The organism is Corynebacterium tuberculostearicum (genome assembly GCF_032821615.1).
GTDB lineage: Bacteria > Actinomycetota > Actinomycetes > Mycobacteriales > Mycobacteriaceae > Corynebacterium > Corynebacterium tuberculostearicum_H.
Genome location: NZ_JAVBIF010000006.1, coordinates 56,714 through 113,543, shown reverse-complemented (window position 1 = coordinate 113,543; position 56,830 = coordinate 56,714). Strand labels below are relative to the sequence as shown.

Below are 56,830 nucleotides of genomic sequence, written 5' to 3'. Positions count from 1 at the left end.
TGGAGATAGATACCAGAAGGTGGCCATTCATAAGGAAAATTATCGCACAGGAATTCAGGATTCGCGCGTTGGCCCCCTATCCGGGTTTTACTTCTCCAAGCCAGTGGCCTTGTTGATGGTCCACGCGTACTCGAAGGCATTCTGGCGCCACTTTTCATAGCGCCCGGACACGCCGCCATGGCCTGCGGCCATTTCGGTCTTGAGCAAGAACTCGCCGCCGGTGGCCGTCGTTCGCAGCTGGGCAATCCACTTGGCCGGCTCAACATAGAGCACGCGGGTGTCATTGAGCGAGGTGATAGCCAGAATGTCCGGGTAGTCCTTGGCTTCGATGTTTTCGTACGGCGAGTAGGATTTCATGTAGTCATAGACCTCTGGATCGTGGTACGGGTCTCCCCACTCTTCCCATTCAGGCACCGTGAGTGGAAGCTCCGGCATGAGGATAGAGGTCAGAGGGTCCACGAACGGCACGACGGCCTGGATGGCGGTGAAACGATCCGGGGCCATATTGGCAATCGCGCCCATGAGCATGCCACCGGCCGAGCCGCCCTCGGCCACCATCTGGTCAGCGGTGGTCACGCCGCGGGCGATGAGGTCATCGGCGACATCGATGAAATCGGTGAAAGTGTTCTTCTTCTTGAGCATCTTTCCGTCGTCGTACCAGGTGCGGCCCATCTCGCCGCCACCGCGGACATGGGCCACGGCGAAGATCATGCCGCGGTCCATGAGGGACAGGCGAGTAACGGAGAATGCCGGATCGACGCTGACCTCGTAAGAGCCGTAGCCGTAGAGCAGGGTCGGGTTCGGCTGGGTGCGGTCGAGATCCGCGCGGTGGACAATGGAAACGGGGATATCGGTGCCGTCGGCAGCCGTGGTCCACAGGCGGTAGGCCACGTAGTCATCCGGGTTATAACCGCCGGGAACCTCCTGCTCCTTGAGCAGGGTAAATTCGCCGGTATCCACGCGGTAATCAAAGAGCTGGGAGGGCTGGGTGAAAGACACGTAGCTCACGCGCAGCACCGGTGCGTCCCACTCGGGGTTGCCGGAGACGGACACGGTGAAGAGTTCTTCATTGAAGTTGAGCTCTTCGAATTCGCTAAAGCCGTCGCTCACGCGCATGATGGCGGCGCGGCCGATGCCGCCGCGGCGGTAGCCCACCACAATCTGATCGCGGTAGGTATCCACGCCCTCGATGCGGGTGGTCTCCTCGTGCGGCAAGAGCGCCGGCAGCTCGCGCAAGGTGGGCAGCTCATCCTCGGCCTTGGTATAGCCGACCTCGAAGTTGGGGCCGGTGGCGTTGTGGGTGACGATCCAGTAATCCTCGCCCTTAACGACGGCGTGGTCGACGTCGTAGTCCACGCCAGATTCGCGCTCCCACAGCAGGCGGAATTCACCCTCTGGGTTGTCTTCTTCGAGGACCCACACCTCAGAGGTCACCTTCGAGCTCACGCCAAGGAAGAGGTATTTATCGGAGCGAGCGCTGCCGATGCCGACGTTGAAGTGCTCGTCTTCTTCCTTGAACACCTGCACGTCTTCGGACTGCGCGGTACCTACCTTATGGCGCCAGATGGCGTCAGGGCGCCATGCCTCGTCGACGGTCGTGTAAAAGATATAGCCGTCGCCGGCCCAGGTGGCGCCGTAGAAGATGCCCTTGAGGTGGTCGTCGAGAAGCGCGCCGGTGTCCAAGTCCTTAATGTAAAGCTCGAAGCGCTCGTCGCCGGCGAAGTCCACGGAATAGGCCAGGTAGCGGCCGGAATCAGAGATGGAGGCGGCGCCGAGGGCGAAGAAGTCCTTGCCCTCCGCCAGCGCGTTGGCGTCGAGGATAATCTCCTCGCCTTCCGGGGTGCCTTCCTCTGGGATAACCGGGGCCGTCCATGGATCGGCGCCCTCCTCTACCGGGAGACGGCAAGAGTAGCCGTAGCTCTTGCCCTCCTCGGTGCGGCCGTAGTACCAGTAATCGCCGCGGCGAGAAGGCACGGACATATCGGTTTGCTTGATGCGGGACTTAATCTCCTGGAAGATATTTTCCGTCATCTCATCCAAGTGCGCGGTCTTCGCCTTGGTGTAATCATTTTCTGCGTTGAGGTAATCCAGGGTTTCCTGGGATTCCTTATCGCGCAGCCACTCGTAGTTATCCACGAACTCACGTCCGTGGAAGGAACGGGTCACGGGGTGGACGGCGGCCACGGGGGCGGAAAGATTCTCGTTGCTCATGCCGCCCCACTGTACGCGTGGCGCCCCGTAGAGCGAGAGCTAGGCCTCGGGCGAGAGGAAGTCCGCGAAGCGCTCGCCGGAAAGCCGCTCATAGGCCTCGATGTAGCGCTGGCGGGTGGCGGAAACGACGTCGTCGGGAAGCTGGGGCGGGGTGCCGTCAGCGGCTTGATCCCATCCGGAGGCGTCGGAAGTCAGCCAATTGCGCACGTATTGCTTGTCGAAGGACGGCTGGACCTCGCCCTCCACGTAGGAATCGGCCGGCCAGTAGCGGGAGGAATCTGGGGTAAGGACCTCATCGGCCAGCACGAGGGTGCCGTCTTGGTCTAGGCCGAACTCAAACTTGGTATCGGCGAGGATAATGCCCTTCTCCTCCGCGAGCGCGGCGGCCTCGGAGTAGATGCGGAGGGTGGCCGCGCGCAGCTCTTCGGCGCGCTCTGCGCCCAGCTTGTCCACCACGTAGTCGAAGGAGACGTTCTCATCGTGCTCGCCCTGTTCTGCTTTGGTGGCCGGGGTGAAGATGGGCTCGGGCAGGCGGGAAGCCTCAACCAGGCCCTCCGGCAGCTCGATACCGCAGACGGTGCCGTTGGCTTTGTACTCCTTCAGGCCGGAACCGGTGAGGAAGCCGCGGGCGACGCACTCGAAGGGCAGCATATCCAGCTTCTTGACCACCATCGCGCGGCCGAGGCACTCGGCGGGGATGCGCTCATCATCGAGCGGGCCGGCCAGGTGGTTGGGGAAATCGATGGAGTCGAAGAAGAACTTCGAGGTTGCGGTCAGCACGCGGCCCTTGTCTGGGATGGCCGGTTCGAGGGCGTGGTCGTAGGCCGAGATGCGGTCCGAAACCACCATCAACAGGGTGTTCTCGTCTACATCGTAGATATCGCGGACCTTGCCGGAGGCAAGATGGGTATAAGAAGAAAGCTCAGGTCGCATGACCTTCATTCTAGCGCCCAGGGGTAGCGAGCACGTTTCGATCAAATAAGCCCCGAAATCCGCGTGGAATTCGGGGCTTATTTGATCGAAATGCGAAAAGTGGGGCGAAATGCGACAGGGGCGCCCTGCGACAGGTAGGGCGCACCGCGATAGAAAGGCGCCCTGCGCGGCTCGTTTTAAAGGATCTCGCCCGGGGTATAGGCCGCGGCCTTGGGGTGCTCGCCTACCAGTGCGTTGATGCGGTTGAGGACCTGGCTGACCTGGGACTCGGCGGCGCCGATGAAGGCATGCTTATCGGCCAGGGCGGCCTCGAGGTCGGACTCGTCCATGGGCAGGCGGTCATCGGCGGCGAGGCGTTGGACTAGGTCCTGCTCGCCGCCATTTTCGCGCATATTGAGTGCGACGGCCACGGCGTTTTCCTTGATGACCTCGTGGGCGGTCTCGCGGCCCACACCGGCGCGCACGGCCGCCATGAGGATTCGGGTGGTAGCCAGGAAGGGCAGGTAGCGCTCCAATTCGCGGTCAATCATGGCGGGGAAGGCGCCGAACTCGTCGAGGACGGTGAGGAAGGTTTCGAATTGGCCGTCGAGGGCGAAGAAGGCGTCGGGAAGCGCGACGCGGCGGACGACGGAGCAAAAGACATCGCCTTCGTTCCACTGCTGGCCGGCCAGGTCTGCGGCCATGGTGAGGTAGCCGCGGAGGATGACCTGCAGGCCGCCAACGCGCTCGCAGGAGCGGGCGTTCATCTTGTGCGGCATAGCAGAAGAGCCCACCTGGCCTTCCTTGAAGCCTTCGGTGACAGTCTCGTTACCGGCCATCAGGCGGATGGTGGTGGCCAACGAGGACGGGGCGGCGCCGAGCTCTACTAGGGCGGAGATGGCGTCGAAGTCGAGGGAGCGTGGGTAGACCTGGCCCACGGAGTTGAAGATGCGGTGGAAGCCCAGGTAATCCGCGATGGCGGTCTCCAGGGAGGCAAGTTTGTCTTCGGAGCCGCCCATGAGATCCAGCATGTCTTGGGAGGTGCCCATCGGCCCCTTGATGCCGCGCAGCGGGTAGCGCGCGAGAAGGTCTTCGACACGTTCGATGGCCAGCAGCATCTCATCGCCGGCCGTAGCAAAGCGCTTGCCCAGGGTGGTGGCCTGCGCGGCCACGTTATGGGAGCGGCCGGCCATAACCAGAGACTGGTACTCGGCGGCATGACGGCCGATGCGGGAGACCACGGCAATGGCCTTATCGCGGATGATCTCCAACGAGGTGTGGATTTGCAGCTGTTCCACGTTCTCGGTGAGATCACGGCTGGTCATGCCCTTGTGGATGTGCTCGTAGCCGGCCAGCGCATTGAATTCTTCGATGCGGGCCTTCACATCGTGGCGAGTGACGCGCTCGCGCTCCGCGATGGACTCGAGGTTCACGTCCTCTACCACGGCCTCGTAGGCATCGATGGCCTTTGCGGGGATGTCTACGCCCAGATCCTTCTGGGCGCGCATGACCGCAATCCAGAGCTTGCGCTCCAAGATGATTTTATGCTCCGGGCTCCAGATATTGGACAGCTCCGCGGAGGCATAGCGGGAGGACAGGACGTTGGAAATCTTCTTCTTTTCAGCCACGTGGCTATTATTCCATGTCTGCCCCGCCGCGGGGTGAAGGGTTAGAGAGAAATCTCACCGTCTTCTGCTCGCTTGCCGATGTCCCGGCGCACAAAGCCACCCGCAAACTCGATGTCGTCGACGGTGGCGTAGGCGTCTGCGCGGGCGTCGGCAAGCGTGGCACCCTTGCCCAGCACGCTGAGCACGCGGCCGCCCGCGGTGCGGTAGGCGCCGTCGGTATGCACGGTGCCGGCATGGAGGACGCGCTGCGGATCGTCCAAGGCGGCGCCGGAAATGGCATCGCCCTTGCGCGGGGAAGCCGGGTAGCCCTCGGCCGCCATGACGATGATGACGGCGAAGCCATCCTCCCATTCCAGCGGCGGGAGCTCGGAGAGGGTGCCGGTGGCCGTGGCGTGGAGGGCCTCAGCCAGCGGGGACTTGAGCAGGGAGAGCACTGCCTGGGTCTCCGGATCGCCGAAACGGCAGTTGAACTCGACGACGGCCGGGCCTTCTTCGCCCCAGGCCAGGCCAGCGTAGAGCAGACCGGAATAAGGGGTGCCGCGGCGCGCCATCTCCTTGGCCACAGGGGTGCAGACCTCGTCCACGATGCGCTGCACGCCGTCCTCCGGCAGCCACGGCAGCGGGGTGTAGGCGCCCATGCCACCGGTATTGGGGCCCTCGTCGTTGTCATAGGCGCGCTTGTGGTCCTGGGCTGGGAGCAGCGGGACAACGGTCTCGCCATCGACTAAGCAGAAGAGAGAGACTTCGGGGCCGTCGAGGAAGGATTCCAGCAGCACCGGGTTGCCGGCCGCGAGGACGGCATCGACGTGGGCGCGGGCGGCGGTGCGGTCTGGGGTGACCACGACGCCCTTGCCGCCGGCCAAGCCGTCGTCTTTGACCACGAACTGCGGGCCAAAGCGGTCGAGGGCGGCTTCAATGTCGTCCTCGGTGGCGCCCGGGCGCAGCTGCTCCGCGCGGGCGGTTTTGACGCCGGCGGACTCCATGACGTCCTTGGCAAAAGCCTTAGATCCCTCGATCTGGGCTGCCTCCTTGCTGGGGCCAAAGACCGCGATGCCGGCCGCGCGCAGGGCATCGGCCACGCCGGCAACGAGGGGAACCTCAGGGCCGATGACAACGAGGTCCGCGGCGATGCTCTGGGCGAGCTCCACCATGCGATCAGCGTCATCTACCTGGGAGTAATCCGGGTGGACGGTAGCGAGAGCGGACATGGCCGCGCTGCCCGGCGCGGCGTGGATTTCGGTGCTCTTGGGGTCGGCGGACAGGCCCTTGACAAGGGCGTGTTCACGGCCGCCCGAACCAATTACGAGAATGCGCATGCCCACCATCATAACCAGCGGGTAGCCTGGCACACATGGCTTCTGTATTTACAAAGATCATTAATGGTGAACTACCCGCTCGCTTTGTCTACCGCGATGAGACCTGCGTGGCTTTCCTCTCCATCGAGCCGCTGCGCTACGGCCACACCTTGGTCGTGCCCATCGAGGAAGTAGATAAGTGGACCGACCTGGATCCACAGACCTGGGCCCACCTCAACGAGGTCGCCCTGGAAATCGGCGGCGCTATCAAGACCGCGTTTGATACCCCGCGCACCGGCTACATCATCGCCGGATTCGATGTCCCGCACACCCATATTCACCTCTTCCCCACCGAGAAGATGGAAGAGTATGACTTTGCCAAGGCCTTCGACGCCGATAACACAGACGATGCTGCGATGGATGAGGCGGCCGCCCGCATCCGTCAGCACCTGGGTACCAACGAGGAAGGCTTCAGGGAGGACTAGGGCTCAGAAGGGGCGTCGGCAAGCGCGGGCAGGCGAACCGTAAAGGTGGTGCCGCGGCCGAGCTCGGAGTCGACGCTAATGCTGCCATCGTGCTGCTCCACTAGGGAGTGGACGATGGCCAAGCCCAAGCCGGAGCCGCCGGTATCGCGGGTGCGCGAGGTATCCGCACGGTAGAAGCGTTCGAAGATATGCGCCGCGTCCTCTTTGGACATGCCTTTGCCATCATCGATGACATCGATCAGCACATCATTGGCCTCGCGGCGCAGGCGCAGCGTCACCGTGGCCTCATCGCCGCCGTGGCGGATGCCGTTGGTCACCAGGTTGAGCAGCACCTGGTGCAGGCGGCTGGCATCGCCATTGACCACCGGGATGGACTTGGCGTCATTGGCCACCTTAATCTCGCGGCCGGGGAAGGCCGCACGCGCGGACGAGCCCACAGACAGGGCCAGCTCTAACAGGTCTACGGGGTGCAGGTCTAGGCGCGTACCCTCGGCGCGGGTAAGGGCCAACAGGTCCTCCACCAGCAGGGACATGCGCTTGGACTCATCATCGATCTTGGAAAAGACCAGATCCACGTCCTTGGTGGCGCCGGAGCGATAGAGCTCGGTGTAGCCGCGCAGGCTGGTCAGCGGCGTGCGCAGCTCATGCGAGGCATCGCCAACGAAGCGACGCATCTGCTCCTCTTTCTCCTGCGCGCGCACGACGGAGCGCTGCAGCTGCCCCAGCATGATATTGAGCGCGGCGGCCAACTGGCCCACCTCGGTGTGCAGCGGCCATTTGGGAACGCGCTTGTCTAGGTCGCCTGCCGCGATTTCCGACGCCGTCTTTTCCACCACCCGCAGCGGCCGCAACGCCCTGCGGATAAACCAGAAACCTACGGCCGCAATGGCGGCCAAGGCGATGGCGGCAATGGTCACTTGGACCATGGCTAGGCCGTGCAGGATTTCCTTCTCGTGGGTCATATCCTTGGCAATGACCGTGATGACGCCGTTGGAATCCGCGAAGGCGAGCGCGCGCCACTTGGTGTTGTTCTCGATGGAACCCACGGTGGTGGGGTAGCCGCCGAGCGGGATATTTTCCGCATTCGGGGTAGTCGAGGATGGTCCCGAGTAGCGGATGGTGCCATCGGGCAGGTAGTTCAGCACCACGTATTCGGTAGGTGGGCGCTTGGTGTGATCGCCGATGAAAAAGTCATTGCTGATATCGCGCCCCCATGTGGTCGACGCGGAGCGCAGCTCATCATCGACGTTATTGAAGAGCACGTTGCGCATGATGGAATTCACCGCAAAGGACGAGCCCGTAATGCCGAGCCCGGAGACCACGACGAGGAGAATGACCAGCCACGTCCGCAGCGGCATGGCCTGTGGAATCTGGGAGAACATCCGCCGCTTGGAGGAATTTCCCTCCCCTTCGCCTTGCCCCAGGCCCTCATGCCACATGGACTGCGGGCGCGCCGCCGCCGGCGCAGGCGCCTGGTCCTGGGTCTCCTGTGAATCTTCCATCACTTAAGCACTTTAGGAGCGCGGGGTGCGCAGCACATAACCCACGCCGCGCACGGTGTGGATCAGCTGAGTCTCGCCGGTATCAATCTTGCGGCGCAGGTAGGAGATATAGGACTCGACCACGTTGCCATCGCCGCCGAAATCGTAGTGCCACACGTTGTCCAGAATCTTGGACTTGGACAGCACCACTTCCTTGTTTTGCATGAGGTAGCGCAGGAGGTTGAACTCGGTAGGAGAAAGCTCAATGAGCTCGCCGGCCTTGGTGACCTCATGGGTGTCATCATTGAGCGTTAGATCCGCGTAGCTCATGGTGGCGTCGTTGGTGGATTCTTCCGCCGCGCCGCCGCGGCGCATAATGACGCGCAGGCGGGTGATAACTTCTTCCAGGCTAAATGGCTTCGTCACGTAATCATCCGCACCGATGGTCAGGCCGTGGATGCGCTGGTCCACACCGTCCTTAGCGGTGAGGTAGAGCACCGGGCCGTCCAGGCCTTCTTGGCGCAGCTTGCCCAGGAGCTCGAAGCCATCCATGCCCGGCATCATGACGTCCAGGATGTAGGCATCTGGGTTTACCTCACGGGCAATGCGCAGCGCCTCGTTGCCGGAATTGGCGCTAAATACCTCGAAGTTCTGGAACTTCAGCGATACGGTAAGCAGCTCCACAATATTGGGTTCGTCATCGACGACAAGAACCTTGGCGAGTTTAGTGTCTTCCATGTTCTCCTCAGACTCCCTTAAAGGTTGTGATTTTCTAACACGTCATCATGGCACGCTTGCTTTCCAGCCTACTGAAGAGTTTCTGCCTGAATCCTGTGAACGTGGATGCTCGGCCTGCTCGGCGCAAAAGAAAACCACGCCCCTCCCCAGGTGAGGAAGGGCGTGGCAGCTAGCGCAGAGCGCTATTTAGAAGTCCTGCGGGCGCGGGATGTTGCGCAGGTTGGACTTTGCCATGGTGATCATCTGGCCAACGCCACCGTCCAGAACGGTGCGGGTTGCAGCCTTGGAGAAGCCCATGAGCTGCTCGATGGTCAGCGTCGGTGGCAGGGAGAGGGCGTTGGGGTCAGTAACGACGTCGATAAGAGCCGGGCCGTTATAAGCCAGCGCCTTCTTGATCTGCTCCGGTGCGTCCTTCGGATCCTCGATGCGGAAGTGCTTGATGCCGGAAGCCTCTGCAATCTTGGCAAAGTTGACGGAATCGTGGTCGGTCTCGTGCTCCGGCAGACCCTGCACCAGCATCTCCAGCTTGACCATGCCCAGGGAAGAGTTGTTGAACACAAACATCTTGATAGGCAGGTTGTGCAGCTTCACGGTGAGCAGCTCACCCATCAGCATGGACAGTCCGCCGTCACCAGAGAAGGTGATGACCTGGCGGCCCGGGTTAGCGGCCTGTGCACCCAGTGCCTGTGGCAGGGCGTTGGCCATGGTGCCGTGGCGGAAGGAGCCGATCTGCTCGCGCTTGCCGTTAGCGGTGATGTAGCGAGCGCCCCACACGTTGCACATACCGGTATCGACAGTGAAGATGGCGTCCTCATCGGCATTCTTGTCAATGAGGTCAGCAACGTACTCCGGGTGGATCGGGGTGTGCTTGTCCACGTTGGAGGTATAAGCCTCAACGACGTGCTCCAGCTTGCCGTAGTGCTTCTTGAGCATCTTGTCCAGGAAGGAGCGATCCTTCTTCTCATCCACGTGCGGCAAGATGTTCTCGATGGTGGCGGCTACGTCACCGGTGACCGGGTAGGAAATCTTGGTGCGGCGGCCGATGTGGGAGCCGTTGATGTCCACCTGTGCCACGTTGGCATCCGGCAGGAAGTCGTTGTACGGGAAGTCGGTACCCAGCAGGATGAGCAGGTCAGCCTCGTGGGTGGCCTCGTGTGCCGCACCGTAGCCCAGCAGGCCGTTCATGCCTACGTCGAACGGGTTCTCGTACTGGATGTACATCTTGCCACCCAGGGCGTGGCCGATGGGAGCCTTGATCTTCTCGGCCAGCTTGAGCACCTGCTCGCGGGCATCCTTGACGCCGGCGCCAACGAAGAGGGTGACGGACTTAGCCTCGTTGATGGCCTGGGTCAGGGCAGCAGCCTCGGCCGGATCCGGGAAGACGACCGGGCGGCCAGCAGAGATCTTGGACTCGACGAAGGAGTCATCCTCAGCGTCCTGCATGGAAACGTCACCCGGGATAACGAGGACGGATACGCCATTGCCGGCCATGCTGGACTGGATGGCGTGGTGCAGGACAACGCCGCCCTGCTCAGCGGAGTTGACCATCTCGCAGTAGCCAGAGCACTCCTGGAAGATTGCCTCTGGGTGGGTCTCCTGGAAGAACTTGGAGCCGATCTGGCGAGATGGGATGTGGGAAGCCAGTGCCAGCACCTTGGCGCCGTTGCGGTGGGCGTCGTACAGGCCCTGAATCAGGTGGGTATTGCCCGGGCCGCAGGATGCAGCACATACAGCCAGCTTGCCGGTGGTCAGGGAGTCTGCCTCGGCAGCGAAGGCTGCTGCTTCCTCGTTGCGGACGTGAATCCACTCGATGGAGGAGCGACGAACGGCATCCACGATCGGGTTCAGGGAGTCACCGACGAGGCCATAAATGCGCTCGACACCCTGCTTTTCCAGGGTGTCAACTAGCTGTTCTGCATAGTTACGTGCCATTAAAAATCATCCTTAACTCTTAATTGGTGTTAATACCACTGTGCTACTTAGACCGCAGGAAAGTCCACTCATCTCCTATACACTCACACACTGCACCTAGCTGTGAGGAAGGCAATACTAACCTATCTTCGGCTGCAAACTGTAACGACCGTTCGGTACTGTTTACTGCGCTATGAGTATCCACCCGCCCCGCGCACAAGACCACGCCGCTGCGGCCTCCACGGCCGCCCAGCGGTGGTCTTTCTGCGCCGTCATCTCTCTGGGGTTACTCATGGTTGGGCTGGATAATTCCATCCTCTACACCGCATTGCCGCAGCTATCGCAGCAATTGCACACCACCGATACCCAGCAACTCTGGATTATCAACGCCTACGCGTTGGTGCTCTCCGGCCTCCTTCTTGGCGCCGGCACGCTGGGCGATCGCACCGGCCACCGGCGGATGTTCCTCATCGGCTTGGCCGTCTTCGGCGGCGCTTCCCTGCTCGCCGCTTATTCCCCCAGCGCTTGGACGCTGATTGTAGGCCGCGCCTTCCTGGGCTGCGGCGCCGCCATCATGATGCCGTCGAGCCTGGCGCTCATCCGCCTGACCTTTCCCGATGAGGTGGAGCGCAATACGGCCATTGGCATCTGGGGTTCTGTCGCCGTCATCGGCGCGGCGGCTGGCCCCACCGTGGGCGGCTTCTTTTTGGAGCATTTCTGGTGGGGCTCGGTCTTTTTGCTCAATGTCCCGGTTGTGGTCGTGGCCATTGTGCTGACCTGGCTCCTTGCCCCGCCAAACGCTCCGAACCCCCTAAAACACTGGGACTTCCCCTCGTCCCTGTATTCCCTTATCACTCTCGCCAGCCTGGTGCTGGCCATTAAATCCCTGGCACACAATTGGCCGCTCAGCGCCGCCGCAGGCATCGTCTTCATCTGCGGCGCGCTCGCCTTTGGCCGCCGCCAGGCTCGCTTGTCAGATCCCCTGCTGACCTTCGACATCTTTGGCTCCCGCATCTTCAGCGGCGGGGCCCTAACGGCCGGCGGTGCCATGTTCGGCCTTGCCGGCCTGGAGCTGCTGAGTACCCAAAAGCTGCAGCTTGTCGACGCCCTCTCGCCCCTCCACGCCGGCCTCATCATCTCCGCCATGGCGCTCTCTGCCATCCCTACCTCCATCTTGGGTGGTGCCACCTTGCATCGCGTGGGGTTCCTCCCACTCATTAGCGGCGGATTCTTGCTCATGGCCGCCGGCATGGCCCTGGTGGTGGTGAGCCGGGGCGAGACGCTTCCCCTACTCGTCTCCGCCCTAGTGCTCACCGGCCTCGGCGCGGGCTTGGCCATGTCCGTGTCCTCCACCGCCATCATCAATGCCGCTCCCCTTCATCGCACCGGCATGGCTTCCGGAGTAGAGGCGGTTTCCTATGAATTCGGCACCCTGATCTCCATTGCACTGACCGGCACCCTCATGCCGCTGCTCATGGCCCGCGAACTTCCCCCTCACCTCGCGGAACTGGGTACCGACGCGCTGCATCACCCCGTTTCCCACGCGGCCGCCGCGAGCGCCTACAATTCCGGTTATCTTTCCACCATTGGCGGCTTAGCTTGCTTCGCCTTGCTCCTAGCCGCGATAACCGCCTGGTGTTTCCGCGATAACCCGAAATCAGGAGATCCCTATGCCGCGACTCAACAAAAAGACCGCAGCCCTTGAAGCTGCGCTCGACATCATCGCTGCCGAGGACGTCTCTGGCTTGACCTACGAATCCCTGGCGCAGGCGACCGGCATGTCCAAGTCCGGACTCATTTATCACTTCCCTACCCGCCATGATCTGCTCGTAGACTGCCATGGATTTTGCGCCGCACGCTGGGAAGCAGAACTCGAGAAGCTGGCCGGCGGCCACCCGGCAAGCGAGCTCAGCTGGGCCGAGCGTTCCCGCGCGCTCGTATTGTCGATGGGCAAAAATGATCCGCTCATCAAGCTGTTGATGTGTGTACATTCCCAGACCCACCCGGATTTTTCCGCCCAGTGGGCCGAGGTGGATGCGCGCTGGATGGTCGATCCTTCCGCCGCCGAGACGGACGAGGATAATCTGCTGATCATGCTTCTTAGTACCGGCCTGTGGGTGCACGATCACCTCAACCAGCGCAAGCTATCCCCTGCCAATCGCCAACGCATGGTCGACCGGCTTTTTCGACTTATCGACGCCCCCTCAAAAACCACCGAAGGCTAGGCCCACGCCGGGGCCCAGCCTCCTTTTGAGCTGGAGACGAGACTTGAACTCGCAACCTACGCTATACAAGTGGCAAGTTTGTGCTAATAATTCAGGGAATGTAGCAACCTGCATTTTGTGGCACTTCACCCCCTCTGCCTGCAGTTACAGTACTATATGGAACAGTTTGGAAACGGGAACAATTTTTCAAAATAGCCAATAGATAGCCACCTCTCCGGGCTTAAATCAGAGCGGGGGAACCTCCGCTTCAACTAGCCAATGACGGCCCCATTTATTGACCACTTCCACGCCCCGGCCATGCAGCCTTGTCAGCATCTCCGAAACGGTAAAGCCATGCATCTCCGAAAGGTATTCCACGTTCACTACCTCAGCCACGGGTACGCAAAGCTCCTCAGCGGCCTTAGCACGTGATTTCGCCTCACGCTTTTGGACTAGCGGAGACTCATAACCGAATGCCCCAAGATTGACGTGGAGGTTCGCCTGCCTACAGTAGGGAGATCTGTCCATCCTCCAGAGCGCCCCGGATTTAGTCGCCCTGCTTTTCGTCTTGCCCTTAGTGAACCCTAGACACTTTGCAGCGTCTTTCAGGGGAACTATGTAGTCAACGGGTACGCCCAATTCAACGGCAATTTCTTTGCGCTTGCGGTTGATGTAGTGGTGACGCTTCAGATGGGCTTCCCGCCCGTGGTGGTGGCGCTTACGGTCAACCACTTTCATTAGGCCGCGCCTAACCCGGCGCTCCTCTTCAGGCAAGGAATCCAGATACGCCTTTAATGCCGTCCTGCAGTGCACACAGAATTGGCGACTGTAGTGCATGACCATGCCGGGCGGAATCTCCTCCGGGGTACGTGTCCATCCATGTAAGGTGCGCCCACAATTCAGGCACGGCTTCCCGATAACATTGCCCTGCTTTCTAGCGCGGCCCTCATAGGCCGGGGCTGCTATCCCGGCTATTAACTCCAGCTCGTGAACGGTGCTTTTCCCGCGTGTGACTACCCCGGCCATGATTACCCCGTCCGCTGGAAGTTTCTCCCCCGTCAACATGCTGCCTGCTTCTAGCGCAACACGTGCGCATTCTTTGCGCATTGGGCAGTGCTCGCACATACGGATAGCGGCGTTAATCGACCGTTGGGGAACGTTGTCCGGGTCGATGAAAGCGCGGTTTCGGGTGTTAATGCAAGGCGCGTTAGTCAGTGTTGGGGCTGTCACCCCAATGTTGTATTAAAAATGCCGTGGCGGTTAGTTAGTGCAGGTCAAGACGTTTAAGTCACTGTTACTTTTGGCATGAAAAAGCCCGCCATTTCGGAAAAGAGTACAAACGAAACGGCGGGCCTTTTAGGGTTACGGGAGTTAGATCCGGTCTAGGTCACGACCATATCGACCGGGCGTGATGGAGCCCTTTTGCATCACGTTGCCATTGTGCATGTAGAACGGGGCGCGGTCTGTCACGATGTGGCCGTCCTCATCGCGTTCCGGTTCGTCTAGCTGCTCTACGAGGCCGCGTAGGTTGCGATATGCCTCCACCTCAACGGCGCGGGCCTCACGGTAGGCAGGCAGGCCCTTAATGGCCTCCTCGTGAGCCTCAGCGGCCTTAGCGGTGGCCTCCTCCAGTACGGTGTACGCTTCCTCCACCGCTTCCATAACAGCGTCCTGTTGGGCGGTGTGGCGCTTAGCGGCCTCAGCCTTAGACTTATCTACCGCTGCCTTTTCCTTACGGCGTGCTTCCAGCTCGGCGGTGTACTTATCTAGCTCACGGCGGGCTAGTGCCTCTTTCCAGTCGGGCACCTCAGCCCCACTATTCCTATCGTTCTGCAGCTCAGCCAACTGCTCACGGAGGGCCTTAAGAATGGCCTCTAACTGCTCGATGGTGCGCATAGTCTCTTGTCTCCTATTCCGTTGGGGCAGGGGTATTGAAAGCAGGTGCCGGGCGTAGCTTTTCAAAGGTGATATGGCTGTCCGTCTCCATATCGTCGCTGAAGTAGTTCACGAGATAGTTCTTAATCTGGTCTAGCTTCATGGTGTCGCCTGCAGTGCTCATGCGCGGGTTCTGCAGGGAGGTTTCCAGATCGTCCAGCTGCTCATTGACAAGGCGGGCGGTGGTTTCAGCGGCGTTAGCGGTGTGCTGTGCGTTCCTCAGCGCCGGGTTTTCCTCAGCTTCACACCCTCGCATTAATTCCGCATTGGTAATCCCACGGGCCTGCATCTCCTCGAACAGCATGGTTCGGGCTGGAGACGGCCCCATCTCCTTAAACACCGCTTGAAGGGCTGCAAGGTTGTTGTTGTCTCCGTCCGTCTTAGTAAGGTCTTCACGCTGCAAGTAACGCTGTGTTGCCATTTCTGCAGCTAATGCCTCGGTGGAATCTTTGGCCCGTGGGTAGACCTTGGCGTACTCCCCGGCCTGTTCCTTGGCTACGGCTTCTGGGAGGGCGGCTGCGGCCTTTCGTAGCTTGCTGATTGCGGCGGTGTAGCCGTGCTGGTCAGCTACTCGCTTCAGGTGGTTGCGCTTGCCCTCGTCTGAGTAGTCAGGGTTCTTGGCGAACCACGTGATTGCCTTGTCCATCTCAGCGCTTAGGAACGTGAGCTGAGGCGTTATGTTGTTGAAGTTGAATGTGGTCATTGGTTTGGGTCTCCTAGAAATAAGCCAAAGATTCAAGGGTGTTTAGCTGGTCGTTTAGCTGTGCTTCCTGCTCACGCTCAGCGGGGGAACGGTCATTGTGCTCTTTGTGCTCAGCAACATGCGCGACAATCTCTAGGTCGCGTTGAATGGCGATAGCAGCCGCTGTGACGTGGCGACGAACGTCCGCATCTTCCCCCTCAGCGCTCAGTGCCTTATCCAGCTCACGGCGGGCGAGTTGGCGGAACTTCGCGGCAACCTCATCCCGCTCATTAGCAGCCCGGCAGGAACGTACTCGCACAGCCGTAGTGGGTACGCTTCCCTCCCACGTGATTCCTAGCTCTTGGCAGACTCGGTCTACTTGGTAGGTGGTTACGCCCAGTTCTTTGGCGATTGCGTTTCGGCCTCGGCCTTGGTCGTACAATTCACGGACTGCTCGGTAGTCAATACTGCTCACGTTTATCTAGCTCCCTTTTTTGTGATCTGTCAGCAGATTTCTTAGTTGTATCGACTCTTTTGGCGCGGTCTGGAGGATGCTTAGCCCCTCACCTAAAACCGTTTGCAAGCTCTGTAATTACGTCCAGACGAATTTTGTCGCTCTGAAGTTGGTTGGAACATGTTCTTGGTGTTCTTGCTGGTCACGACGTTATGCGGTTTGTTCCAGAACATAGATTGTGTGTTCCTGTGTTCCGGCGTTGATTATTAGTTTGTTCCGGAACACGGTTGGAACACGCTAAAGATAGGGTGTGACCTGTTGGAACACTCGGAACATGTTCCTAGGCACTTTGCTGGTGAGATTCTTTAGCTAGGGCAAGGGGAATGCTTTTGACACCAAACACATACCGGCCCTTTTTGGTGTACGCATCCGGCTTAGTGTTCTTAACCTCAATATCGGGCGAGACTGAATCTAATTGTTGGGCAAGGTTTTGCTGGTTCATGTTCGAGCGCCCTACTTCTTCACACCAGCTCTTGTACGCCGCATGAACCGCCTTTAGCTCTACATAATCACTTGGGTTGCCTGTAACCCTGTAGGTGGGTTCTTCGTCCAGGAAGTTCGCCACGGGGCTGTTGAGGTCGCTCATCATGGATTGAATATCAGCCATCGTTTCCGGCTCCGTGAAGTGGTGTTGCTGTTCCAGTCGTTTCAGTCCAGCCAATACCCAGTTAAAGATGCCGGGTAGTTCCGCTTTGAGCTTCACTCCTAGCTTTTCGTCCCTCTCCTCTTCTGGTACGGACTTACTCAGCTTCACGGCGACGAATCGCCGAATCATCGCACCGGATGCGTCTGGGAATCGGGGGACTTCATTTGCTACCAACATGAAGCGGGTGGGTAGGGTGCCATTCCAGTAGGACTGATTCTTTCGATTAATGGACACCGCATCTTCTCCGATGATGGAGAGCAGGCGTTCAACGGTGGTTCCGCTGGTGTGGCTGTAGTCGCTACGTGCGTCTTCAATGACTGCTAGGGGTTTGCCGATTAAGTCCGATAGTCCAAACTCGCTGCCTAGTTTCGTTAAGGATGGGGAGACTACGTTTTCTATCCCTACCAGCTGTTGAATAGTGCGGCTTAAAGTTCCTTTACCACCGCCCGGTGGCCCTACTAGCACCAGCGCCTTTTGCAGGTCTGTACGTCCGCTAATGGCGTATCCTGCGAACTCTTGGATTGCTGCGCGCCCTGCAGGGTCGTGGGCAAAAGTATCGTCTAGAAACTTTTCAAAGGTTGGGCATGTGGCGGTGGCATCGTAGGAAAAAGGAAGCGACCAGGTATTAAAAAGCTCCATGTGGTTGCCCTGAATGAAGTTACCGGTGCGGAAGTCGAGCACACCATTTCGCAGAACGATAAGGTCATGCGGGTTCATGGTGTGGTTCTGCTCAATCCAGAATGGCGCATCCTTTTTGTCTTTGAGCATGAGAGCAATCTTTAGCGGCTCCATGAGATTCGAGACACTAGCTGTTGTGGGCGACCAGGGCTCCTCGCCTTTGGGCTTGGATAACATGACTTCACCTAGGCGTGTCCAGATGGGGCGTTTGATTTCTAGCTCGTTTTCTTCCTGTTCCCAGTGGGTGCCGTTGAATCGCCACCACTGTCCACGCCAGTACACGGTGTTACGATTCCCCTCCGTACTGAATACGTCACCCACCAGCTTTTTCGCCACAAGCATGGCGTTGGAAATCGGCGGGTAGAACTCAGGTTCTTCGGCCATAGTGTTTATCGGTCTCCTTGGGTTTAGGCGGCGTTTACGGCTGATACTGGACGAATACGCATCCGGGCGGCGCGTACTTGGTCTATGCCTTTTAGAATCGCGTCCAGCTCATCTAGTGCGCTGTTATCGGCGTTAGTGACTAGACGCTCGCCGTAGTCTTTTACTTCACGCCGGTAGGCTTCATCCACCACTCGGGAAACGAATCGCGGTAGCTGCTCCGGGTGCCCGCGTGTTTCGAGTAGCGCGTTTAGCTCCGCACGTAAGCCGTTATCCGCGTCTTTAAGCTCCCCAGCCTCAAGAAGTACGGCGTGCAGTTGTGTAATCACGCTGCCGGGTTCTTGGTGGTTGGCGAACTCTACGGTGTCCAGGGCGTGAAAGATGCGCTGATGTATCCAGTTCGGGAAGTCTGAAGCCTGTAGGCGGGCCATAGCGGCGTTAGCTTGCTCGGCGGGTGCTGCTATCACCGATGCCAGTACTTCACGGCTTAACGTGGTTTCTAGGGCGCTCATCGTAGGCCCCCTACTCTGGCTAGACGATGGTTAGATGCGTAACCGGGTAACGGTTCACAACGTGCAGCAGCCGCTTTGCGTCGTTCGTATTGACGGCGGCGCTGGTTTGCCTCCTCCATCGCCTGTGCACCAGGGCGGTATTTTTCTTGCGCTACTTTGAGATCCGCAATCATCTCCGGTGTAAGACTGCTCCGGAAGTTTTTGTCTGGTGACGTTGTGATCCCGTTGTTAGGCATGGTCGCTCCTCTTGTCCGCTGGAGTTCCAACGGGGTAAAGGTTGATTGGCGTTAGTTCTTGCGCAATCTTTTCTGCGTCACTCAGCTTTTCAATGAACTGATGAATTTCCTGATTAGAAAAGTCCACGGCTCCCCACCAGTCACCAAAGGTTGGTTGGAGGCGAATTACGGGTTCCCCGTCGTGGGGATCACGTGTCACTTCGATGTTGAATAGGCCGAGGGGCGCGTTCGCTTCCACTTGAACGTGGAGGTCGCTATCATTGAGGTGTGTTTGGGGCATTTTATTGTCTCCTTTAACCCCCTTGTAGCTGCAACTACTTGGGGGCTTTTTCGTGTCTTGAGCAGGTTTTATGCGGCTGCGATTTCTTTATCCAGCCATTCTTGAACTGCAGTGTTGAGGTAGTAGATGCGGCCAGCGATACGAATAAATTCCGGCCCTTTGCCCCGACTTCTCCACGTTGCAAGCGTGGCAACCGATAATCCGATTTGCTCAGATACCTGCTTTGCCGTCATGGCATCTTGCTTCAGATTTAGCATTAGACATTCCTTTCTTATAGCCTGTGTCAGACTTTGAGGGCGTGTGCATATCTTTGCTTGCACAATTTTGAGACTAATTATAGACTCTAACCCTGTCAAGCTTTGAGGGAATTTGTCTTGACCCTAAGAACTCAATAGTGGACACTCGATTCATGAGTAAATGGCAGGTGACCTCCGTAGGCGAGTGGCAATGGAGGCCCGACAGTAAAGGAAAATTCGGCGAAGGATTTTTCATCGAGGATGCTTCAAAGGGAGCACCAGCACATGCGTACTGCATCATCGACAACGGAACACAGCGACTCTCATTAGAACTTGTCTTTACCGACTTCGGAAGATATGAAGTTGAGGGCATCGTAGCTTTCGCGCCCGAAAACTCTTATATAAGCAGTTCCACGCTCCGCCAGTTGCCCCTATCTCGCCTCGCCAATGAAGCAACAACAAAGCTGCGGGAGTACTACGGCTCAACGTTTGGTCGGGGCATTAAGCCGATACCGACGGTGCCAGAACATGTAATCAATGAATGGCCTCGTGGAAATACTTCCCTTGTTCTTGAATGGGTAAGGGACGTTTACCAAGCAGCACTCAACGCTGGAGTTCCTCCAACTCGCACAGTATCCGAACAATTTGGTGTGAGCCGTGACCGGGCGGCATATATGGTTCGCCGTGCTCGTGAATTAGGTGTCCTACAAGTGAGCTCTGAAAATCACCCCGGAAAGCGAACTACTAAACATGCCAAGAAAGAAACTACCCGTAGGACAGATAGGGACGATTAGGTATGAGGAAGTAGGCTACCGGCGCTGGAGAGCACTAGCCTACGTCCGTACCTTTGCCGATAAGCGCATCCGCGTCACTGGCACCGGGCGCACAAAAAGCGACGCTGAAGCCACCCTGAAAGCCAACGCCAACGATCGCGTCTTTGAGAATGCAGGGGCCATTATCGACGGCAACACCACCCTGCAAGAACTCCTAGAACTAACCGTAAAAGCTATGCGCGCTGGCACTATCGGCAATAAGAAACTACGCATCCAATCGGTTAACACCTATGAACGCCAACTATCCCTATTCAAGGGGACACGGGGCGAACGGGCGATTGGCAATCTTCGCCTCTGCGAGTGCGACAAGTCCATAATCGCCAACTGGCTAGTGAAACTATCTGAGCGCACCCCCGCTAACGCTAAGCTCGCAAAGATTCTGCTATCCCGTGCCTATGACCTAACCGTTGTCCACGGCGTGAATGTGTGGCCTATCAACCCAACGCACGGGGTAAAGCTCCGGGCCAATGACAGTGAAGAATCTGAACCGGTCGCTTTGTCCCTCGCTGAGATTCAACAGATTTGGGAGAATGTTCAGTCTTGGCAGACACCCTACAAGCACACTGATTTAGTGGGAATTGTGGGCGCGCTTATCGCCACGGGGTTCCGCCCGTCTGAGGTGCTGGCACTCCAGTGGTCTGATTTCCAGCTAGACGCTAAGCCAAAGGCTAAGGCGACGCTCTCTGGGGCGATTGTTAGGCAGGACGGGAAGCTAGTCCGCCAAGGCTACACAAAGACCAATAGCGGCTTTCGTACGGTTACCCTCCCCGATTGGTTCAGAGACATGCTCATTGAGCGTTTAGTGAATGCCGATAACGTACTTGTCTTTCCGAATAACCGGGGCGGGTTCCTAGACATTGTGAATGTTCGTAGGCAATTTCGGGAAGCGCGGGGTGAGGTCTTTTCTCACGTGAAGTTTAAGTCTTTCCGCTCCTCGGTTGCTACGGCCATTGAGAATGTGGACGGTGTGGAGGAGGCCGCTAGGCAGTTGGGGCACGCTTCCCCGGCGATTACGGGTCGCTATTACGTGAAGCGGGCGGCTGATGCCGGTGACCATACGGCGGTGTTGGAAATGTTTGCGCCTGCGCAAAGTAGCCAATAAATAGCCACTTTTACTACTTGTAAACGTTTACCCCCTAACTGTTTATGCAGCTAGGGGGTTATCTTTTGAGCTGGAGACGAGACTTGAACTCGCAACCTACGCATTACAAGTGCGTTGCGCTACCAATTGCGCCACTCCAGCACCGCGGGAGAATTCCCGCTCGTTGCATAGTACCCGAGCACCGCCGCCGAGGGGAAAGCCGGTCCCCCATCTATGCATTGACAGGGTGCAGGGGCTAAAGTTCAGGCAGAATCTTTCCCACATTCCCAGCGCTTTTCGAGGGTTATTTCCGTGTCATTTTTGTCCGCTATGCGGGAGCGCCTGCGCGCTTCCTCGGGCCAGGTAGCCATCATCGACGCGGCTAAAGCCGCACCGCCGCCATCACCACTCGCCCCGGTCGATCTGACCGACGCTGCTCAGGTCACCGGCGTTATGGAGATCGCCGCTCGCATTGGTGAAATCCTCATCGGAGCCGGCACCGCCAACTCGGATGCGCGCGCCCAGGTCCACCTGGCAGCGTCGTCGTATGGTTTGCACTACTGCCACGTAGACATCTTGATGAATACCATCACTATCCACACCACCATTGGCACCGGCGAGCAGCGCAAAAACCTGCACGTCTTCCGCGTGGTACCGAGCATTGGCGTGGATTTTTCTAAGCTCGCGGCCGTCGATAAGCTCATTCGCTCCATCCACTCCGGCCAGATGCCGCCGGCCATGGCGGAGCAGCGCCTAGACGAGATCGACCGCATGCCAGCGCCTTATAAGCCGTCCACGGTCATGCTCGGCTGGGGCGCGATGGGTGGCCTGATTTCCATGATGCTTGGCGGCGACCTGCTCGTCGGCGTGGTGGCGTTTGTGGTCTCCGCGTTCATCATGGGCTTGAACGCCTGGTTGGCCAATTACCGCCTGCCGCCCTTTTATCAGAATGCGGTCGGCGGCTTTTTCGCCGTCTTCCCGGCCGCCATTTTGTACAACGTCGCAGCCTCCTTCGGCATTAATTTCTCGCCCACGCAGATCATTGCCTCCGGCATCATCGTGCTGGTGGCGGGGCTGACGTTGGTGCAATCGCTTGTCGACGGCATCACGCGCGCCCCCGTTACCTCCTCCGCCCGCTTCTTTGAGGCGCTGCTATCTACCGGCGCCATCATCGCCGGCGTCGGTGTGGGCATCCAGCTGGCCGATTCGCTGGGCTTTAACCTGCCGCCGCTGGCCACGCTGGCCCCACCGGTCTACCACGAAATTCCACTGCTAGTGCTGCTCGGCGGCACGGGTTCTGCTGCCTTTGCGCTGGCCTGCGGCGCAGCCTGGATTGAGATCACCATGTCTGGCCTTACGGCCGCAGCCGGCATGATTTTCTATTACTTCGTGGTGGTGCCCTTCGGCGTCGGCCCGGTGATTGCCTCTGGTCTTTCCGCGGTGGTCGTTGGCCTCGCCGGCGGTTTGATGTCGCGCCGCTGGGGAATTCCGCCGCTTATCACCATGATCGTGGGCTATACGCCGATGCTGCCCGGCCTCATGCTCTACCGCGGCATGTACGCCTCTCTCAATGAGCAGATGATTACCGGCTTTACCAATATGGCGATGGCGCTGGCCATCTCCGGCGCCCTGGCCGCCGGCGTAGTACTGGGCGAGCGTGTGGCTCGCCGCCTGCGCCGCCCGCAGTACTTCCGCCCGTACACCACCTTCAAGCGCATCGGCCGCTTCTCCTTCCATAAGGCCACGCACTTGGCCCGCAAGGCCCCGCGCATCCCGCGCGTGCCGATGTCCCCGTTTGCCCCGCGCGTCAATCGCCCGGAGTTACCACCCAAGCTCGGGCCGAAGCCGCCGCAGCAGCACCCACGCCACGAGGCCCAAAGCCATGCGCCGCACACCCACTCGGCCGCGGACCTGTGGCCGGAGGATTCCCAGTGGCCGGCGCAGCCGCAGCAGCGCGAGAAGACCACCTATACCGTGCCCGGCACCGAAACCTTTCGTGCCCAGAAACCGGAGCAGCCGGGCACTGAATCCGGACCCGAGCGGCCCTAAACGCCGCCGGTAGCGTACAATATTTGCTCTGATAGCTTTTCTTGCAAGCGCTTAAGTAGTTTCCACAACGTTCAGGAGGACACGTCGTGCCACCCAAGGTCCAAGACACCCACCCACAGGCTGACCAGAATCACGCCCTTGAGGAGGAGACCTCCCGCGCAGCCCGCCGCATCGTGGCCACCTATGCGCAGGACTTCCTCGACGGCGTGACCCTGATGTCCATGCTGGGCGTGGAGCCAAAGGGCCTGGTGCACAAGAAGGTGCTGGCGGAGCAAGCCGATGCCGCTCCCAAGAAGTCGACCAAGAAATCCAGCAAAAAGTCCACGAAGAAGTCGACTAAGAAGTCCACCAAGAAATCGACGAAGAAGTCGACCAAGAAGGCTACAAAGAAGGCCACCAAAAAGGCGACGAAGAAGGCCTCCAAGAAGGCAACGAAGAAGTCCACTAAGAAGTCTTAAGTTATTCTTGCACCATGAGTGAGCGTGGCAATGACTTCGTGGTGGTGGCCAACCGCCTGCCGGTAGATCTGGAAACCCGGCCCGATGGCAGCCATACCTGGACGCCCTCGCCGGGCGGTCTGGTCACCGCATTGTCTCCAGTCCTCGAATCACACCAGGGATGCTGGGTGGGCTGGCCCGGTGTGGCCGATGCCGCGCCAGAGCCCTTCCGCACCGATACCGGCGTGCTGCTGCACCCAGTCAAGCTCACCGAGTCCGATTTCGAGGGCTTTTATGAGGGTTTTTCTAATGCCACCCTGTGGCCGCTCTACCACGATCTCATCGTCACCCCTACCTATGACCGCGATTGGTGGCACGCCTATCGCGAGGTCAACCTGCGTTTTGCAGACGAGGTAGCCGAGGTCGCCGCCGAAGGCGCCACCGTGTGGGTACAGGACTACCAGCTGCAGCTTTTGCCTGGCATCCTGCGCCAGAAGCGCCCGGATCTCACCATCGGATTTTTCCTGCACATCCCCTTCCCTTCCGCCGATCTCTTCCGCCAGCTGCCCTGGCGCGAGGAGCTCGTGCGCGGGCTGCTTGGCGCGGATCTCATCGGCTTCCACCTGGAGGCCAATGCCCGCAACTTCTTGGAGCTTGCCCGCCGCCAGGGCCTCGACGTACAAGGCGAGGCCAGCACCCGCGAGGTCACCGCGCATATTCGCCTGCCGCAGGGGCGCACCATCGGCGTGGGCGCCTTCCCCATTTCCATCGCCGCGAAGGACTTTGCCGCATTCACTGGGGAGGAGAAGGGGGACGTCGCCAAGCTGCGCGAAGAGCTGGGCTCGCCCAGGCGCATTATCTTGGGCGTGGATCGCCTCGATTACACCAAAGGCATCCTGCAGCGGCTGACCGCCTTTGAGGAGCTGCTGGACACCGGCGCGCTCGACCCGGAGGAGGTGACGCTGGTGCAGCTCGCCACGCCGTCGCGCGAGCGCCTCGACCATTACAAGGCCACCCGCTCCAAGGTGGAAGAAGCCGTTGGCCGCATCAACGGGCGCTTCGCCCGCGTAGGTCACCCGGTGGTGCACTACCAGCACCGCGGCGTGGCCAAGAGTCTCCTGCGCTGCTACTACCGCATGGCCGATGTCATGCTGGTGACCCCCTTCAAGGACGGCATGAACCTGGTAGCCAAGGAATACGTGGCCTGCCACGACGATGGCTCGGGCGCGCTGGTGCTCTCCGAGTTCGCCGGCGCGGCCGATGAGCTCAACCAGGCCTACCTGTGCAATCCCTTCGATATCGAGTCCGTCAAGGCCGCCTTGCTCAATGCGCTCAAGGCGCTTGACGACGCCCCCTCCACCATGACCCAGCGCATGCTCACCATGCACCAGCAGGTCACCGAGCACGACGTGCAGCTATGGTCCCAGTCCTTCCTGGGCTGCCTGCGCCAAGCAGAAGAACAGGGGGCGGGCGCATGATGTCTCGCTTTCCCCGCCTGGCCGCAGTGCCCATTGCCGCGACCTGCGCCGCCGCATTACTGGCCGGCTGCGGCTCCGGCGACGAGGAACCCCAAGCCCCTGGCGATAAGCAAATCTTGGATAAGCAGTGGCAGATAGTTTCCATCAACACCACCCCGGATGCCGCCTCCACCATCCCGGAGTCCATTCCGCAGGCCCCTACGTTGAGTTTTGGCGAATCCACGATGGTGGGCACCACCGGCTGCGCCCAAATGGTGGGCAAGGTGACCTATTCCGCCGATGATGAGCGCCAAAACATCCGCGAGGGCAACCGCCTCCACTTTGACGAGGTGGAGTTTGACGAGACCGCCGAAGATTGCCACGGCGCGTCCGTGTGGGCCGATAACCTACTGCGCAACCTGATTTCCGCGGACCACGATTTCCACTACGCCGTCAATTCCAATAACCAACTGGTCTTAGAACTGGTCACCGATGATGTGGACTCGCCGTCTATCAAGTTGGTTTCCCTGGGCGGTTAATTGCGTAGGCTGGAAGCCATGACGCTTTCAACTGCCATCAAGGCCCTTGCCGCCGCCGAGCACCTCGCGGTGGTCTCGGACTTCGACGGCACGCTCTCCCCCTTCGCCACGGCCATCTATGAGGTCGAAATGAACCAGGAATCACTGCGCGCCCTGGATAAACTGGCCCACCTGCCGGACACCACCGCGGCCGTGCTCTCCGGCCGCCACCTCGAAGGCCTCAAGCGCGTGTGCCCTCTGCGCGAGCCCGTTCTCTTCGGCGGCTCCCACGGCGCCGAGTCCTCGTGGGAGGACACGGAACTGACCCCCGCGATGCGCGAGCACCTCGCCACCAAGGAAGCCGAGATTCGCGAGATCATGGAGCGCTTCCCCGGCGCGGATATCGAGGTCAAACCCTTCCAGCGCGTGTTGCACCTGCGCGCGCTCGAGGATTCCGATCCAGAGGCTGCCGCCCAAGCCTATGAAGCCGCCCTCGCGCTCGATCCGGGCGGCTTCCCCCGCACGGCCGGCAAGTCCGTGGTGGAGTTCTCCGCCACCCAGGCCACCAAGGGCACGTGGATTGAGAACCTGCGCGAGCGCACCGGAGCCACCGCCATGGTCTTCTTGGGCGATGACGTCACCGATGAGGACGGTTTCCGCGCCCTGCACCAGCCGCCAGACGTTGGCGTCAAGGTCGGCGAGGGCGATACGGCGGCCGTAGTGCAGCTTGCCGACGTCGACGCCGTCGCCCACTTCCTCACCGAACTCGCCGCCGCCCGCGCGGCTCATGTCGGCCGTCCCAACAACGGCGGCGCTGCCTAACACGCCGCAGCCTAACGAAGCGGCACCTAGCGCGGCGGCGCCACCGTCCGCCCGGCCGCGAAGCTGGTCTGCAGCACGCGCCGTAGCACCGCAGTTTCGCTCGGGTCCGGACCCTCGGCGCCGGCGATGAGCTTGGCGAGCATATGGCCGGCGGCCGCGCCCTTGGCCTTATTGGGCTGGACGATCGTCGTCAAGCCAAGGCGCTGCGCCGCATCAATGCCGTCGAAGCCGGTAACGGACAGCTCGCCGGGGACGTCGATGCCCCGCTCGCGCGCATAGGTCATCACGCCTAGCGCCATGGAGTCGGTGGTGCACAGGACGGCGGTGAGATCAGGGTGGGCGTCGAGAAGCAACTGCGCGGCCACCCGCGTGGTGTGCGCATCGTTGATGTGCTGGGTGACCACGGGCACGGTCTCGGGCGCGATGCCCGCCTGCGCAAAGACGTCCATGGCGCCCATGACCCGGGCGCGCTGCACGTGCATATCGGCGCCCTGAAGCTCACCCCACGAAATGGGGCCATCGTGGCGCTCGCGCTTGAGGCGAATCGCCAGCACGCCGATCTTGCGGTGGCCGGCCTCCACCAGCGCGCGGGCGGCCGGGGCAATCGCCGCGCGGTCATCGATGCCCACGAACGGCAGGCCCGAATCCGTCGGCTGATCGCAGACCACCACCGGCAGCCCGCGGCCGCGCGCCGCCTCGAGGTAGGCATCCCCGGCCGCCACGGAGTAGACCACAAAGCCATCCACCGCGGCCGAGCCCACCAGGCTGGCCGCCTCCGCCTCGCCCTCCGGGCCGGCCGGGATGAGGGTGAGCGTGGTCTGCGCGCCGGCCGAGGCTTCTGCCATGCCGGCCAGGAAATCCACCGAGGCCATGTCCTCGAAGGCATAGGACAGGTGCTCGGTCAGCAGCACGCCCACCGAGCCCGCGCGGCGGGTGCGCAGGCTGCGGGCCGTAGGGTCCGGCCCGGGATACCCCCGCGCCTTCGCCGCCGCCAGGATGCGCTCGCGCGTTGCGGCCGAAAGCTGATCCGGCCGGCTATAGGCATTGGATACCGTCGTGCGCGAAACACCCAGCTCGGCGGCCAGCGAGGCCAGCGTTTTGCGGGTGGGGCTGCGTTTCACCATGACCGCAAGCATACCCCGCGGCCGTATTTTCAATACATATTCAATTGACAATGGTTCCCATCAAACGCACACTGGAAACTATGCATACCTCACTTCGCGCATCCGCAGCCCTCCTCGCGGCCGGTGGCCTCCTGCTGACCGCCACCGCCTGCTCCTCCGACACCGAGGACTCGGCCGCCGAGCCGGGCGCTCAGAAGAAGATCTCCATCGTCGCGTCCACCTCCATCTGGGCCGACGTCGCCCAAGCCGTGGCCGATACCGCCTCCGGCGTGGACATCGAGGTCAAGCCCATCGTTGAGGGCAACGGCGTTGACCCGCACCACTTCGAACCTTCCGCGGCCGATATCGCCAAGGCCGAGGATGCTGACCTGCTCGTGGTCAACGGCGGCGGCTACGATTCCTGGATTTACCAGGCCGTCTCCGACCAGGACGATATCGTCTCCGCCCTGCCGCTGACCGATCACGGCAAGCTGGCCGATGACCCCAATGTCATGACCATCGACGCTGCTAAGGCCACCGCCAAGAAGGACCCGAAGAAGGTCACCAATATCGAGGGCAACGAGCACATTTGGTACGACCCGGCAGCGCTCGACGAGGTCGCAGGAAATATCGCTGACCAGATCAACGAGCTCAATACCGATGCCAACGCCAGCACCGAGCGCGTGGACTCCCACGTCGACCGCCTGCGCGACAAGCTCAAGGAACTGCCGGGCGACCTCTCCTACGCGCAGACCGAGCCGATTGCGGACTACATCATGAAGTACACCTCCGGCAAGGACGTCACCCCAGAGGGCTACCGCAAGGCCACCATTTCTGAGGGCGAGCCCACCGCGGCCGACCTCGCCGCCTTCACCAAGGCGATTAAAGAGGACAAGGTAGACCTGCTCATCTTTAACCCACAGACCGAAACCGATACCGCCGGCCGCATCAAGTCCGCCGCGGAGGATGCGGACGTCTCTATCGTCGAAATCGGCGAAACCCCGCCGGATGGCAAAGAATTCTGGACCTACTATGACGAGGTCACCGATTCCCTGGGGAAGCTCTAGTGCTCATCCACTTTCATGACGCAGCGGTTGCCCCGCTGTGGTCCAGCCTTAACCTCGCCGTTGACCGCGGCGAGTTTATCGCCGTTTTGGGCCCCAATGGCGTGGGCAAATCCACCCTGCTCGGCACCATCTTGGGAACCCGCAAGCTCACGGCCGGCAGCGTCGACGTTAACTGCCGCGTCGGCTTCATCCCGCAGCAACGCATGTTCCCGGCCGACCTGCCCCTGCGCGCCCGCGACTTAGTCTCGCTCTCCCTGGCACACGGCGCTTTCCGACGCCGCCGCCCGCCCCGCCACCGCGTCGACGAGCTCCTCGCCGAGGTCGGTGCCACCGGCCTACGCGACCGCCGCGTCGGCCAGCTTTCCGGCGGCCAGCAGCAGCTCATCCGCCAGGCCCAGGCGCTGGCCAACGACCCCGAGCTCATCCTCGCCGACGAGCCGCTGCTCTCGCTCGACCCGGCGCGCCAGCAGGCCACCGTGGACAAGCTGGATACGCTGCGCCGCGAGCGCGGCACCTCCATCATGTTTGTCACCCACGGCATCAACCCGGTGCTCGGGGTGACCGATAAGGTGCTCTACCTCGCCCCCGGCGGCCATACTTTCGGCACCGTGGATGAGGTCATGCGCTCCGATGTCCTTTCCGAGCTCTACGGTTCCAAGGTCAACGTCTTAAACGTCGATGGGAGGCTCATCGTTGTCTAGCTTTATGGAAGACACCCAGTACCTGCTCAGCGTGGACTTTGTGCAGTCCTCGCTCATCGCCTCCGCGCTGCTGGGCATCCTCTCCGGCGTGATGACCTCGCTCATCGTGCTGCGCCAGATGTCCTTTTCGGTCCACGCCACCTCCGAGCTCGCACTCATGGGCGCCTCGGCCGCGCTGCTCTTCGGCCTCAACCTCGGCTTTGGCGCGGTGGCCGGCGCCATCGTGGCCGCCATCATCCTCGCTGTCCTGGGCTTCAAAGGCCAACAAGACAGCGCCATCGGCGTGGTCATGAGCTTTGGCTTAGGCCTCTCGGTGCTGTTTTTGCACCTCTACCCCGGCAACGCGAATACCGCGATGACGCTGCTAACTGGCCAGATCGTCGGCGTCTCTTCGGCCTCGGTATGGCTCTTGGCCGCGACCACCGTGGTCATCCTCGCCGCCGTCGCCATCCTGTGGCGGCCCATGCTCTTCGCCTCGGCCGACCCGGTCATGGCCCAGGCCGCCGGCGTACCCACCCGCTTCATTTCCGTCGCCTTCGCCGTGCTCGTAGGCTTGGCGGCCGCGCAGTCGGTACAAATCGTCGGCTCGCTGCTCGTCATGGCGCTGCTCATTACCCCGGGTGCGGCGGCCGTGCAGATTACCTCCTCGCCCCTGCGCGCGGTCATGTGGGCCACCATTTTCGCCGAGGTCTCGGCCGTCGGTGGCTTTGTCTTATCGCTCGCGCCCGGCCTTCCGGTCTCGGTCTTTGTTACCACGATTTCTTTTGTCATTTACCTGGTGTGCCGCCTCATTGGCTGGCAGCGCAATAAAAAGGCGGTGCGCGACGAGGTCGCCGCAAAGCGCTTCCACGCCGACTGCCACAGCACCGCCGAAGAGCACCACGCCGACTAGACTGGGCGGCTATGCACGTACACCGCCGCACCGCGGATGTGGATGGCCGCACCCGCCGCTTTCTCGTCATCGCGCCGGATAACCCCGGCCCGCGCCCGAACCTCTTGCTCTTCTTCCACGGCTCGCTGCAGTCCGGAAACGTGATGCGCCGCTTTACTAACGGCACCTTCGACGAGCTTGCCGATGCCACCAATACCGTCCTCGTCTACCCCGACGGCGTCGACCGCCATTTCAACGATTGCCGCAGCATCCTGCCCGTCACCGCCCGCGCGGAGAACGTGGACGACGTTGCCTTCGCCGCCTACCTCGTCGAGGAGATGCAGCGCGAATTCGGCACCGCCCGTACCTTTGCCTGCGGCTATTCCAACGGCGGGCAGATGGTGCTCCGCTTGCTTTTCGACGCACCCTTTGCCCTCACCCGCGCTTGCATCTTCGCCTCCACCCTGGGCGAGGGCGATAACCACGCGCCCAGCAACCCGGCCGGCTACCGGCCCACGCCGCTGCTGTTTTTCCACGGCACCGCCGACCCGTACGCGCCATACGAGGGCGGGGTCGCCGGGCTGGACGCCGAGCGCACCCGCGGCCGCGTGCTGTCCGCGCCGGCCACCGCCGAGCACTTCGCACTGGCCAATGGCTGCCAGCCACCCCGCGACTACCACCCCACCGCGGATGTCACCGCCACCGCATACGACGGCGATTTCCCCGTCGAGCTGTGGACCATGGAGGGCCTCGGCCACGTGATTCCCTCTAGCATGAAAACCGACCCACGCATAGGCCCAAATACGGATTCCTTCCGCGCTGTGGATAAGGTCCGCGAGTTCTTCGTCCTCGACGACGCCCAGGCCTAGTTATCCACAGCTGCGTGCCACGCACCGCGCGCCGGCGTGCACCCGCACTTAACGTGTGGAGCCGTGAACGCGCTACAGAATTTCTTGACAGGCCTGGCCGCCGGCATGGACATTATCGCCGACTGCCACGGCCTTACTAAGCGCGCGCTTATCGACGCCGGCTGCCCCGACACCACCGCCGCCCGCCTGCTTGCCCTCGCCGATACCTACTTCGGCCCCACCGCGTTTAGCCGCCTCCAGCGCGAATCCATCGCCGCGGCCCGCACCAACGAGCACAGCCTCACCGCGCTGCTGGCCATCGAGCGCCACGCCACCAAGCTGAAGAGTAAGCGCCAGGCCTGGGCGCTGCGGCGGGAGCTGTGTGGGATGAAGGGGGATGCGTCGGACGTCGACAAGCAGGGGCGCCAGCGCGTGCGTGAGATTAAAGGTCCGCCGCAACGCAAGCCCGGTGTCAAGCTCTACCGCCGCGCCGATGGGCCGTGGACCATGACGATTACCGGCAAGTCTGCGGACATCGCGGATATGCACGCCGCGCTCGATAAGGACGCCCCGCTCGATTCGGTGCGCAAGATTTTTCAAGGCGACGCCGCCGCTTCCCGCACGGCCGTGACCACCAATGTGGTGCTGCGCCTGGACGAACTCGACCGCGTCGTCGACACCGCCGGCGATGACATCACCCTGCAGCTGACCAATGGTGCCCGAATGACCGGCGCGGACCTAGTGCGCCGCGCCTTTACCGCGCACGGATATGTGACTCTGATCCACCCCGTGAAGGGCCCGGTGAACCTGTACCGCACCGAGCGGCTCGCCTCGCCGAAGCAGCGCACCATGGCCGCCGCGGAAAATCCCACCTGCCCGTGGCCGCAGTGCAATTACCCCGCCGATGAATGCCAAGTCCACCACCTCACCGCGTGGCGCCACGGCGGCGAGACCAACCCCGAAAATCTCACCATCGCCTGTCCGTATCACAACGGCGTCAACGACGATGACCCCAACGCCCCGCCGCTGCGCGGCCGCCTGGCCAGGGTGGATGGAACCATTAAGTGGCTGCCACCCTGGGCGGAAAGCGACTAGAAACCTCGCCGGAGGTTACTGGGCCGCGCGGCGCTGGCGTGCGAATTCGGAGAGCACGGAACCGGCCGCGACGGAAGCATTGAGGGACTCGACCCAGTCCGTCATCGGGATGGACATGATGACGTCGCAGTTCTCGCGCACGAGGCGGGAGATACCCTTGCCCTCGGAGCCGATGACGATGACCACGGGATCCGTCGCGCCGTTATAGGTGTCCAGCGTGTGCTCGCCGCCGGCGTCTAGGCCGATGACCTGGTAGCCGCTCTTTTGGAATTGCTGCACGGTGCGGGTGATATTCGTCGCGCGGGCAACCGGCAGGCGCGCCGCCGTGCCGGCCGAGGTACGCCATGCCACGGCGGTTACGGACGCGGAGCGGCGCTCGGGGATGATGACGCCGTCGCCGCCGAAGGCCGCCACGGAACGGATGACCGCGCCGAGGTTGCGCGGATCGGTGATGTTATCCAAGATGACGAACATGCCGGGGCGTGCGTTCTCGGCCGCACGGGCGATGAGCTCGTCGACGTCGGCGTATTTATACGGCGGGATCTGCAACCCGATGCCCTGGTGCATGCCGTTGCCGGTCATGCGGTCCATCTCGTGGCGTTGCACCTCGATGATGGGGATATTGCGGGTATTGCACATGGCCACGGCCTCGGACAGGCGCTTGTCATTGCGGGTACCGGCCACGATGTAGAGCGTGGTGGCCGGCACCTTGGCGTGCAGACACTCGATGACCGGGTTGCGGCCCACGACCATCTCGGCGGTCTCTTTCTGGTGGCGGCCGGAGTTGCGGCGGTCGCGCTCCAGCTTGGCCTTGTGCTTGGCGTGGTAGATGCGGTCCTCTGCCTTGGGCGTCGGGCCCTTACCGGCCAAGCCCTTGCGGCGCTGGCCGCCGGAGCCCTTGGTTGCGCCTTTCTTATTGGTCTTGCGGATTCCCGCGCCACCGCGGCCGTGGGTACGTGCCATAATCTATGTCCTTTCGGAGTGCTTAACGCTGCGCCAGCGACCAGGTCGGGCCGTCTGGGGTATCGGTGATGGTGATGCCGGCGGCCGCGAGGCGGTCACGGACGGCGTCGGCAGTAGCGAAGTCCTTATCCGCGCGCGCCTGGGTGCGCCGCTCCAGCTCAGCTTGTACCAGCGCATCCAGCGCGGCATCCGCCCCGCTAGCTTGCGCTCCATCTTCCCACTCCAGCGGGTCAAAACCAAGTACGTGCGCCATCGCTCGCACCTGGCTGGCCAGCGTGCGTGCCTCGGCCTCGTCGCCGGCCGCGAGCGCCTTATTGCCGGCGCGGACGGTGGTGTGGATTTCCGCCAAAGCCTTGGGCACCGCGATGTCATCATTCATCGCGTCTGCAAAGCCCTGCGTCCACTCGCCAAGCTCCAGATCGTCGAAGTGGCCGAGGAAGTCCTCGATGCGGCGGTAGCCAGCGGCGGCCTCGGTCAGCGCGGCCTCGGAGTACTCCAGCACGGAGCGGTAGTGTGCCGAGCCCAGGTAGTAGCGCAGCTCCACCGGGCGCACCAGCTCCAGCATATTCGGGATGGACAACACGTTGCCCAGGGACTTCGACATCTTCTCACCCGACATCGTCACCCAGTGGTTGTGCATCCAGTAGTTGGCGAACTTATCGCCGGCCGCATGCGACTGCGCGATTTCGTTCTCGTGGTGCGGGAACTGCAGGTCCAGGCCGCCGCAGTGGATATCGAAATTAGAGCCCAGGTAGTAGGTGGACATGGCCGAGCACTCCAGGTGCCAACCAGGGCGGCCGTCGCCCCACGGGGTAGGCCAGCTGGGCTCGCCCGGCTTCGCGGCCTTCCACAGGGCAAAGTCCTGCGCGCCGCGCTTGGCGGAATCCTCGCCCTCGCCCTGTTCCATTTCCTCTACCTTGTTGCCGGACAGCGAACCATAATCGGAGCCTTCGGCCTTGGTCCACGCGGCAACGTCAAAGTAGACGGAGCCATCGGCGGGGTAGGCAAAGCCGGCGTCGATAAGCCGTTGCATATAGTCGACCATCTGGGTGACAAAGCCGGTTGCGCGCGGCTCTACCGAAGGAGGAAGAACGCCCAGGGTGTTATAGGCCTTAGTGAACTCGCGCTCATACGTGGACACCCACTCCCACCAGGGGCGATTATTCTCGGCCGCCTTGGTGAGGATCTTGTCATCGATATCGGTGACGTTGCGTACCAGGGCTACGTCATAGCCCTGGGCGAGCAGCCAGCGGCGCAGGATGTCGAAGGCGACGCCGGAGCGCAGGTGCCCGATGTGCGGCTGGGCCTGCGGGGTGGCGCCGCACAGATAAATCGAGGCGTGGCCGGGGCGAATCGGCTCGAAATCGCGTTGGCTGCGGGTGGCTGTGTCATAAATGCGCAAAGTACTCACGCCACCCAGTCTAATTGACGCGTGCGCGGGGTTAGTGTGGTGGGCTAGGCGCGCCAGACGACGGCCGTGGCAACCGCCGCGCGGCCCTCCTTACGGCCGGTGAACCCCATATGGTCCGTCGTGGTGGCAGAGACGGACACGGGGGCACCAAGGATTTCGCTCAGTACCGCTTCGGCCTCTTCGCGGCGCGGTCCCATCTTGGGCGTCTGGCCGATGAGCTGCGCTGCGGCGTTGCCGATGATAAAACCCTCGGATTCGAGCAGTTCCCTGCATTCGCGCAGCAGCTTCGCACCCGAAACGCCATCGTATTCGGGCCTGCCGACACCCACGAAGGAGCCGAGGTCGCCGAGGTGGGAGGCGGATAAGAGGGCGTCGACAAGCGCGTGCGCTACCACGTCGCCATCGGAGTGGCCCTCGCAGCCAGCATCGCCCTCGAAGAGCAGGCCGGCGATCCAGCAGTCCTTGCCGGCCTCGATCTGGTGGGCGTCGGTGGCGATGCCAACACGCGGGATAATCGGGTTAGTCATGGGTCTCCTCAGTCAGGGCGTGGGCCAGGGTGAGATCGATGGGCGTGGTGATTTTGAACGCCAGGGTATCGCCTGGCACGGTCGCCACGTGCTCGCCGTGCCATTCCATGAGGCTGGCGTCATCCGTAGCGGTGAATTCGGGCTGCTCGGCCCAATAATCGAGGTTGGCTTGGCGCAGCGCAGGCAGGCGGAAGGCCTGCGGGGTTTGCACGGCGCGCAGGCGGGAGCGGTCGGGAGTGCTCACCACGGCGTCGGCCGCGACTTCCTTGATGGTATCGGCCACGGGAACCACGGGCACGGCCGCGGGGGCGCCTTCGAGCACGCGCTTGGCGACGCCCCGCACCATCGCCGGCGGAGTCAGCGCCCGGGCCGCATCGTGGATGAGCACCACGGCGTCGTCGTCGGGGATTGCCTGGAGGCCGGCCCACACGGAATCGGCGCGCTCGCTGCCGCCGTGCACAAGGCGGATGGGCGCGGCGTTTGTAGCGCTTTTAGCGCCTGCGGTGTCGATGCGGCCGATGATGCGGGCGGCCTCGGGCTCCATATCTGGGCTGACCAGCACAATGACCTCATCGACCACGCCGGAGGCCAGCAGCGCGCGCACGGAGCGCTCCAGGAGGGTGCGCCCGCGCAGCTCGACATAAGCCTTGGGCACCTCGGCACCGAGGCGGGTGCCCTGGCCGGCGGCCGCGATGAGCGCGATGACGCGCGGTTTAGTCTTCGTCGTCGAAGGAGAGGTCATCGAGATCGATGTCGTTGTCGATATCGGTGGTGATGGACTTATCGTCTACCAATCCGGCCGCGCGGTGGCGCTCGATGGTGGCATCGATTTCTTCCATCATGGTGTCGGCCTTCTTCTCATCGACCGGCTTGGCCAGCGCGAGCTCGCCCACCAGGATGGTGCGGGCCTTGCCCAGCATGCGCTTCTCGCCGGCCGAAAGGCCACGATCCTGGTCGCGGCGCCACAGGTCGCGAACGACCTCGGCAACCTTATTGATATCGCCGGAAGCGAGGCGCTCCTGGTTAGCCTTATAACGGCGGGACCAGTTGCCGGCCTCTTCGACGTCCTCGTCACGCAGCACGGAAAAGACCTTTTCCAGGCCCTCCTTGCCCACGACGTCGCGCACGCCGACGTTATCGGCGTTCTTGATGGGCACGCGGACGACTAGGTCGGACTGGTTGATGTGCAGCACCAAGTATTCCAGCGTCTCGCCACCCATCTCGCGGGTCTCGATATCCTCGATGACGGCCGCACCGTGGTGCGGGTAGACGACGACCTCGCCGACCTTATACTCCATTGCCACTCCTTGTGTTCCCGATTTATCCCGGTTGACTAAGGCCGCCATTTTATCACGCACGGCCGCCCCGCCTGCGGATACCCCCGTATACCCCCACGGTCTACCCGCCCGGTTTGGGACTAACTGTGTACTTTATTGCCAAAGGGACTAGGCTAAAGCGTTGACAAGCCCTGTGATCGCAATTGATGGAGGATGCTCAACGTGCAGTCCCTGAAGTCCGCCGCCCGCCGCGGTGCCATTATTTCCGTAACCGCCGTCTCCGCTCTGGCGCTGGCTTCTTGCTCGGCGGGCCAGGTCGCCCAGACCGCCGAAAAGGTGGCTGCGGTCGATGGCGCTTCTGCAAGCACGGAAGACAACAAGGTTGCGGTTCGCGATGTCACCATCCTGGTAGAACCGGACGGCTCCGCTGCCCTGAAGTTCACCGCCGTAAACCAGGGCTACGACACCGATGTCATCTCCCTGGAGTCCGTCAAGGTCGACGGCCAGCGCGTCGAGATGGACAAGGCTCAGCCACTGCACCGCGACCAGTCCATCATCGCGGATTCCCAGAAGAACCTGGACGCGACCACCCAGCAGGATTCCGAGAACGTCCAGTACATCGCCACCACCCTGAAGAACGATGACTTTGGCTACGCCGGCGACCGCCCAGTTACCTTCGAGTTCTCCAATGGTTCCTTCGACGTGGACGCCACCATTGCCGCCACCCAGATGCAGTCCGGCGAATTCGACCGCGACGTCGAGTCCTCCGAGGGCTACTCCTCCGAGGCTCCAAAGAACTAAGCCGCGCCGCCCTAAATCCCCGCCTCCAGCCCGTTTCGGGCCGGAGGCGTTTGCGTGTTTTAGGCTAGAGGCCATGGCCAAGAAATCTCGCCCCATCCACACCTGTTCCGAATGCGGCTACGTCTCGCCGAAATGGCTCGGCCGCTGCCCCGACTGCGGGTCTTGGGGCACGTTGGAGGAACGGGCGCCGGTGGTGGCGGGGCCTGGGACAGCGGGGGCGTCGGCAAGCAAGGGCGTAGCGCCGTCGAGCCCGGCGCAGCCGATTACCAAGATTGGGGCGCAGGCGACCAAGACGGTGCGCACCGGCATCGGCGAGCTCGACCGCGTGCTAGGAACCGGCATTGTGCCCGGCTCAGTGGTGCTCATGGCCGGCGAACCGGGCGTGGGCAAATCCACGCTGCTGCTGGAAGTAGCCTCGCGGTGGGCCCAGCTCGGCCGCACCGTGCTCTATGCGACGGCCGAGGAATCCGCCGGCCAGGTCCGCTCCCGCGCCGAACGCACCGGCGCCCTGCAGGAATCGCTGTACTTGGCGGCCGAGTCCAACTTGGATGCGGTCTTTGGGCACGTGGATAAGCTCAAGCCGAGCCTCATTATCGTCGATTCGGTGCAGACCATGCACGCCGTGGGCGTGGAGGGCGTATCGGGCGGCGTGGCGCAATCGCGCGCGGTGACGGCCGCGCTGACTTCGCTGGCGAAGTCCACCGGCATTCCGGTACTGCTGGTCGGCCACGTGACCAAGGACGGCAACGTGGCCGGCCCGCGCGTGCTGGAGCATCTTGTCGACGTCGTCTTGAACTTCGAGGGCGACCGCCAATCCAGCCTGCGTATGCTGCGCGGCATCAAGAATCGCTTTGGCGCCACCGACGAGGTGGGGTGTTTTGAGCAAACGGCCGGCGGCATTCGGGAAGTCGCGGACCCTTCCGGGCTGTTTCTCTCTCACCGCGGGACGACGCCGGATGGCTCGGCCGTAACGGTCGCGATGGACGGCGTGCGGCCGATACTCGCGGAGGTGCAGGCGCTGACGGTGGACCCGGTAGCGAAGAACCCGCGGCGCGTGGTGACCGGGCTAGATTCCAACCGCGTGCCGATGGTGCTTGCGGTGCTGCAGGCGCGCGCCGGCCAGCGCACCAACGATAAGGATGCTTATGTCGCCACGGTGGGCGGCATGCGGATTACGGAAACCGCCACGGATTTGGCGGTGGCGCTGGCAACGTGGTCCTCGCTGCACGAGCAGCCGCTGCCGGCCAAGACGGTGGTCATTGGCGAGGTGGGCCTGGCCGGCGAGTTGCGGCCGGTGCCCAATGTGGAGCGGCGCTTGATGGAAGCCGCGCGGCTGGGCTACAAGCACGCGATTGTCCCACGCGGGGATATCGAGCCGGTAGAGGGCATGCGCGTGCACCAGGCCGGGACGCTGGGGCAGGCCATCGCCGCGGTGTCGAAGTAGCGCCTAGCGCAGCGTGAAGTCCTGCGGCGGGGAGGAGTTATCGCCGATGACGGTGTGGGCGAAGTAGGCCCCAGGTTCGGCCGCGGGGCGGTCGGTGCACTCGCCCGGCTTGGAGGCTTGGCGGGACCATTCGGCCTCGAATTTCACGTCCTTGCCGGCCGGGAAGGTTTGCGAGCCGGTCTGCACGGAGGCGTAGCAGTCCGTATCGGACCACACGCGCTGGTTATCGGCCATCTTGTAGACCTCGAAGCGCAGCAGGTTCTTGTCCAGGTCGATCGTGCAGTCCGCGGCCGTGGGGTTGGTGACCGTCATGAAGAACTTCGGCAGCTCGCCTTCCGGCACGGAGTAGTTCAGCATGGAGGTGCGCACCTGGAGGTCCGCGAGGTCGCAGGTCTTCTTGGCCGCCTCGGAGCTTGCAGGCGCAGCGCTCGACGGCTCGCTTTCGGCCGCCTTGCTTTCCGATGTCCCCTCGGCCGAGGTCTCCGCAGCCGTCTCCGAGGCGGCTTCGGAGGTCTCCGGGGCGGCAGAAGACGAGGTCTGCTCCGGCGTGGGCGCAGGGGCGGCGGTATCGGCCGGCTCATCGCTGCTGCCCCCGAAAGCAGCCACAGCCGCCCAGATCAGCACCACGACCAGCACGAGTACGATGATGAGCGCCGCTACTCGTCGGCGCTTGTAAATCTCTTCTGGTAGGGGCTTTTTCTGCGTCACGCTGTCAATTTTAAGCGGTGGGCACGGGCCGGTGCGCTAAGCCCGCGCCGCGTGTCAGGCGGGCTAGTCCACCCCGAAGGTCTGCAAGGTTTCCACGCTGGAATCTTCCAGCAGGTAGCGCGCGCCGATAACGCCCAGGGCACCCTCGTCGAGCAGACGGCGGACGTTGGGCACGCTGGCCACCAGCTGGGCGACGGTCTGGCGGGTGTGTTCCCGCTCGACGTCGTCAGTCGTGGCATTCGGGCCCGCCACTAGGGCGGAGGCGGCAACCTTCTCGATAATTGGTCGCTGCAGGCCGGTGGGCAGCTCGCCGCCAGCCACGAAACCGGTAGCCGCGCCCACCGCGCCACAAGATTGATGGCCAAGGACCACCAGCAGGTTGGGTTTGAGGGCGGCGAGGGCGTAGTCGAGGGAGGCTAGGACGGCGTCGTCAAGAATGTGGCCCGCGGTGCGGATGACAAAGGCATCGCCGAAGCCGATATTGAAGACGTGCTCGATAGGGGCGCGGGAATCGGAACAGGAAATGACCACCACGCGGGGGTCCTGGCCGTGAGTTAGGCCCTCGCGGTTATAAATCTCGCGCACGTCGACGGTCTCGCCGTCTAATACACGCTGATTTCCCGCTTTGAGGGCCTTCCATACGGCCTGCGGTTCGTGGGCAACATTACGTAAAGGCATAGGCCACATTCTAATGCCCTAGACTATCTCCCACGATGGATTCGCAAGCTCTTCTTTCCTGGTTCGATGCCAATGAACGCGACCTGCCGTGGCGCCGGCCTGGCACGAGCGCGTGGGGTGTGCTGCTCAGCGAGGTCATGAGCCAGCAAACCCCGGTCGCGCGCGTGGCTCCGGTGTGGGAGGAATGGATGCGGCGCTGGCCCACCCCGGCGGACTTTGCCCAGGCCACCCGGGCGGAGGTACTGCGCGCCTGGGGCAAGCTGGGCTATCCGCGGCGTGCGCTGCGCCTGTGGGAGTGCGCGGCGGCCATTGGCGAGGGTGAAGTGCCGGCGGACGTCGATAAGCTGCTGCGCCTGCCGGGCATCGGTGACTACACCGCGCGGGCCGTGGCGTGCTTCCACTTTGGGATAAACGTGCCGGTGGTCGATACCAATGTGCGGCGGGTGTATGCGCGCGCGGAGGACGGTAGGTTCTTGGCGCCGCAACCGTCGAAGCGGGAATTGGCGGCCGTGGCGGAGCTGTTGCCGGCCGAGAATGGGCCGCGTTTTTCGGCCGCGCTCATGGAGTTGGGCGCGCTAGTATGCACGGCGAAGAATCCTTCCTGCGAGCAGTGCCCGCTGCGCGCGAGCTGTGCGTGGCAGCTCGCTGGCCGGCCGCAGCCCAGTGCAGAGGAGCAGGCGCGGGCGAAAAAGCGCGTGCAAAAATTCGTCGGCACGGACCGACAGGTGCGCGGCAAGATTCTGGACGTGCTGCGCGCGGCGGAGCGGCCGGTGCCGCAGTCCGAGATTGACGTGGTCTGGCCCGATGCGGCACAGCGCTCCCGGGCGTTGGCTTCGCTGCTTGCCGACGGCCTCGCCGAGCAAAACGACGCCGGCCTGTTCCACCTCCCTATTTAGGGCGTTAATAATGGCCGGCTATAATCGCAGGTCGCGATCCCGAAGGTGTGATCTGGTTAACGCCAGCGGCCGCGGAAATTGAATCCGCCTGGCAGGTTCACCCACATGCCGCCGCGGGAATTAAAAGTGACCGGTCCTACCTTGGTAGACATCGACGCGCCGGATCCGGAGACGTTGATCCAGCTATTCTTGCCGGTCTTTTTTCTTGAACGATACTGAAGTCCCATAAGCATATATTTTAGCAATTCCACTTCCACCGTTCCTACTGCGCAGTAGGTTTTGGGCATGGAAAAGATTCGTTTGACACTCCTCACAGTTTGTTCACTAATCCTCGGCTCCCTCCTTCTGCCGCCGGCCGCAAATGCGGCGGTAACCTCGACTCGGCCTTCGCCGCACGTACTCGATGGCATCGGCCGCGGCCAGGCGTTCACCTACGACACCACCACGGATGGCGGCAAGCCAGTTCAGGCCTCAGCCACCTTGTACGAGCCAAATGCGCCGTGGCGCGGCAAGGGCGAGCGGCCCACCATCATCTTTGCGCCCGGCACTCGCGGCGCAGGAGACCAGTGTGCACCATCGCGCGCCGGCATGGGACTGGGCTCAGTGGGACTAAGCAAGGTCGGCTCCCCTACCATCAATGCGAACTACGAATACGGCTTCTATATGGGCGCACTCCAGCATGGCGCTCGCGTCATCGTCGCGGACCTTATCGGACTCGGTATGCCAGGGCACCACACCTACGTCAATCACATTGAAGAAGCACACGCCATGCTTGATGCCGCCCGCTCCGGCCTGGAACTGGCGCACGCTCCGCAGGACTCCCCTATTGGGTTTGCGGGCTACTCGCAGGGCGGCGGCGCTTCGCTGGCCGCTGCGGAATTCGCCGACTCTTATGCACCCGAATTGAATGTGGCCGGAACCTACTCCGGTGCCCCGCCGGCTGACCTGCCCAAGGTCATGAAGGCCATCGACGGCTCTTCCATCGTCCACGTGCTGGGCTACGCCATCAATGGCTTTGCTGAGCGCGACCCCAAATTCCGCGATGCGGTCCTTGAAGAATTAAATCCCCGCGGCATCGACTTTCTGCGCTCCGCGGCTACCACCTGTACCGGCGATTCCATCCTCATGTGGGGCTTTACTAACACCCGCCAACTCACCCGCACCGGGGAATCACTATCCGAGCTCGTCGAGCGCAAGCCCGTCATCAAGGAAACCTTGCTGCGGCAGAATCAGGGCAAGCACCCGCTCAAGGGCCCGGCGATGATCGCCAGCTCGCCGCACGATGACCTCATCCCGCACGAGCAGGTCCGCGCCGTCGCAGGAGCCTACTGCCAGATGGGCGGAACCGTAGACTTCATGGCCGCGCCCGGCACCGCGACCATCCCGGGCGCTGGCGCCGACCACGCGCTGCCGCTCTACGTCAATATCCCGGTGGGCTTGAAGTACCTCTTCGATCGCTTCAACGGAAAACCGGCGCCATCTAATTGTGCTGGCTAAATGGCATCCGACCCCTCGGAACCGCACACAAAAAGCCACCCAGCCTCGCAGCAAGCGAAGTACTGGGTGGCTTTAACCGTTGGACCGAATTACATCGGCTGGCCGGCGCCTGCTGGCGGCGGGTTATGGCCGTCGTCATCGGAGTCGGAACCGGAGCCGGACTCTAGGTCGGTTCCGGCGGCGGTGGAGCCGCCATCGCCCGGAACGTCCGGGGTGATGGTGTCGGGCTCGCCGGCATCGGTGGAGTCGGCGTCGTTTTCGCGCACCTCGGCGTCGTCAAGCTGCGGCTCCTCGGTGTCCTCCGGCAGAGGCTTCGGGCGCGGGCTGAAGGTAAACTTCGCACCCGTGTTGTCCTTGGACTCGCCGTCCCAGCCCTCAACGTCGACGGTGATGATCTCGCCGGCGCCGATTTCGCCGAAGAGGATCTTCTCAGAGAGCTGATCCTCGATCTCGCGCTGGATGGTGCGGCGCAGCGGACGAGCACCCAATACCGGATCGAAGCCGCGCTTAGCCAGCAGGTCCTTTGCCTTCTGCGTGAGCTCGATGCCCATATCGCGCTCATCTAGCTGCTTGGCCACGCGGCCAATGAGCAGCTCGACCATCTCCACAATCTGCTCCTGGGTGAGCTGGTGGAAGACAACGATGTCATCGATACGGTTCAAGAACTCTGGGCGGAAGTGCTTCTTCAGCTCGTCGTTGACCTTCTGCTTCATCCGGTCATACTGGGCATCCGAATCGTTTTCGGAGGAACCAGTAAAGCCCAAGCCCACCGGCTTCGAGATGTCCTGGGTGCCCAGGTTCGAGGTGAAGATGAGAACGGTGTTCTTGAAGTCGACGACGCGACCCTGACCGTCAGTAAGGCGGCCATCTTCCAGCACCTGCAGGAGGGTGTTGTAGATCTCCTTGTGGGCCTTCTCGATCTCATCGAAAAGCACGACGGAGAACGGCTTGCGGCGAACCTTCTCGGTCAGCTGGCCGCCCTCTTCGTAGCCAACGTATCCCGGAGGAGCACCGAAGAGGCGGGAGGCGGTGAAGCGATCGTGGAACTCACCCATGTCGATCTGGATGAGGTCATCATCCGAACCGAAGAGGAAGTTAGCCAGGGACTTCGACAGCTCGGTCTTACCCACACCGGACGGGCCGGCGAAGATGAAGGAACCGGACGGGCGGCGCGGATCCTTGAGGCCTGCACGGGTGCGGCGGATGGCGCGGGAGACGGACTTGACCGCCTCGTCCTGGCCAATAATGCGCTTGTGCAGCTCCTCTTCCATGTTGAGCAGACGGTTGGATTCCTTCTCCGTCAGCTTCAGTACAGGGATGCCGGTCCAGTGCGCCAGAACCTCGGCGATCTGGTCCTCGCCCACCTCGGCGATTTCCTCCAGGTCACCGGAGCGCCACTGCTTTTCCTTCTCCGCGCGCTCCTCGCCCAGCTTGCGCTCTTTATCGCGCAGGCCGGCTGCCTTCTCAAAGTCCTGGGCATCAATGGCCGCTTCCTTTTCCTTGCGGACCTCAGCGATGCGGTCATCGACCTCGCGCAGGCCCTTCGGCGCGGTCATGCGCTTGATGCGCATGCGGGCACCAGCCTCATCGAGGAGGTCAACGGCCTTATCCGGCAAGAAACGGTCATTGATGTAGCGATCCGAGAGGGAAGCTGCAGCATGCAGCGCCTCATCGGTGTAGGACACGCGGTGGTGCGCTTCGTACTTATCGCGCAGGCCCTTCAGGATCAAGAAGGTGTCATCCAGGGAAGGCTCCTCCACCTTGACTGGCTGGAAGCGGCGCTCCAGGGCGGCATCCTTCTCGATGTGCTTGCGGTATTCCTCAAGGGTCGTAGCACCGATGGTCTGCAGCTCGCCACGAGCCAGCTTCGGCTTGAGCAGCGAGGCAGCATCGATAGCGCCTTCAGCAGCACCAGCACCAACCAGGGTGTGGATCTCATCGATGAACAAGATGATGTCGCCGCGCTGGTTAATCTCCTTGAGCACCTTCTTCAGGCGTTCCTCAAAGTCACCGCGGTAACGGGAGCCGGCAACCAGGGAGCCCAGGTCCAGCGAGTAAAGCTGCTTGTCCTTGAGGGTCTCTGGAACCTTGCCGTTGACGATGTCGAGCGCCAAGCCCTCAACGACGGCGGTCTTACCAACGCCCGGCTCACCGATGAGCACCGGGTTATTCTTCGTACGGCGAGACAGCACCTGCATGATGCGCTCTACCTCGGACTCACGGCCAACGACCGGATCGAGCTTGCCGTCCTTCGCGGCCTGGGTGAGGTTGCGGCCGAACTGGTCGAGCACCAGGGAATTGGAACGCTCGCCGGAACCGCCGGAGCCACCACGGCCGCCCGCGCCGGCACCTGCACCAGCACCCGCGCCGACCGGACCGGAGCCCTGGCCGTTGGAGGAACCACCCTCCTGCTGGCCGCCCTCATAACCGGACAGCAGCTGGATAACCTGCTGGCGCACGCGCGGCAGGTCGGCGCCGAGCTTGGTCAGCACCTGGGCGGCGACGCCGTCGCCCTCGCGGATGAGGCCCAATAGCAAGAACTCAGTACCGATGTACTTGTGCCCCATCTGCAGGCCTTCGCGCAGGGAAAGCTCCAAGACCTTCTTGGCGCGTGGGGTAAAGGGGATGTGGCCGGTATGTGGCTGGCTGCCCTGGCCGATGATTTCCTCGACCTCGCGGCGAACATCCTCCAGGGAGATACCCATGGATTCCAGCGCCTTGGCGGCCACGCCTTCGCCCTCATGGATAAGGCCGAGCAGGATGTGCTCGGTGCCGATGTAATTGTGGTTAAGCATGCGTGCTTCTTCCTGCGCCAAAACGATGACGCGGCGAGCACGATCGGTAAACCTCTCGAACATGATTCCCCTATACTTTCGCTTCTAATGTGATACCCACTCTAACGCGGCAGTCCGCCGATAATTTCCGGTTTTGTTCCCAGATGCCCGCAATACCGTCAGAATCCACCATATTCGCAGCTCACACGGGTGTACGCCGGTAGCGAACAGGGGCATGGGCATGTAATCTAGAATCGTTTTTGTTCCCTCCCCTCCCCACTATTTAAGGACGTCGCGACCGTGCCCCAGCTTCCTGAGTTCTTTGCCACCCAGCACAACCTGCACGAAGTGGCCGTGTTGGATGAGGCGCCATCGTCTACCCTCTTTGCGGTCGAAGATGGAAACACGCACCAGCAGCTGAGCGTGGAAATCTTCGCGCCGGAAATTACCGGAGTGGTGGACAAGTCCACGGCACTGCATGGGTTGCGCCACCCAGCCATCGCGCCGCTGGTGGGCACGGGCACCACCGCGAACGGGCAGGAATTCATCGTGCGCGAAGGGACTTCCGGAACCCAGCTTTCTGAGCTGCCCAATAATCTCAGCCGCGAAGGGGCCGCCGACGTCTTTGGTCCACTGGCAGGTGCGGTGGACTTCCTAATTTCCCGCGGCCGGGCAGATTTTGCGGTGCATGGGCTAAGGGAGGCCCGGGTGGGCGTCGATAAGCAACGCCAGGTTTCGGTGCTGGCTGCGGCCGGTCCGTCCGGCGAAGAGCACGGCGATGCGGTGGCGGCGTTTGAAGAGCTCGTCGCCCAGAAGTGCCCGGAGTATAAGCCTACTGGCACGGCAGAGAGCGCCAAGGATGTGGTGGAGCACCTGCGCCCGCAGCGCGAGTTTGATACCGCGCAGATTCCACGCGTGCAGGAGCCGGAGCCGCGCCCGCAGCAACAGTTCGCCCCGCCTCAACAGCCGCAACCGATGGCCCAGCCTATGGCCCAGCCGCAGCAACCGCTGGCACCCGCGCCGAAGAAGAAGGGCAAGGGCGGGCTCATTGCGCTCATCACGGTGCTGGCGGTGGCCGCGATTGCTGCTGCAGCCGCGCTGTGGTTCTTCCTGTCCTACCCCAGCTGGAATGACAAGGAGCAAAACCTCGCGGATGCGTATCCGGACTTGGTGGGCTCCCGCAGCGGCCAGGACGGCTTCGATGGGGCAAAGTGTTCCTCGCGCGAGCCGGAGCCTGGCCAGGAGGCCAAGATTTCCTGCGTGGGCGATGAGTTCAACTACATCGTGACCTACTACCCCAGCGTGGAGGAGCGCGATGCCATGCTTCCCGACGCCGAACCGGTCGAGCTTTCCAATGACCAGTGCACCATCCAAAGCTTTGAGACCACCGCGGATGTTCCGACCTACGTGATGGCCGTGGAAGGCACCCAGTCCGCATTCCTGGTGTGGGGCGATAAGGCTGAAGAGGAGCGGCTAAACCTGCCGCTGTGCGCCTCTTAGCTCGCGCCCTAAAGTTTAAGGCCCGCTGGTGCGGGCCTTTATTTTGTCCTCGTGCCTATTCCCCGGAGGGTACGCGCTTGAGGAACGGAGCGAGTACGACGACCACCAGCGAAAGCGCGCCGGCAAAGAGGAAGGCCCAGTGTGCGCCATGAGCCGTCGCGGCGGCCTCGTTCATGCCTTGGGCCGCGCCGGACTTGGTGCCACGGGTCAGGAAGGTCATCAGGAAGGCAGTGCCGGCCGCGCCCGCCAGCTGCTGCAGGGTATTGAGGATGGCGGAGCCGTGCGAGTAGAGCTCGTCTGGCAGGGAGGCCAGGGACGTCGTCATCAGCGGCGTCATCATGAGCGCAATGCCCAGGGCAAAAAGGATGTGCATGCCAATGACCATCCGTACCGCGCTGTCCTCGTTGAGCAGGGTCATCAGCCACGTGCCCGCGGCTAGGAGTAGAGCGCCGGGGATCATGAGCGGGCGGGGCCCGTGGATGTCATAGAGGCGGCCGACCATCGGCGAGATGCCGCCTTGGAGCAAGCCGCCAGGCATGACGACGAGTCCGGTAACCAGCGAGCTTACTGCCAGGGAGGTCTGCAGGTAGATGGGCAGGATATTGACCACGCCGAGCAATAGCCCGAACATGAGCAGCATGCCCAGTACCGCCACGGTGAAGTTGGGAACCGTAAACGGGCGCATGTCCAAAAGGGCGCGATTGTCCTTGGCCAAGCGCAGCTGGCGGCGGGTGAAAAGCGCCAAGGCCACGAGGCCGACGATGAGAACGACGATGTCTACGAGGCCATCTCCCTCCAACATGTTTTCCAGGGACGATACGGCGTAGACCAATCCGCCGAAGGCGAAGACGGACAGCACGACGGACGGGAAATCCAGCGGGGTATCGCGCTTATCCCCCACGTTGACCAGGCGGAAATAGCCGGCGGCGCAGATGAGGCCAAGCAGCGGCGCCATAGTCCAGAAGATGACGTGCCAGCTAGACATGCTCAACACGAAGCCACCTACAGTGGGGCCGAGCGCTGGGGCGACGGAAATGACCACGGAGATAATGCCCATTACGCTGCCGCGGCGCTGCGGCGGGACGAGGGTCATCGCCACCGTCATCAGGGTGGGGATCATCAAGGCGGTGCCGGTCGCCTGGAATACGCGGCCCACCAGCAGCACGCCGAAGGCCGGGGCGAGCGCCGCCAGCACCGTACCGGCAAGAAAAACGCCCGACGATGCCAAGAAGATTTGCCGGGTGGTGAACTTATCCATGAGAAAGCCGGTGGTCGGGATGACCACGCCCATGGTGAGGAGGAAACCGGTAAGCAGCCACTGGGCGGAGGTAGCGGGGATGCCGAAGTCCGCCATGATGGTGGGAAGCGCCACCGACAGGGCGGTCTCGTTCAGGATCATCACCATCGCGCCAAGGACGAGGATGGTGAGGTTGATTTTTACCTCTGCGGAAATGTGGGGATCTGGTTTCTGAGACACCCAGACAGGATACTGAGGCCGCGGGTGCGGGGAAAGTCGAGGAGTATAGTTTTAGTGTCTTCATCCGCGCGGTGAGACCGCGCCACCCGAGCCTAAAGCGAGGTACACCCCAGTGCGTTTTCTCAACGATTCCCATCCGCCGTACGAATTGACCTACTCCGACGTATTTATGGTCCCGAGCCACTCCGAGGTGGGCTCGCGCCAGTCGGTAGACCTCACCACTGAGGACGGCACCGGAAATACCATCCCGCTCATCGTGGCCAATATGACTGCCGTGGCCGGGCGCCGCATGGCCGAGACCATCGCCCGGCGCGGCGGGCTGACCATCCTGCCACAGGACCTCTCCTTGGAAGCGGCCGCAGAAACCATCGCCTCTGTTAAGGCGGCGGACTTGGTCTATGACACCCCAATTACCGTGAAGCCGCACCACACCGTGGGCTATACCAGCAACCTTTTGCACAAGCGCGCCCATGGTGCCGCCATCGTGGTCGAGGGGAACATGCCCATCGGCATCATCACCCCAAAGGACCTGCGTGGGCAGGATAACTTCACCGCCGTCGGCCAGCTGATGACCACCGACTTGGTCACGCTGCCGGTGGGCATTGACCCACAGGAGGCCTTTACCAAGCTGCGCAAGACCTCCCGCAAGCTAGCCCCGGTGGTCAACCCGGATGGCACCTTGGCTGGAATCCTCACGCGGAAGGGTGCGGTAAGGGCGAAGATGTACAGGCCGGGCGTCGACAAGCAAGGCCGCTTGCACATCGGTGCTGCGGTGGGCATTAACGGTGACGTGGAAGGTCGCGCCCGTGCCCTAGCGGAGGCCGGTGCTGATGTCCTCGTCATCGATACTGCACACGGACATCAGGAAAGCATGCTCACCGCGCTGCGCAAGGTGAAGGCGCTGGATCTGGGGCTTCCCATTGCCGCCGGCAATATTGTCACGGCCGAGGGTGTGCGCGAGCTAGCCGCGGCCGGCGCGGACATTATCAAGGTCGGTGTGGGCCCGGGCGCGATGTGCACCACCCGCATGCAGACTGGCGTGGGCCGCCCGCAGTTCTCGGCCGTCCTAGAGTGTGCTGCGGCCGCCCGCGAGTTAGGCGCCCACGTTTGGGCCGACGGCGGCGTGCGCGACCCGCGCGATGTCGCCCTTGCCCTGGCCGCCGGTGCCTCCAATGTCATGATCGGCTCCTGGTTCGCCGGTACCTTTGAATCCCCAGGTGACCTGCACAAGGATGCCGACGGCGCGTTTTATAAAGAATCCTTCGGTATGGCCTCGCGCCGGGCGGTGCGCGGCCGCAATTCCGATACCGAGGCCTTTGAGCGCGCCCGCCGAGAAATGTTCGAAGAGGGCATTTCTACCTCCCGCATCTACCTCGACCCCGAGCACGGCGGCGTGGAGCACCTGGTGGACCGGATTGTCTCTGGCGTGCGTTCCTCGTGCACCTACGCCGGCGCCGATTCGCTGGCCACCTTCCGCAAGCGCGCCACCGTGGGCGTGCAGTCCGCCGCTGGCTTTGCCGAGGGGCAGCCACGGGCCACGAACCGCTGACAGGCTGCATGCTACGTTGACAGATATGTTGACTCGCTATGACCAAGCGGCCTCCCGCGCGGCCGCGCAGGTTATGGGGCAGTACTCCACCAGCTTCTCCCTGGCCACGCGGCTTTTGCGCGGGCGGGTGCGCGCCGATATCCGCCACCTATACGCGGTGGTGCGCATTGCAGACGAGCTTGTCGACGGCGCCGCAGCCCAAGCCCACACCGACCCCGCGGCCGCACTGGATGCCTACGAAAAGACCATTCTGGCCGCGCCGCAGCAGCGACTGCACACCGACCCGGTTGTGCACGCTTATGCCATCACCGCTCGCCGCTGCGGCTTCCACCGCGAGCACCTTGTTGCCTTCTTTAGCTCCATGCGCGCGGACCTGACCCATCGCGAATACTCCCCGTCGGAGCTGCAGGACTATATCTACGGCTCAGCGGAAGCCATCGGGCTATTGTGCCTGCAAATTTTCTTGGCCGAGGAGAACGTCTCCCCTGCCGACCGCGCCGCCATGGAGCGCGGCGCCCGCGCGCTAGGGTCAGCCTTTCAGAAGATTAATTTCCTGCGTGACCTGCGCGAGGATAGCTCCACTTTAGGCCGCACCTATTTTCAGCAGGCCCCATCTGGTCGGATTGATGAAGCCACCAAGTCCGCGCTCATCGCAGAGATCCGCCGAGAGCTCGCCACCGCCGCGCTCACCATCGACTTGCTTCCGGCTTCCGCGCGGGTGGGTGTGAGCGCGGCGGCGGATATCTTCGCCGAGCTCACCAATCGCCTCGCCGCCACCCCGGCTACAGCGCTTGCCACCACGCGGGTATCCGTGCCGAACCACACCAAGGCTTGGCTCGCGGCCCGCGCGGTGCGCCGTCGCGGCCGCAGCAGCCAGATCTCACCCACGGGCGAAAACTAAGGAGCATCATGCACGCCGTCGTCATTGGAGCCGGCATCGCCGGTCTCGCCACCGCCGCTTTGCTCGGCCGCGAGGGCTACGAGGTCACCGTCGTGGACTCGCTGGATGAGGTAGGCGGGCGCGCCGGCAGCTTTGCGGAAGCCGGCTTCCGCTGGGATACCGGCCCGTCCTGGTACCTCATGCCCGAGGCTTTCGATCACTTCTTTGCGCTGTGTGGCACCTCCACCGAGGCGGAGCTAGATTTGGTGGACCTCTCCCCCGCCTACCGCGTCTTTCACGGCGATACGCCGGTGGATGTGAACTCTGGGATGGAGGAAGTCGCCGCGCTCTTCGAATCGCTGGAGCCCGGCGCGGGGGAGAAAGTTCGCGAGTACTTAGCGCAGGCCAGCGATACCTATGAGATGGCGCTCAAGCACTTCCTCTACACCACCTTCTCCGCGCCGCTGAACCTGGTGCACCGCGATATCCGCACCCGGATTTCACGCCTCATGGCTCTGCTGACGGTGAACCTAAAGCAGCATGTGGGCCGGGCTTTTTCCGATGCCCGCCTGCGCCAAATCTTAAGTTACCCGGCGGTCTTTTTGTCCTCCGAGCCGGCGGCCGCACCGGCCCTGTATTCCTTGATGAGCCACACCGATCTGGTGGAGGGCGTGCGCTACCCACAGGGTGGATTCGCGGCCGTCGTCCAGGCCATCTACCGGCAGGCTCAGAAGTTTGGCGCCACCTTCCGCTTGGGCGAAGAGGTGACCTCCATCAAGGTCGCCAACCGTAAGGTCACCGGCGTGCGCACGAATAAGGGCGCCATCCACGCCGATATCGTGGTCTCGGCGGCGGACATGCACCACACCGAGACCCAACTTTTGCCGCCGCAGTTGCGCACCTACCCGGAGCGCTACTGGGGCCGGCGCAATCCCGGTCTGGGCACCGTGCTCATTTTGGCCGGGGTGAAGGGCGAGCTGCCAGAACTAGCGCACCATACGCTGCTTTTTAGCCAGGATTGGGATCCGGATTTCCGCGCCGTCTATTCCGGTCCGGAGCCTTCCCGGCCGTTGGGTGCCTCGGAATCCATCTACGTGTCCAAGACCTCGGCCACCGACCCGAGCGTAGCGCCCGCGGGCCACGAAAACCTCTTCATTTTGGTGCCGGTGCCGGCCGCGGAGGCGCCCGGGTTCGGCGATGCCTACCACGCAGAGGCATCCGAGCGCGTTGCCGCGATTGCCGACGCCGCCCTCAACCACATCGCGGCCACGGCCGGGGTGCCGGATTTGGTAGATAGGGTCGTCGCCAAGCGCACGCTCGGCCCGGCCGATTTTGCCGAGCGCTACCATGCCTGGTCGGCCGGTTCTATTGGGCCCGCGCACACGCTGCGGCAATCGGCGTTCTTGCGCGGGCGCAACGCCTCGCGCAAGGTCGATGGACTCTTCTATGCAGGCGCCACCAGCGTGCCGGGCGTGGGCGTGCCGATGTGCCTGATTTCGGCCGAGAACATTATTAAGCGCCTGCGCGGCGATAAATCCGCCGGGCCACTCGTGCGCTAAAAACTTAGATATCCAGGAGAACTACTCGCCCGCTGCCGCTCGAATCCACGCATTTGGGCAAGCGGTTTTCCGGCTTTGAGTCATCTAAGAATTTCGGCGCGGATACGTCGCACTCCCAACCATCGACTACGAGGGAGCCGCGGGTATTTACTTCCTCCGGCTTAAAGTCGTGGTTCACGTAGCTATCTACGATCTGCATAGCTTTGGTGCAGTTCGTGCCATCGACTTGCACGTAGACGTTCTTTCGTCCCCATTGGGTATCTATCTGGCCACAGATAGTGCCTATTTTGCCGTTGCCATTGGAATCGGGCTTAGGCAGGAAGGTATCGGAGAAGTACTGACCGTTGTCCTTTACGGTGAAGTAATGCCCTTTCGCTGTGACCGTGAACTCGTCCGAGTTAGGTGCCTCGAAGGTAGCTCCTTCAATTTCTACCTTCTCCCCTGCCTTGAGCTGTTTCGGTGGAGTCAGGTCACCTGGGTCCACCACGCCAGACGGGAAGAAGCCCTCCCCCTTTTTGAAGCTGACCATATTAGCCTCCCACTGCGGCTGGTTTGGGTCTGGCATTAGGGGTGGATCTGCAAACTGCACGGTGCACCACGGCCCTTCGGAGAGTTCATTAAAGGAGCACCAGACCTTTTCATCGGGACTTTTAACTCCCCATGCCTTCGACTGCGCGTATTCGGGACCCTTCGCCAAAAAGTCCTCGGCCGAGCGCATCGTGAGACCGGAGTCATCCACTTTCTTATCTGATTCGGTGGTTTCTTCCGCTGTGGTCTCTGGAGAGGAAGCCTCCGCCGAGCTAGCTGCGGTGCTTTCGGTCATCTGTGGGCGGAATTGGGGCGCTTCCTCGTTACCGTCAGCAGAGGAACACGACGCAAGCCCGACGGCCAATACAGGTAGGGCAAGGATAGGGAGAATTCTTTTCATGTCCTGCATTTTTCCATGCGGTGGGAACCTGTGCTGACCTTTCGCAGCATGAATGTGGGAAGAAACACCAGCTGAAAATAACAAGGCCGTCAGCCCGCGCGGGCTGACGGCAAAGCGAGAGGACGCTAGGTGCTACTTCTGCTCCGGTTTAACCAGTGGGAAAAGCACGGTTTCGCGGATTCCCAGGCCGGTCAGGGCCATCAGCAAGCGGTCCATGCCCATGCCGGTGCCGGCCGTAGGCGGCATGCCCTGCTCCATTGCGGCAAGGAAGTCTTCATCCAGCACCATGGCTTCGTCATCGCCACCGGCGGCCAGGCGGGCCTGATCCTCAAAGCGCTCGCGCTGGATAACCGGGTCCACCAGCTCGGAGTAGCCGGTTGCCAGCTCGAAGCCGCGGACGTAGAGATCCCACTTCTCGGTCACGCCCGGCTTGGAACGGTGCTGACGAGTCAGCGGGGAGGTCTCGACCGGGAAGTTCTTGACAAAGATGGGGCCTTCCAGCTGGTCCTCGCACAGGACCTCCCAGATTTCCTCCACCAGCTTGCCGTGGCCCCAGCCGCCGTCCTTGGGGACGTCAAGGCCGATGACGTCGGCAATGCCCTTGAGCGTTTCAACGTCGGTATCGATGGTGACCTCCGGCTGGCCCGGGAACTTGCGCTGCAGGGCCTCATTGAGGGAGGGGTACATCTCGATTTCGGGCCACTCTTCGCCGCCGAAATCGAACTCGGTGCCATCCGCCAGGGTGACGGTGGTCGAGCCAAAGACGTCGCGCGCTACGGCCTGGATGGACTCGCGCGTCATGCGGGCGCAATCGTCGTAGTCGCCCCATGCAGCGTAGGTCTCGAGCATGGCGAACTCCGGCGAGTGGGAACGGTCCACGCCCTCGTTGCGGAAGTTACGGTTGATTTCGAAGACGCGGTCAATGCCGCCGACGACGGCACGCTTCAAATACAGCTCCGGCGCGATGCGCAGATAGAGGTCAATATCCAGCGCATTGGAGTGGGTGATAAACGGGCGAGCGGCCGCGCCACCGTGGAGGGTCTGCAGCATCGGGGTCTCGATTTCAACGAAGTCCTGGCTTTCCAGGTAGTTACGCAGCGCACGCATGACCTTCACGCGGATCATGGCGTTCTTGCGGGCCTCTTCGCGGATAATGAGGTCGTTATAGCGCTGGCGCACACGGGTATCTTCTGCCATATCGGCAAAGGACACCGGCAGCGGGCGCAGGGACTTAGCGGCCATGGTCCACTCGGAAACCATGATGGACAGCTCGCCGCGGCGGGAGGAAATCACACGGCCGCGCACGGAGATGAAATCGCCCAAGTCAACATCGGACTTCCACGCGTCGAGGCGCTCCTTGCCTACCTCGGCCAAAGAAAGCATGGCCTGCACCTGGGTGCCGTCACCATCTTGCAGGGTGGCAAAGCACAGCTTGCCGGTATTGCGCATAAAGATAAGGCGGCCGGCAATGGCGTGGGTTACCTCGGTTTCCTCGCCTGGGGCCAGGTAGGTCACGCCTTCTTCCGTGCCTGGCTCTTCACCCTCGGCCACTACGCGGAAATCGTGGCGCAAATCCTTCAAAGAGATGGTGCGCTCAACGGTGACCGGGTAGGCCTCTACGCCGGATTCCAGCAGGCGATCGCGCTTCTCGCGGCGGATGCGCAGCTGCTCAGGGACATCGTTTACTTCATTATTCTTCTGCTCGCTCACGTTAGCCTAGGGTAGTCGATCCCCACCGCAGCACGCGATTTAGCCCACGCCACCCTCACCCCGGAAAAGATTTACGCATAATTCACTTCACCGTCACCTCAGCGCCAACGCACAGTTACTGATATCCCCTTATATAAATGGCTGTCCCCGTGTGTTAACAATATTTTCGACCCTTTTGGAGCAGTAATAATGGCGCTTAAAGGCCGCAACCTTCTTTCTAGTCTCTTTGCCTCCTCTCGTTCCAGCCTGACCTGCACCTACAAGTGCGGTAATGCTTGCTTTGGCGAGTGCGAGAACAAGTCCAATAACCCGTACTTTGCTGACCAATTCTCCCGCCGTACCGCGCTGCGTGCGGGCAGCCTGTCCGTCGTCACCGTTGGCGGCGGCGCCGCTTTGGCGGCCTGCTCCAACCCGGATGATGCGTCTAATGAGGCTTCTTCCTCCGAGGGCAAGGGCGGCAAAACCTCTGAGGCGAACGTTGAGCTCACCTCCGCAGAGGGCATGAAGTTCGACCCAGTACAGCCAAACGAGAAGGACGAAGTGGTCATCCCGGATGGCTACGAGCAGTCCGTCCTCATTGCCTGGGGCGACCCGCTGTTTGAGGACGCGCCGGAATTCGATGACAAGAACCAAACCGCCGAGGCAGCTGAGAAGCAGTTCGGCTTCAACAATGACTTTGCGGGCCTTATCGAGCACCCAGACGATGACAACCGCCTTATCTACGTCTGCTCCCACGAGTACACCACCGAGCCGCAGATGTTCCCCAACTACGATGCGGATAACCCGACCGAGGAGCAGGCCAAGATCGGCTGGGCTGGCCACGGCCACTCCATCGTGGAAGTATCTAAGGTTGGCAAGACCGGCGAGCTCAAGCGCGAGTTCGGCCCGCTAAACCGCCGCATCACCGCCACCACCGAATTCACTCTGGTGGGCCCTGCTGCCGGCTCCGATTACGTCAAGACCTCCGCCGATAAGACCGGCAAGAAGGTCAAGGGCACCCTGAATAACTGCTCCGGCGGCATCACCCCATGGAATACCATGCTCTCTGGCGAAGAGAACTTTGACCAGTACTTCGCCCACGCCAAGCTGGATGACAAGAAGGCGCAGGAGTCCCTGGAGCGCTTCGGCATGGAAGACGGCGAGTCCCAGCGCAAGTGGGAGCGCTTTGATAAGCGCTTCGACGTCTCCAAGGAGCCGAACGAGCCGAACCGCTTTGGCTGGCTCGTAGAAATCAACCCGCTGGACCCGAAGTCCACCCCGGTCAAGCACACCGCGCTGGGTCGCTTCAAGCACGAGGCCGGCAATATCCACATCGCATCCGATGGCACCGTCGTGTGCTACTCCGGCGATGACTCCCGCTTCGAGTACATCTACAAGTTCATCTCCACCAAGAAGTACAAAGAGGGCGACATCGAGCACAACCTCACCATCTTGGACCACGGCACCCTGTACGTGGCCAAGGTAGAGGGCAACTCCCCAGAGGATGAGATTGACGGCTCCGGCGTGCTGCCAGAGGATGGCGCCTTTGATGGCAAGGGCGAATGGATCAAGCTGCTGACCTCCGATACGGAGAACAACAAGTTCGAGTCCCACGTTGATGGCATGTCTGCCGAAGAGGTTGCCGTCTACACCCGTGAGGCCGCCGATAAGGTGGGCGCCACCAAGATGGACCGCCCTGAGGATATGCAGGTTCACCCAGACTCCGAGAAGGTCTACGTGGCCCTGACCAATAATAAGTACCGCGGCGCTACCGGCGAGAATGCCAAGAAGAACAAGGAAGAGCCGATGGAGTGGGCTCCTGTCAAGGAGAACAAGAACGGCCTGGTCATGGAGATTGAAGATGACCATGCTGGCGAGAAGTTCACCTGGAACCTCTTCCTGGTCTGTGGTGACCCGAAGGAAGCAAATACCTACTTTGGTGGCTTTGACAAGGAAAAGGTCTCCCCGATTTCCTGCCCGGATAACCTGGCCTTCGATAGCCACGGCAACCTGTGGATCTCTACCGACGGCAACGCCCTTGAGTCCAACGATGGCCTCTACGCCGTGACCACTGAGGGCGATACCCGCGGTGAGCTCAAGTGCTTCCTGACGGTTCCGGCAGGAGCCGAGACCTGTGGCCCCATCGTCACCGATGAGCGCGTGATGGTCAACGTCCAGCACCCAGGCGAGACCGATGACGCCACCTTTGAAAAGCAGACCTCCCACTGGCCAGAGGGCGGCAAGTCCACCCCTCGCCCTGCAGTGGTTGTGGTGTGGAAGAAGGACGGCAATATCGGCGTCGATAAGAAGTAGCCACCACCTGGTCTAAGCACCCACCGCGCGGCCCTCGTTCCTCCACAGGAGCAGGGGCCGCGCAGTCGTTTTCCCTACCGGAAGCATGAGGCACTGCGCCGGCTGCGTCTTC

Annotated in this window: 53 protein-coding genes, 1 tRNA gene and 1 pseudogene (1 of these 55 only partly in view); 24 read left to right on the top strand and 31 right to left on the bottom strand. The window is 62.0% G+C overall.

All coding sequences use genetic code 11. From position 1 onward, the window contains the following. From RAE09_RS06625 to purD, 5 genes are all read right to left on the bottom strand, one after another. Window positions 1–31: the 5' portion of a DUF2334 domain-containing protein gene (locus RAE09_RS06625; RefSeq protein WP_316981276.1), read on the bottom strand. 653 nt of this gene lie to the left of the window's left edge; only the first 31 of its 684 coding nucleotides appear in the window; its start codon is at window positions 29–31; its stop codon lies off the left edge, out of view. Window positions 32–87: 56 nt separating this feature from the next. Beyond that, window positions 88–2,211, bottom strand: a complete 2,124-nt coding sequence (locus tag RAE09_RS06620) for a S9 family peptidase (protein WP_316981275.1) — start codon at window positions 2,209–2,211, stop codon at window positions 88–90. Window positions 2,212–2,250: 39 nt separating this feature from the next. Further along, window positions 2,251–3,144, bottom strand: coding sequence for a phosphoribosylaminoimidazolesuccinocarboxamide synthase (locus RAE09_RS06615; RefSeq protein WP_316981274.1), 894 nt, complete (start codon window positions 3,142–3,144; stop codon window positions 2,251–2,253). Between the two features lie 176 nt (window positions 3,145–3,320). Further along, entirely contained in the window at window positions 3,321–4,751 is a 1,431-nt protein-coding gene (purB, locus tag RAE09_RS06610; protein WP_005325782.1) for an adenylosuccinate lyase, read from the bottom strand. Between the two features lie 41 nt (window positions 4,752–4,792). After that, window positions 4,793–6,067, bottom strand: coding sequence for a phosphoribosylamine--glycine ligase (gene purD, locus RAE09_RS06605; RefSeq protein WP_316981273.1), 1,275 nt, complete (start codon window positions 6,065–6,067; stop codon window positions 4,793–4,795). Between the two features lie 35 nt (window positions 6,068–6,102). Between purD and RAE09_RS06600 the strand changes: the two genes are divergently transcribed. After that, window positions 6,103–6,531: an HIT family protein gene (locus RAE09_RS06600; RefSeq protein ID WP_200435762.1), complete on the top strand. Its 429-nt coding sequence runs from the start codon at window positions 6,103–6,105 to the stop codon at window positions 6,529–6,531. Here the strand turns inward: RAE09_RS06600 and RAE09_RS06595 are convergent. The 3 genes from RAE09_RS06595 to RAE09_RS06585 form a co-directional block, all read right to left on the bottom strand. Continuing rightward, a complete protein-coding gene (locus RAE09_RS06595; RefSeq protein WP_316981283.1) occupies window positions 6,528–8,033 on the bottom strand; it encodes a sensor histidine kinase in 1,506 nt (501 codons plus the stop codon). The genes RAE09_RS06600 and RAE09_RS06595 overlap by 4 nt on opposite strands. Before the next feature lie 12 nt (window positions 8,034–8,045). Continuing rightward, window positions 8,046–8,750, bottom strand: coding sequence for a response regulator transcription factor (locus RAE09_RS06590; protein ID WP_150850895.1), 705 nt, complete (start codon window positions 8,748–8,750; stop codon window positions 8,046–8,048). Window positions 8,751–8,936: 186 nt separating this feature from the next. Next, window positions 8,937–10,682, bottom strand: a complete 1,746-nt coding sequence (locus tag RAE09_RS06585; RefSeq protein ID WP_239235996.1) for a pyruvate dehydrogenase — start codon at window positions 10,680–10,682, stop codon at window positions 8,937–8,939. Between the two features lie 172 nt (window positions 10,683–10,854). Between RAE09_RS06585 and RAE09_RS06580 the strand changes: the two genes are divergently transcribed. Both RAE09_RS06580 and RAE09_RS06575 read left to right on the top strand, forming a co-directional pair. Then, window positions 10,855–12,366 carry an MFS transporter gene (locus RAE09_RS06580; RefSeq protein ID WP_316981272.1) on the top strand — a complete coding sequence of 504 codons (1,512 nt, stop codon included), beginning with the start codon at window positions 10,855–10,857 and terminating at the stop codon, window positions 12,364–12,366. Then, the gene (locus RAE09_RS06575; RefSeq protein WP_005325753.1) at window positions 12,332–12,886 is read left to right on the top strand and encodes a TetR/AcrR family transcriptional regulator; all 555 of its coding nucleotides are present in this window, start codon (window positions 12,332–12,334) and stop codon (window positions 12,884–12,886) included. Before RAE09_RS06580 ends, RAE09_RS06575 begins: the two co-directional genes overlap by 35 nt. 225 nt (window positions 12,887–13,111) lie before the next feature. Here RAE09_RS06575 and RAE09_RS06570 read toward each other — a convergent pair whose 3' ends face one another. The 9 genes and pseudogenes from RAE09_RS06570 to RAE09_RS06535 form a co-directional block, all read right to left on the bottom strand. Further along, window positions 13,112–13,603: a hypothetical protein gene (locus RAE09_RS06570; protein WP_316981271.1), complete on the bottom strand. Its 492-nt coding sequence runs from the start codon at window positions 13,601–13,603 to the stop codon at window positions 13,112–13,114. Between the two features lie 342 nt (window positions 13,604–13,945). Beyond that, window positions 13,946–14,095 (bottom strand): annotated as a pseudogene (locus RAE09_RS11935) (WhiB family transcriptional regulator); the annotation flags it as partial. Window positions 14,096–14,236: 141 nt separating this feature from the next. Continuing rightward, a complete protein-coding gene (locus RAE09_RS06565) occupies window positions 14,237–14,761 on the bottom strand; it encodes a hypothetical protein (protein ID WP_005329994.1) in 525 nt (174 codons plus the stop codon). 13 nt (window positions 14,762–14,774) lie between these two features. Then, window positions 14,775–15,503 (bottom strand): hypothetical protein, encoded by a 729-nt coding sequence (locus tag RAE09_RS06560; RefSeq protein WP_316981270.1) that lies wholly within the window; start codon window positions 15,501–15,503, stop codon window positions 14,775–14,777. A gap of 13 nt (window positions 15,504–15,516) precedes the next feature. After that, window positions 15,517–15,957 carry a hypothetical protein gene (locus RAE09_RS06555; RefSeq protein WP_316981269.1) on the bottom strand — a complete coding sequence of 147 codons (441 nt, stop codon included), beginning with the start codon at window positions 15,955–15,957 and terminating at the stop codon, window positions 15,517–15,519. A gap of 319 nt (window positions 15,958–16,276) precedes the next feature. Beyond that, on the bottom strand, window positions 16,277–17,704 hold the full coding sequence (locus tag RAE09_RS06550) for a DNA primase family protein (protein ID WP_316981268.1): 1,428 nt from the start codon (window positions 17,702–17,704) through the stop codon (window positions 16,277–16,279). A 23-nt stretch (window positions 17,705–17,727) separates the two neighbouring features. After that, window positions 17,728–18,213, bottom strand: coding sequence for a hypothetical protein (locus RAE09_RS06545; RefSeq protein WP_316981267.1), 486 nt, complete (start codon window positions 18,211–18,213; stop codon window positions 17,728–17,730). A gap of 228 nt (window positions 18,214–18,441) precedes the next feature. After that, window positions 18,442–18,729, bottom strand: a complete 288-nt coding sequence (locus RAE09_RS06540) for a hypothetical protein (protein ID WP_248100147.1) — start codon at window positions 18,727–18,729, stop codon at window positions 18,442–18,444. A 68-nt stretch (window positions 18,730–18,797) separates the two neighbouring features. Further along, the gene (locus RAE09_RS06535; RefSeq protein ID WP_248100145.1) at window positions 18,798–18,986 is read right to left on the bottom strand and encodes a helix-turn-helix transcriptional regulator; all 189 of its coding nucleotides are present in this window, start codon (window positions 18,984–18,986) and stop codon (window positions 18,798–18,800) included. A 152-nt stretch (window positions 18,987–19,138) separates the two neighbouring features. On the opposite strand from RAE09_RS06535, the gene RAE09_RS06530 reads away from it, so the two are divergent. Both RAE09_RS06530 and RAE09_RS06525 read left to right on the top strand, forming a co-directional pair. Further along, window positions 19,139–19,759, top strand: coding sequence for a hypothetical protein (locus tag RAE09_RS06530; protein ID WP_316981266.1), 621 nt, complete (start codon window positions 19,139–19,141; stop codon window positions 19,757–19,759). Beyond that, window positions 19,716–20,900 carry a tyrosine-type recombinase/integrase gene (locus tag RAE09_RS06525; RefSeq protein ID WP_316981265.1) on the top strand — a complete coding sequence of 395 codons (1,185 nt, stop codon included), beginning with the start codon at window positions 19,716–19,718 and terminating at the stop codon, window positions 20,898–20,900. The genes RAE09_RS06530 and RAE09_RS06525 overlap by 44 nt, the downstream gene beginning before the upstream one ends. A gap of 68 nt (window positions 20,901–20,968) precedes the next feature. Here RAE09_RS06525 and RAE09_RS06520 read toward each other — a convergent pair. Then, window positions 20,969–21,041: transfer RNA gene (locus RAE09_RS06520), tRNA-Thr, on the bottom strand. A gap of 150 nt (window positions 21,042–21,191) precedes the next feature. Between RAE09_RS06520 and thrE the strand changes: the two genes are divergently transcribed. The 5 genes from thrE to otsB all read left to right on the top strand — a co-directional run bounded on the left by thrE (window position 21,192) and on the right by otsB (window position 26,162). Next, window positions 21,192–22,928 carry a threonine/serine exporter ThrE gene (thrE, locus tag RAE09_RS06515; RefSeq protein WP_316981264.1) on the top strand — a complete coding sequence of 579 codons (1,737 nt, stop codon included), beginning with the start codon at window positions 21,192–21,194 and terminating at the stop codon, window positions 22,926–22,928. 86 nt (window positions 22,929–23,014) lie between these two features. Further along, complete coding sequence (locus RAE09_RS06510; protein WP_005325749.1) at window positions 23,015–23,386, top strand: hypothetical protein; 372 nt, start codon at window positions 23,015–23,017, stop codon at window positions 23,384–23,386. 14 nt (window positions 23,387–23,400) lie between these two features. Beyond that, window positions 23,401–24,843, top strand: coding sequence for an alpha,alpha-trehalose-phosphate synthase (UDP-forming) (locus tag RAE09_RS06505; RefSeq protein WP_200435759.1), 1,443 nt, complete (start codon window positions 23,401–23,403; stop codon window positions 24,841–24,843). Next, window positions 24,840–25,361, top strand: a complete 522-nt coding sequence (locus RAE09_RS06500) for an META domain-containing protein (protein ID WP_316981263.1) — start codon at window positions 24,840–24,842, stop codon at window positions 25,359–25,361. Before RAE09_RS06505 ends, RAE09_RS06500 begins: the two co-directional genes overlap by 4 nt. A gap of 18 nt (window positions 25,362–25,379) precedes the next feature. Further along, window positions 25,380–26,162 (top strand): trehalose-phosphatase, encoded by a 783-nt coding sequence (gene otsB / locus RAE09_RS06495; protein ID WP_316981262.1) that lies wholly within the window; start codon window positions 25,380–25,382, stop codon window positions 26,160–26,162. Window positions 26,163–26,188: 26 nt separating this feature from the next. On the opposite strand, the gene RAE09_RS06490 is transcribed toward otsB, so the two are convergent. Further along, window positions 26,189–27,286: a LacI family DNA-binding transcriptional regulator gene (locus RAE09_RS06490; protein ID WP_316981261.1), complete on the bottom strand. Its 1,098-nt coding sequence runs from the start codon at window positions 27,284–27,286 to the stop codon at window positions 26,189–26,191. A gap of 50 nt (window positions 27,287–27,336) precedes the next feature. Between RAE09_RS06490 and RAE09_RS06485 the strand changes: the two genes are divergently transcribed. From RAE09_RS06485 to RAE09_RS06465, 5 genes are all read left to right on the top strand, one after another. Next, window positions 27,337–28,332: a metal ABC transporter solute-binding protein, Zn/Mn family gene (locus RAE09_RS06485; RefSeq protein ID WP_394372000.1), complete on the top strand. Its 996-nt coding sequence runs from the start codon at window positions 27,337–27,339 to the stop codon at window positions 28,330–28,332. Further along, on the top strand, window positions 28,332–29,033 hold the full coding sequence (locus tag RAE09_RS06480; protein ID WP_316981260.1) for a metal ABC transporter ATP-binding protein: 702 nt from the start codon (window positions 28,332–28,334) through the stop codon (window positions 29,031–29,033). The genes RAE09_RS06485 and RAE09_RS06480 overlap by 1 nt, the downstream gene beginning before the upstream one ends. Beyond that, a complete protein-coding gene (locus tag RAE09_RS06475; protein WP_208853870.1) occupies window positions 29,011–29,925 on the top strand; it encodes a metal ABC transporter permease in 915 nt (304 codons plus the stop codon). Before RAE09_RS06480 ends, RAE09_RS06475 begins: the two co-directional genes overlap by 23 nt. An 11-nt stretch (window positions 29,926–29,936) precedes the next feature. Beyond that, on the top strand, window positions 29,937–30,773 hold the full coding sequence (locus RAE09_RS06470; protein ID WP_316981259.1) for an alpha/beta hydrolase family esterase: 837 nt from the start codon (window positions 29,937–29,939) through the stop codon (window positions 30,771–30,773). Window positions 30,774–30,836: 63 nt separating this feature from the next. Further along, on the top strand, window positions 30,837–31,847 hold the full coding sequence (locus RAE09_RS06465; RefSeq protein ID WP_316981258.1) for an HNH endonuclease signature motif containing protein: 1,011 nt from the start codon (window positions 30,837–30,839) through the stop codon (window positions 31,845–31,847). A 15-nt stretch (window positions 31,848–31,862) separates the two neighbouring features. Here RAE09_RS06465 and rlmB read toward each other — a convergent pair whose 3' ends face one another. The 5 genes from rlmB to RAE09_RS06440 are packed head-to-tail and all read right to left on the bottom strand — an operon-like array spanning window position 31,863 to window position 36,046. Further along, window positions 31,863–32,810: a 23S rRNA (guanosine(2251)-2'-O)-methyltransferase RlmB gene (rlmB, locus tag RAE09_RS06460; protein WP_005329975.1), complete on the bottom strand. Its 948-nt coding sequence runs from the start codon at window positions 32,808–32,810 to the stop codon at window positions 31,863–31,865. Window positions 32,811–32,832: 22 nt separating this feature from the next. Beyond that, the gene (cysS, locus tag RAE09_RS06455) at window positions 32,833–34,221 is read right to left on the bottom strand and encodes a cysteine--tRNA ligase (protein WP_316981257.1); all 1,389 of its coding nucleotides are present in this window, start codon (window positions 34,219–34,221) and stop codon (window positions 32,833–32,835) included. Between the two features lie 44 nt (window positions 34,222–34,265). Continuing rightward, window positions 34,266–34,748, bottom strand: coding sequence for a 2-C-methyl-D-erythritol 2,4-cyclodiphosphate synthase (gene ispF, locus RAE09_RS06450; protein WP_005329967.1), 483 nt, complete (start codon window positions 34,746–34,748; stop codon window positions 34,266–34,268). Next, the gene (gene ispD, locus RAE09_RS06445; protein ID WP_200435749.1) at window positions 34,741–35,490 is read right to left on the bottom strand and encodes a 2-C-methyl-D-erythritol 4-phosphate cytidylyltransferase; all 750 of its coding nucleotides are present in this window, start codon (window positions 35,488–35,490) and stop codon (window positions 34,741–34,743) included. The genes ispF and ispD overlap by 8 nt, the downstream gene beginning before the upstream one ends. Then, window positions 35,462–36,046: a CarD family transcriptional regulator gene (locus RAE09_RS06440; RefSeq protein WP_005325718.1), complete on the bottom strand. Its 585-nt coding sequence runs from the start codon at window positions 36,044–36,046 to the stop codon at window positions 35,462–35,464. Before RAE09_RS06440 ends, ispD begins: the two co-directional genes overlap by 29 nt. Before the next feature lie 192 nt (window positions 36,047–36,238). On the opposite strand from RAE09_RS06440, the gene RAE09_RS06435 reads away from it, so the two are divergent. Together RAE09_RS06435 and radA are read left to right on the top strand one after the other, a co-directional pair. Then, window positions 36,239–36,826, top strand: a complete 588-nt coding sequence (locus tag RAE09_RS06435; protein ID WP_316981256.1) for a hypothetical protein — start codon at window positions 36,239–36,241, stop codon at window positions 36,824–36,826. Window positions 36,827–36,899: 73 nt separating this feature from the next. Further along, window positions 36,900–38,270, top strand: coding sequence for a DNA repair protein RadA (gene radA, locus RAE09_RS06430; RefSeq protein WP_302258631.1), 1,371 nt, complete (start codon window positions 36,900–36,902; stop codon window positions 38,268–38,270). Between the two features lie 3 nt (window positions 38,271–38,273). Here the strand turns inward: radA and RAE09_RS06425 are convergent, their stop codons facing one another. After that, a complete protein-coding gene (locus RAE09_RS06425; protein ID WP_316981255.1) occupies window positions 38,274–38,978 on the bottom strand; it encodes a hypothetical protein in 705 nt (234 codons plus the stop codon). 63 nt (window positions 38,979–39,041) lie between these two features. Then, window positions 39,042–39,656 (bottom strand): carbonic anhydrase, encoded by a 615-nt coding sequence (locus RAE09_RS06420; RefSeq protein WP_302258633.1) that lies wholly within the window; start codon window positions 39,654–39,656, stop codon window positions 39,042–39,044. 35 nt (window positions 39,657–39,691) lie between these two features. Between RAE09_RS06420 and RAE09_RS06415 the strand changes: the two genes are divergently transcribed. Beyond that, window positions 39,692–40,552 (top strand): HhH-GPD family protein, encoded by an 861-nt coding sequence (locus RAE09_RS06415; protein ID WP_049377888.1) that lies wholly within the window; start codon window positions 39,692–39,694, stop codon window positions 40,550–40,552. 56 nt (window positions 40,553–40,608) lie between these two features. Here RAE09_RS06415 and RAE09_RS06410 read toward each other — a convergent pair whose 3' ends face one another. Beyond that, window positions 40,609–40,779, bottom strand: coding sequence for a DUF4236 domain-containing protein (locus RAE09_RS06410; RefSeq protein WP_080970400.1), 171 nt, complete (start codon window positions 40,777–40,779; stop codon window positions 40,609–40,611). A 58-nt stretch (window positions 40,780–40,837) separates the two neighbouring features. Here RAE09_RS06410 and RAE09_RS06405 point away from each other — a divergent pair, with 58 nt between their 5' ends. After that, window positions 40,838–42,049, top strand: a complete 1,212-nt coding sequence (locus RAE09_RS06405) for a lipase family protein (protein WP_316981254.1) — start codon at window positions 40,838–40,840, stop codon at window positions 42,047–42,049. Between the two features lie 89 nt (window positions 42,050–42,138). Here RAE09_RS06405 and RAE09_RS06400 read toward each other — a convergent pair whose 3' ends face one another. Next, window positions 42,139–44,907: an ATP-dependent Clp protease ATP-binding subunit gene (locus tag RAE09_RS06400; protein WP_005329940.1), complete on the bottom strand. Its 2,769-nt coding sequence runs from the start codon at window positions 44,905–44,907 to the stop codon at window positions 42,139–42,141. A 216-nt stretch (window positions 44,908–45,123) separates the two neighbouring features. On the opposite strand from RAE09_RS06400, the gene RAE09_RS06395 reads away from it, so the two are divergent. Next, window positions 45,124–46,323 (top strand): serine/threonine protein kinase, encoded by a 1,200-nt coding sequence (locus tag RAE09_RS06395; protein ID WP_316981253.1) that lies wholly within the window; start codon window positions 45,124–45,126, stop codon window positions 46,321–46,323. 55 nt (window positions 46,324–46,378) lie between these two features. On the opposite strand, the gene RAE09_RS06390 is transcribed toward RAE09_RS06395, so the two are convergent. Continuing rightward, window positions 46,379–47,800, bottom strand: a complete 1,422-nt coding sequence (locus RAE09_RS06390; protein ID WP_316981252.1) for an MDR family MFS transporter — start codon at window positions 47,798–47,800, stop codon at window positions 46,379–46,381. A 112-nt stretch (window positions 47,801–47,912) separates the two neighbouring features. Between RAE09_RS06390 and RAE09_RS06385 the strand changes: the two genes are divergently transcribed. Genes RAE09_RS06385 through crtI form a run of 3 tightly spaced genes read left to right on the top strand, consistent with a single transcriptional unit; the run spans window position 47,913 to window position 51,788 of the window. After that, a complete protein-coding gene (locus RAE09_RS06385) occupies window positions 47,913–49,349 on the top strand; it encodes a GuaB1 family IMP dehydrogenase-related protein (protein ID WP_316981251.1) in 1,437 nt (478 codons plus the stop codon). Between the two features lie 25 nt (window positions 49,350–49,374). Then, window positions 49,375–50,250, top strand: a complete 876-nt coding sequence (locus RAE09_RS06380) for a phytoene/squalene synthase family protein (protein WP_250409008.1) — start codon at window positions 49,375–49,377, stop codon at window positions 50,248–50,250. 8 nt (window positions 50,251–50,258) lie between these two features. Then, a complete protein-coding gene (gene crtI, locus RAE09_RS06375) occupies window positions 50,259–51,788 on the top strand; it encodes a phytoene desaturase family protein (protein WP_316981250.1) in 1,530 nt (509 codons plus the stop codon). Between the two features lie 4 nt (window positions 51,789–51,792). Here the strand turns inward: crtI and RAE09_RS06370 are convergent, their stop codons facing one another. Both RAE09_RS06370 and lysS read right to left on the bottom strand, forming a co-directional pair. Then, window positions 51,793–52,716: a hypothetical protein gene (locus RAE09_RS06370; RefSeq protein WP_040425430.1), complete on the bottom strand. Its 924-nt coding sequence runs from the start codon at window positions 52,714–52,716 to the stop codon at window positions 51,793–51,795. Window positions 52,717–52,848: 132 nt separating this feature from the next. Next, entirely contained in the window at window positions 52,849–54,426 is a 1,578-nt protein-coding gene (gene lysS, locus RAE09_RS06365) for a lysine--tRNA ligase (protein WP_005325682.1), read from the bottom strand. A 189-nt stretch (window positions 54,427–54,615) separates the two neighbouring features. Between lysS and RAE09_RS06360 the strand changes: the two genes are divergently transcribed. After that, on the top strand, window positions 54,616–56,718 hold the full coding sequence (locus RAE09_RS06360) for a PhoX family protein (RefSeq protein WP_005325680.1): 2,103 nt from the start codon (window positions 54,616–54,618) through the stop codon (window positions 56,716–56,718). The last annotated feature ends 112 nt before the right edge of the window (window positions 56,719–56,830 follow it).

Coding starts and splice junctions, on each gene's coding strand:
- RAE09_RS06620 (WP_316981275.1), bottom strand. CDS start 2,211: ATGAGCAACGAGAATCTTTCCGCCCCCGTGGCCGCCGTCCACCCCGTG.
- RAE09_RS06615 (WP_316981274.1), bottom strand. CDS start 3,144: ATGCGACCTGAGCTTTCTTCTTATACCCATCTTGCCTCCGGCAAGGTC.
- purD (WP_316981273.1), bottom strand. CDS start 6,067: ATGCGCATTCTCGTAATTGGTTCGGGCGGCCGTGAACACGCCCTTGTC.
- RAE09_RS06600 (WP_200435762.1), top strand. CDS start 6,103: ATGGCTTCTGTATTTACAAAGATCATTAATGGTGAACTACCCGCTCGC.
- RAE09_RS06595 (WP_316981283.1), bottom strand. CDS start 8,033: ATGGAAGATTCACAGGAGACCCAGGACCAGGCGCCTGCGCCGGCGGCG.
- RAE09_RS06590 (WP_150850895.1), bottom strand. CDS start 8,750: ATGGAAGACACTAAACTCGCCAAGGTTCTTGTCGTCGATGACGAACCC.
- RAE09_RS06585 (WP_239235996.1), bottom strand. CDS start 10,682: ATGGCACGTAACTATGCAGAACAGCTAGTTGACACCCTGGAAAAGCAG.
- RAE09_RS06580 (WP_316981272.1), top strand. CDS start 10,855: ATGAGTATCCACCCGCCCCGCGCACAAGACCACGCCGCTGCGGCCTCC.
- RAE09_RS06575 (WP_005325753.1), top strand. CDS start 12,332: ATGCCGCGACTCAACAAAAAGACCGCAGCCCTTGAAGCTGCGCTCGAC.
- RAE09_RS06570 (WP_316981271.1), bottom strand. CDS start 13,603: ATGAAAGTGGTTGACCGTAAGCGCCACCACCACGGGCGGGAAGCCCAT.
- RAE09_RS06565 (WP_005329994.1), bottom strand. CDS start 14,761: ATGCGCACCATCGAGCAGTTAGAGGCCATTCTTAAGGCCCTCCGTGAG.
- RAE09_RS06560 (WP_316981270.1), bottom strand. CDS start 15,503: ATGACCACATTCAACTTCAACAACATAACGCCTCAGCTCACGTTCCTA.
- RAE09_RS06550 (WP_316981268.1), bottom strand. CDS start 17,704: ATGGCCGAAGAACCTGAGTTCTACCCGCCGATTTCCAACGCCATGCTT.
- RAE09_RS06545 (WP_316981267.1), bottom strand. CDS start 18,213: ATGAGCGCCCTAGAAACCACGTTAAGCCGTGAAGTACTGGCATCGGTG.
- RAE09_RS06540 (WP_248100147.1), bottom strand. CDS start 18,729: ATGCCCCAAACACACCTCAATGATAGCGACCTCCACGTTCAAGTGGAA.
- RAE09_RS06535 (WP_248100145.1), bottom strand. CDS start 18,986: ATGCTAAATCTGAAGCAAGATGCCATGACGGCAAAGCAGGTATCTGAG.
- RAE09_RS06530 (WP_316981266.1), top strand. CDS start 19,139: ATGAGTAAATGGCAGGTGACCTCCGTAGGCGAGTGGCAATGGAGGCCC.
- RAE09_RS06525 (WP_316981265.1), top strand. CDS start 19,716: ATGCCAAGAAAGAAACTACCCGTAGGACAGATAGGGACGATTAGGTAT.
- RAE09_RS06505 (WP_200435759.1), top strand. CDS start 23,401: ATGAGTGAGCGTGGCAATGACTTCGTGGTGGTGGCCAACCGCCTGCCG.
- RAE09_RS06500 (WP_316981263.1), top strand. CDS start 24,840: ATGATGTCTCGCTTTCCCCGCCTGGCCGCAGTGCCCATTGCCGCGACC.
- otsB (WP_316981262.1), top strand. CDS start 25,380: ATGACGCTTTCAACTGCCATCAAGGCCCTTGCCGCCGCCGAGCACCTC.
- RAE09_RS06490 (WP_316981261.1), bottom strand. CDS start 27,286: ATGGTGAAACGCAGCCCCACCCGCAAAACGCTGGCCTCGCTGGCCGCC.
- RAE09_RS06485 (WP_394372000.1), top strand. CDS start 27,337: ATGGTTCCCATCAAACGCACACTGGAAACTATGCATACCTCACTTCGC.
- RAE09_RS06475 (WP_208853870.1), top strand. CDS start 29,011: ATGGGAGGCTCATCGTTGTCTAGCTTTATGGAAGACACCCAGTACCTG.
- RAE09_RS06470 (WP_316981259.1), top strand. CDS start 29,937: ATGCACGTACACCGCCGCACCGCGGATGTGGATGGCCGCACCCGCCGC.
- rlmB (WP_005329975.1), bottom strand. CDS start 32,810: ATGGCACGTACCCACGGCCGCGGTGGCGCGGGAATCCGCAAGACCAAT.
- ispF (WP_005329967.1), bottom strand. CDS start 34,748: ATGACTAACCCGATTATCCCGCGTGTTGGCATCGCCACCGACGCCCAC.
- ispD (WP_200435749.1), bottom strand. CDS start 35,490: ATGACCTCTCCTTCGACGACGAAGACTAAACCGCGCGTCATCGCGCTC.
- RAE09_RS06440 (WP_005325718.1), bottom strand. CDS start 36,046: ATGGAGTATAAGGTCGGCGAGGTCGTCGTCTACCCGCACCACGGTGCG.
- RAE09_RS06435 (WP_316981256.1), top strand. CDS start 36,239: ATGCTCAACGTGCAGTCCCTGAAGTCCGCCGCCCGCCGCGGTGCCATT.
- radA (WP_302258631.1), top strand. CDS start 36,900: ATGGCCAAGAAATCTCGCCCCATCCACACCTGTTCCGAATGCGGCTAC.
- RAE09_RS06420 (WP_302258633.1), bottom strand. CDS start 39,656: ATGCCTTTACGTAATGTTGCCCACGAACCGCAGGCCGTATGGAAGGCC.
- RAE09_RS06415 (WP_049377888.1), top strand. CDS start 39,692: ATGGATTCGCAAGCTCTTCTTTCCTGGTTCGATGCCAATGAACGCGAC.
- RAE09_RS06410 (WP_080970400.1), bottom strand. CDS start 40,779: ATGGGACTTCAGTATCGTTCAAGAAAAAAGACCGGCAAGAATAGCTGG.
- RAE09_RS06405 (WP_316981254.1), top strand. CDS start 40,838: ATGGAAAAGATTCGTTTGACACTCCTCACAGTTTGTTCACTAATCCTC.
- RAE09_RS06400 (WP_005329940.1), bottom strand. CDS start 44,907: ATGTTCGAGAGGTTTACCGATCGTGCTCGCCGCGTCATCGTTTTGGCG.
- RAE09_RS06380 (WP_250409008.1), top strand. CDS start 49,375: ATGTTGACTCGCTATGACCAAGCGGCCTCCCGCGCGGCCGCGCAGGTT.
- crtI (WP_316981250.1), top strand. CDS start 50,259: ATGCACGCCGTCGTCATTGGAGCCGGCATCGCCGGTCTCGCCACCGCC.
- RAE09_RS06370 (WP_040425430.1), bottom strand. CDS start 52,716: ATGAAAAGAATTCTCCCTATCCTTGCCCTACCTGTATTGGCCGTCGGG.
- RAE09_RS06360 (WP_005325680.1), top strand. CDS start 54,616: ATGGCGCTTAAAGGCCGCAACCTTCTTTCTAGTCTCTTTGCCTCCTCT.